Raw genomic sequence first — 57,295 nt, forward strand, 5'->3', positions numbered from 1 at the left:
TCAGCGGGATATCTATGCTTATAGCCATTTTAACTGCTTATATTTTAGCAAAGACCCTGGGAAATAACCACGAAAAAAGAATATTTATTTTTACTCCTCTTCTAATATCCTCTCCTGCAATAGCTATTACCTTACAGGTAGGCAACTTTCACCTAACGGCAATCAGCATTAGTTTACTGGTTTGGGCCTACTTAGAAAAGAATAAAAATGCAATTTCCGGAACCCTACTTTCAATAGTAACACTTTCTAAAATATCACCCGGCATTTTAGGAATTATGCTAGTATTTCAAAAAAAATACAAAGCCATATTAAGTGTCATTATTTCAACAATCATAATCTGCGGGATTACCTACCTCGTATTTGGAGGGAAGATATGGAATGATTTTATTTTCTACCATATACCCCAGGTTCAAACCGGGAGAGCTTTATCCTTTTTAGCAGAATCTGAACAAAATATAGAATTTAATATTGCTCCTTTCGGAATTCCATTCAAACTCAGAGCATTAGGTATTTTAAATATTGGATGGAAAGAGGCCAAGACAGCAAGTAATATATTTTCAATATTTTTATTAATTATAACCATATTAGCAGCTTTTAGGAAAGGAAGTCCTCGTTTCCGTCTTACAATATGGATCTCAATTTTAATGTTTGGCTCCTTGAAAAGTCCTTATGCAGCTGCATTTGTTATGCTTACGGTAAGTTTTTTATTCCTAATTCTCGTTTGTGAACTAAAATCAGTGAAATCAATTGTATTATACATAATTGCTTTTATACTCTTTTCTTTTCATTTTCCAATCTCCAATCCCAAAATTGCTATTGGTGTTTCTCTGATTAGAGTATCAATGTTATACATATTTTTATTATGGATAATATTCAGAAAAGAGAAACCATCAGGGCGTGGATTTTCTCAGGGCGTGGGTTAATCCACGCTCTGAGGAAATCCAACACCCGGTTTGGGGAACATGCCCGGTTTTAGTGTAATTTCAAAGAAGTATTTTTAGCAATTCCTGAAAAATCTTTATCATTCGTTAAAAGAAGAACATCATTTTCTATAGCTATAGCTGCAATTAAACAATCTATTGTTTTTCTTACTGTAATTCCTGCCTTTCTACAACTTCTATAGATCTCTGATGCGTGGAGAAAGGTTTGTTTTTCTTTGATAGGTAGATAAGGTAACTCTAATATAATAGATTTCGTCCGTAGATATTCTTTATCCTTACCTATCCCCTGTAACACCTCGGTTATGATAATACCGGTTGTACAAATCTCCTGATTATCATTTAATAACTTTTCTAATTTTTTTACACCGACATTGGATTTATTGTTCAAAAAATCAACCCAAACGCTTGTATCAATCAGTATCATAACCTATATTCTCGATTCTCTTCAAGATCTCCTTCCCAACCAATTCCCTGTAAGCTTAAAATTTTATCTGAAAGTTTTTTTTGGGAAGACTTATTGCTTATTACGGGAAAAATAATAATTTCTGCTTCTTCAAAGTCAAAATCCAAAGGTAGCTCAATAGTTATTTTATTGTTAATTATCTTTACATTTTCGCGAATGGCCAGTGTATTCATATTACAAATTCCTTTTCCTCAAGAATAACCAGAGAAAGTAAAAAGTCAATACTTTTCCAACACCACACCACAGCACATCTTCCCCTTCTCTGTGACGTGGTTCGACAGGCTCACCAACCGGACGCTGAGAAGGGGTGCCCGTTAGGGCACCGATGAGATTAATCAGATCTATTTCACATTTTTAGTCTGAATCAATCCAATTTTCTATTTTAATATTCTGTATTCTCTGAAAATGTTTTACATTTCTTGTGATAAGAACCATATCATTGGCGACAGCAGTAGCACCAATTAATAAATCAAAGTCACTTATCATCTTTCCCTCTTTCCCTCTTTTTTAAGTCTGGCTTTTTCTTTGGCAAAAATATCCAGGCAAGTTGTCAAAGGTATAATAGTAAATTTCTTAGAAAAGTTAATCAAGGAAGAGCGATTTTTCTCTTTTTTATTTTCAGCACTGTTTTCTATACCATATTTTAATTCTGCTATTGTGATTTCTGATACAAAACAACTTTCTATGCCAATTTTTCTAACCTTTTCAATGAGATTGAATTCTCCTTTTAAAAAATGAATACAGATATTTGTATCTAATAAATACTTATTCAAAATTCAATCTCCCTTTCGGTTTGCACCCTGGCTGAATAAATTCTTTCGATAAGTTCTTCTGAAGATTCTTCTTCATCCCAACTACCAAAGACTTCTTCAAGTTCAGAATCCCCACTCGCTTCATTTTCCTGCTGTAAAATGGAATCGGAAATCCGACTTATGATTTCAACTTTTTGCCTGATTTCATAGGTATCGATAATCCGTAATAGATTTTCTACTACATCATCAAAAGTGGGCTTCCCGATGATTCCTGCAGATTCAATAATTTCATTTGCCATTCTCCCCTCCTTTAGCATTATCTTCCGAGCTTACTAAACGGATGTTTTTACTGCAAGTCTTTTTAAAAATTCGTATTCCAAACCAAACCGATTGCTGAGCGAAGGTGTAAACCTGAGCCGAAGCACCGGTTTGGGGTTCAGCAGCCGGTTCCGATACTCAGGCAGCGTCCCGGTGGTGGGTTTGTTGGTTTTGTATGTAGGATTCGATTCGCTTTATATTCTTCCATTCAACACAATCGACAGAAAAACCTTCCTGCCAGTATATCAATTTCATTTTATAGGACACATAACCCTTGATACGCATCACCACATAGGAAATGCTTAATTTCGGGGGAATGGACATCAGGATATGAACATGATCCCTATAACCGTTAAGAATACGAATGCTGCTTCCGATTTCCTGCGCTTTAGAACAGGCTAATTCTCTAATTTTCTCAATATCCTCATCTTTCAGACAGGCCACCCGGTTCTTCGTGGAAAAAACAATATGATAATGTAAATTATACCTTGTTTGGTTGGCTCTCATACACCTATTTTATTTATGGCATATTTTTGTATAGCATTATTTCATCATAACGTGTTTCATCGTGCCGTGGGTGTGCTCTGTTTATCCTTCCCGGTATATCTTTCTGTGAATGGAATCCAGATTGTTTTTAAAGTCTTTGTCCAGGATTAGAGGAATCAGTTCGAAAACTTCTCGGTAGACTCCTCTACCTTTCCCGGATAGAAGTCTTAACAGCTTATTTTTGGATATATAGGCAGTTTTAAAGAAGAGATGATCTACAAAACGAGGAGAGGATTTTCTCTGGTACAAAAAAGAATTTAGATGAAACATTTTCAAAACTTCTAAATAATCATCTACTAAATTATTAGATTCAAAGATAAGACATCTTTCCGCTTCCTTTTCATAGAATTTTAAAATCTTGCTTAATGGTTCTATGCTATAAGAAACTTCATATTTATAAATTGCAGACTGCATTAAGCGTAGACGATGGAATCTACGTTTGTCGGCTTCGGAGAAATGCCCTTTTGTAAGATAGTCTTTGCGTATGGCTTTATCAAGAGAGGTTTTTGAGATTGAGCGTATATTAGATGAATAATAACTTAGTTCATCGGATAACACATAAGAAGGTGCTTTTATAAACTCATCTAATGTGCAATCCTGTATAGATGATAAGCTAAGGATTATATACCCTGAAAGTCTCTGTGCTTTCATCCTCGATTGAATAACCTTTTAATAATAGTTAAGATTGAGCTTGACTCCTGCTTTTCTGTAAAGCTATCAAACTTTTTAGTTACCTTCCTGAAACCCTCACTGGCTCTTTGAATCTCTTCGGCTTTGATTGAATCATTAACTCTCCAGGCTTCACCGAGACTAACACCGGAATAAACTTCCACATGAACTTTGTCGTATTCTACCTTATCAGGATCAATAGTTTTCTTTTTAATTGAGCCGGTCATTTTTCTATCTTCTTGAGAAAACTCTTTCCGAGCATTTATAAACTCGGAATATTCCCTGTAAGTATCATCATTCTTGAACAATTCCATAAGCTCACAATATTATCTTACTTAAAACCTGTCAAGCTTTTTGCAACCAACACCTTTCCCAAACCGGGTGTGGGGAACACAGCGTACATAGTACCCACCCTGCCAGTATACCGATTTCATTTTATAGGATACATAACCCTTGATACGCATCACCACATAGGAAATGCTTAATTTCGGAGGGATGGACATCAGGATATGAACATGATCCAATACCGTTAAGAATACGAATGCTGCTTCCGATTTCCTGCGCTTTAGAACAGGCTAATTCTCTAATTTTATCAATATCCTCTTCTTTCAGACAGGCCACCCGGTTCTTTGTGGAAAAAACAATATGATAATGTAAATTATACCTTGTTTGATTGGCTCTCATACACCTATTTTATTTATGGCATATTTTTGTATAGCATCATTTCAGGGCGTGGATTCCCAGGGCGTGGGTTAATCCACGCCCTGAGGAAATCCAACGCCCGGTTTGGACTACTGGGGCACGGCAAACACCAGACGAAACCCGAGACTGCCGAACGAGTCAAGTCCCTGGTCCCTGACTCGGAAAGAGACGCGAGTAAGGAGTGGATGATCGTACCACGAGCCGCCGCGATAGACTTTATAGTCACTTTTATCGCCATTAAAAGGATTTTCCAATGGACTTTTTTTGTAATATTCGGAATCATACCAGTCCTCGCACCATTCCCAGACATTTCCGAGCATATCATAAAGTCCGAACTCATTGGGAAGTTTTTCTCCCACCGGATGCGTCTTACTATCGGAGTTTTCATCGTACCAGGCATAATTTTTTAACTCCGAAGCCTCGTTTCCAAAATAATATTTCGTTTCGCTCCCGGCTCTCGCAGCGTATTCCCATTCGGCTTCTGTTGGCAAACGATATTTCATCCGAAGAAGGCGACCCTCTTGCAGGCGACCCTCTTGCAGGCGACCCTCCGGAGGGTCGCCTTCGGGGGTTTCCATCTCATTCAAACGTTTAATAAATTCCTGTACATCATTCCATGAAACCCTTTCCACCGGACAATTCAAATCATCTTTGAAAGAGCTCGGATTCTCCTCTATGATTTTTAGCCAATCACGCTGTGTCAGCGGATACTTACTCATATAAAATCCTGTGGTAAGTCTGACCTTATGTGCCGGTTTTTCCCTGTCGAAAGCTTCTTCATCTCCGGGGCTTTGTCCCATCATGAACTCCCCTGCGGGGATGTAGATAAATTCGGTGCCGATGGAGTTTTGGTTCACCGGCATACCGGAAGGAGAATGTAGCTCGATGGTTTCGGTTTTAAACGGTTCCTCATTGGAGATAAGTATATTCTCCCTTAACCACTGAGTTTTCTCCTGAATTTCCTGAGCAATAGCTTTTTTGTAATCAGGAAAAACATATTCTTCTTCTGAGTTTGTGCGAAGAATAATGTCATATCCCAGTTTATAAAATCGGGTATCAAGCGTTATGGATTTTATATCAACATAGTGTATTGTATGTACAGTTTCTTTCTCATCAACAAATCGGTGAGCGATAAAAGCTCTCTCTGTAAGGTTTATCCAGTCTTTCTTTCTCGAAGAAAACTTCTGCGGTAAAGTAAAGGAAGGCTTGTCTTTCAAAATAAATTCTGGATTTTTCGTTTGAACGACTCGCCTCCATTTTTCTCTTTTATAATTTAGTAAAATATCAACATAGGCGATTTGCTCTTCTTTTGCAACTTGAGTATTTTTTGCATTCGTATAGGCTTTCTTATAGTCCTGAGTTTTTTGATAATCCTGTAAAAACACCTGCAAGAATCCAAGTTTATCTTCTTCTTTTGTCTCATTCCCCCGGATACCTATCGTATGTTCCACCCGCCACATTGTGTCAATGGCCTGGGACTGGGAATCCGGATAGAGAAACATGGCAAGTTGGGTCTCGCAAGCTTTGAGCGGAAAAAGCTCGGACATATCGAGCATAGTGGGAGTGAAGTGTTTTTCTGTTTCATCCAAAAACTGCGGAGGATTATCGCCCAAAAAAACCACAAGCTTCGGCTTTTCGGTTTGAATGTGGTGTTGGATTTCTGAGTATTTTGACATGAATGGAGTCCCTTCTGAAGGGACTCGTATATTAACAGAAGCATACATGCTACCCACTTCTACTTTTACATACTCTAATTTTTTTATACTCAATAAAACATTTTCTGAGTATTTCTTTTTTGATTCTGCATCTGTGAAGATAATAAATACTGAAACAGGAGTGATTTCGTTTTCTTCTTCGGGGGAGGTGTTTATCCTTAAGTTCTCAATCACCGAGGTGGGAAGAGCAATCTCTTTCAGGTCAAACTTTGTAGGTGAATCCGAAATCACTGCATATCTTGTTTCCGGTTTGTCACCATAAATATCATCCTGATAGGCTTTTGTGAGATTACGTATATTTTCCAGATGCGGATAACGCTGAATCAAAGAATCGAGTAAAAAACCGATTCTCAGTATCTCACTCTTATCTTTTTTTTCCAAAGCATCCACAAAAGCTTTGTTCACAAGTATAGAAGACTCTACTTTGTTTAGCTCCGCCATCGCCGTCCAGAGATGGCTATCTTTTAAGTCTTTCTCGATTTCAGAGGGATTTTTCCTCTCGGCATACTGCAATAAAAAGGCAGCGATTCGTTTAATCCGTTTTTCCCCGAATTCCGGTTTCTTTCGCAGGTCTTCTAAAAGGAGGCTTCTGATTTCCTTATCCATTTCATAGGTTTTAGGGCCGATAGAGGAACAAAAGGGAGAGTGCAGCAAATCGGCTACCGCCATCCTCGAAAAAGGGATGAAGTTCCCATATTCATCCTGAGAAAAGTTTTGCCAGATTAAATATAATAACTCGGAAGTAAAAAGAACCGGAAAAGCAGCATGACAGGCAAAGATAAAGTGGCTTTCACCATACAATTCTTCATAGCTTCGTTTGAACCTCTCGACCCTTTTTTCTGCGAGCTTCATCCTTGCTTACGTCCCCTATTCTTCTTCAGAAATTGAATCGCTTTTTTGAACTCGGCATCCGAAAATTCATACATAGGAATTAGTTTTTCAATCTCTTCCGCCGTCGTATTTTTCCAGCGTTTTCTTTCTACCGGGTTCATCCAGAGAACCTGTCCAGATACTTTCTTTAGAGCATCAAGAAAATCTTCGGTTTTAGCAAGCCTTCTTTTATTCAGAGAATGCCCGGAACCTCCCGCATCACTGAAAATCAGAGCTGTCTGCATTTTTTCTAAATCGTAAATACTCACTTCTCTTGTCTCGGCTCGATTATAAAAAACATACTCATCCGGTACATTAGAATAATAATATACACTGAGTTGATACTGGGTTTTTTGAATACTGTTTATCAGGTGTTCATAAAAAGCCTCGAAGACTTCCATAGAACCCGCATGGTCTACAAACAGGTGAATCTTTGAATCGCTTTCCCATTCTTTCTGGTAGATAAACTCATCTAAAAAAGCTTTTTTTGTAAGACTTGCTACAGTTGCCGAAATATCGATCAGGTCTGTATTTATAGTTTCTTTATACTGTTGTATAAGACGAAGGTTATGCTGAATTTGTCTCTCTGTTACCGGCAAAAAACTTTTCGAAAAATCAAAATGATATGCAAAATCAGTTTTCTTAGCTCCTTTCTCCAGACCCGAAGAAGCCCCCTTTCTCTTATCGATTCCGAGATACAGCTTCTCTTCGGGTTTCGCTTCCTCCTTTTTTAGAATTTCCTGCTCTTCTTCTAAAGCATTATCTACCTGACTCTCCAAAGCTGCTGATGATTGGGTTTTTGTTTTTTCAGAGACTACTTCCTTTTCCGAAAAAGGCTCTTCTTCCCCTGCCTCCTGAAGGCTTAAAAGTTCTTCTTCCAGACCTTTATGAAACAGGTCTTCAAATTGAAAGCTATCCATACCGGGTTTCAACCAGATAGCCTTACACAAAGACAACAGGGCTTCCCTATCTTTAAGACCGAAGCCCCGGTTGAGAGCTTTTATGAGAAGAGTATAATCCTCTATACTCAAAAGCCCGTTCGAAAGCTCTTCTCGAATCCTAATAAAACAGGAATACAGAGGCAAGAATACCTCCGCTTGTTTCTTACTTATTTTTTGAACCTGTCTATCCATGACGTATCTTTCAATAGCACCTGGTAAAAAGGAGGAAGTCCCTCTTCCAGTTTGAGTTTATCCAGTTCTTTGACAAGCTCAGTTTCGGGACCTGTAAGTTTATTAGACTTTTGTTTATTATGGTAATGCTGAATTACTTCAAACCAGTCTATTAATTCACTCGTAGAAACTTTTTTATCCGAAACTCTATCTGTAGTTTCTAATTTCTTTCGCACCCGAAGAAAGGCATCTACGGTATCCGAAACGAGGGTACTATCTGCATTTTCAAAACGACTATGCACGATTTTTCTTAGCTCTTTTTTTCCGGGAAACGCAATCTCATAGAAAATGCAGCGGCGTAAAAAAGCGGCCGGTAATTCTTTTTCATTATTACTCGTTATTAAAACAATCGGTTTTAAATCCCTGGTTTCTACCGTTCTTAAGTTCGATTCAAGGCTTAATTCTTCATACTCAAAGGACATTTGCTCCAGCTCGTATAAGAGATCATTGGGAAAATCAAGACTCGCCTTGTCAATCTCATCGATTAAAACAACCGGGGGCATTTCTTTTGCATCCTTAGCGTCTTTGCATATTCGTATGGCCTTACCCAGGGGACCATCCTGAATGTATTCTTTCAGAATATTCTCATCCGAGTAATCTTTCAGTCTGTCTGCATGAGAGTCCTGGAAATGCTTGAGAGCTTTAAAAACATAGAGTCCATCTTTGGCCTTACTCGTAGATTTCACATTCCAACGAAAATATTTATTAGACATATCTTCTTTGTGAAGTTCATAGGCAACGGATTCGGCAAGCCTCGTTTTACCACAACCCGGCTCTCCCATAATCAGAAGCGGTCTTTCGAGAACAATCGAAAGATTCACCGCTTCTACAAGTTTGCTTTCAGGAAGATAAGCAAAGACATCTTTCCCATCCACCTTTTTATTCTCGTTCCTTAAACTTTCCCCGGTATAAACTATCTCACTTTTCCGAGACATGAACTCCCCCTGATATCTAAATCTAAATAGTATAAAAATGATTCTATGAAATTATAATAGGAATCTGTATCCAAATCGTTATCTTGAATAAAATCTTTGCAGGCTTCATCGTCTTCTTCTTTTAACCAGGTATCCATTAAAGAAAAAGAGTCATGAGACTTTCCTTCTCGAAAGAACGCTTCTTTCAACTCATCTAAATATTTTTCTACCCATTTGTAAAAATCTTTTACAACATGAGCTTCTTTTAAGTTAAACTGTGCGTCTTCTTTAATTTCTAAAGTTTTACAAAGTTTATCCAAGTTTTCTTTCTTATCTGAATACTTTCCCGGATGTAAAAAGAAAACATACAGAGAGAATTTTGGCTTCAATTCATCTATTTTCTCTTTTAGTTCATGAAAAAAATGAGAAAGCTTCTCCAGCTCGGTTCCGGCTGTATTATCAAAGTTAGCCATAAGTTTTTCAGGGTCTTCAATTAGAATAACCTGATTTTTCTTTTTTAGTTTATTTACTATTTCTAATATACTCTCTTTTTTATCAATACTTGCATCAATTTTTAAAGACCTTCCTATAGATTCAATCAGTTTCTCGGCATTCTTGCAGGAAGGACTTCCTATTATTAACTTTTCCGATACTACAGATTTCGGAATCTCATCGATAAGCACCCTCGCAAGAAGCATCACATCCTTATATTGACTTCCGGAACAAAAAAGAAGATGTACATTTCCTCCTAAATACTTACTCCCTTTAAAGGTTCGCAGGTGTCCTCTAAAATCTATTCTGCTAATGTACTTTTGTATTTTATCATAAAAGCTTTCTTCTGATTGACTATCATATAAGGAGAAAGAAGGACAGGTTCCTATTTGCGTAGGTTTTTGTTTACCTTTTTCTAACATTTTTCCGGTAATATTTGCCAGTAAAGTTTCTATAGCTAAATTATCTTCTTCAAGATAATCTAAAAAATATTTCGTATAATTCGAATAATTAGGAAAAATATCTGCATCTGCTTCCCTTCCATCTAAACAGGCGTAAGAAAATATTGTATTTGTTTTTTCAAATTGAGTCTGCATAACCTGAGGATCCATATAAACCTTTTTCACTTCAGTTCCGAAAACAAACTCCGTTCTACAGCAATCTAGTATAAAAACTTTTTTAATTTTTGGATGATCAATCAAAGACCCTTTATTGAAAATTTGGTTTTTAAAATCAAAGCAATTCGCTTCAAAAAGAAGACCATAATCAGCCATAGTTTCTAATTTTCCCTTGAAGTAAGGAATTAGAAGTAAATTGCTATCATGTGTAAATCCATGTCCTGTAAAATAGAAAAGTACAATTTCTGTGGTATTAGATTTAATTTCTCCTAAAAATTCAGATGAATAGGAAACCATATCTGAACTGAAAGGATTCAAAGATTTTTCCTTTTGCTTGGGATATACCGAAAAACCTATGTCTTCCAGGGCTTCCCGAACAGCCTCCACATCATTGGCACATTTGGGCAGGTCATGAATTCCCTCAGGATACTCGGAAACTCCAAAAACCAGGGCCAGCTTTCTCTTTGAATCGCTCAATTTTTCCTCGAAACTCTCAGGCTGTATTCTCTCAGAATATTTATTTTCTTGTCAAATACATTGTAATTTTTTATTTTTACTCTGAGGAAATCAAAATGCCAACAGAAGAAAGAACTTTCACCTGTCCAATTTACAAAGATAAAACCTTTACAGCCCCGGTAACCTACAATGAAGGCCTTACCGGGAAAGGACTCGGAGACTCGCTAAAAAAGCTCTTCGGAAAAGGAGAAGCTGCACAAACACCCCAAAAAATTTATCCCATAGTAGACTGCCCGCACTGCGGCGGACAACATGAATACGAGCTGAGTGTATGAGCGAACCTACTGAACCCAAAAAAGAGCCGGAACGCTTAAACCTCCAAAACAAAACATACTGGATAAATACTTATCAGAAAACCTTACTGGATGCAAATCACGAGAATATAAACCAATCCGCTGAGAAATTAGAAAAGTTGATACTCTGGCTCTGGGGGATCTACTCTCCCATTGTAGGTATCGGAACAGGATTTATTCAGTACTACATCAGTCTTCCTTTTGATTTACCGAGCTATGTTATCCTTTTTAGCCCTATCATATTACTCATCTTTGCATACTATTATACAACAAAAGCACAATCCGGTGAATCTATTGAAACAGATATAGATAGCTTAAGAAAAATGAGAGAACACTATTTTTCTTCCTCCAGACAAAAAAACAGAGATATAAAAATAACAAGAATTTTTGTAGGCCTTTCCTGTTTTCTAATCCCTGTTGCTCTCCTATATGCCGCAAGACAAATACATAAGCCCAAACCCGAATACCGCTTTGAAAGCCTTGCAAAAAAAATAGATAAAACCAAAACAAGAGTCAGTATCAATGGGGTATTCCCCAAAGAAACAAAAGTAGTTTTCTACTTTGACCTGGATCCAGAAAAAAGAGAAGAAACAGTCTCCTTTAAAACCCTAACAACCGGAAGCATACAGACCTTCATCGATCTAAACTTCGAAGGCAAAACCCTAAAAGTTAGAGCTGAGTGGGAAGAAACAAAAGATAAATCTAAAGCTATAAGTCAAATTATACAAGTGGATTAAACCCTTCCCCAAACCGGTGCTTCGGCTTCGCTTTAGCAACCGGTTTTGGTATTCGGTTTAGAAACACAGCCATCTATCTCAGCTCCCCTTCTCGCTTGACTTCTTCCATAGCTTCTTTGAGTAATAACGAAAAGTCTAATGTAAGCTCAAAGAGCAAGTCATGGCGGAAAGGTTTAGAAAAAGCTAAGGTTTGATAAGCTGCTTTTCCTTTCTCGAAGAGATAATACTTCTTTCGGTGAGGACAGACTACAAGACCAATTTCGGTGCCAGCCCGCATCCAGTCTTCTTTCATCTTCTCCAAATCCTGCTTCAAGCTATTTTTATGAGAAACTACTTCAATGCAGAGTGTGGGAGCACCCAGTCTATATTTTTCATCAAGGACCTGCTTACTGAATTTTTCATACAGGATAAAGGATACATCCGGTAAACGATACATCTTTTTTCCTTCCACTTCCAAATCGTGATTGGTAGAGGAATCAAAAACCCTTCCCATTTTCATCTTTCGATTCCAGATCACCAGTGTTGCACCGATTAAAACAGTAAAAGCTCCGATTAATCCTAATGTTCCCATATTGATGATGAGTAAGTCCTCTTCTCCTTCTAATCTCAGGCCGGCATTTAAGTCGCCCAGTTCAAATAGTTCTTCTTCCTGCATATTAAAAGGCAGGTGTAGCTTAAAAAAATCCTGCTCCCAAAAGGAAAGACCTCCTTCCCGAATACGCAAAAGGGAACTTTCATAGCTTAAATCCAAACCCGGATTCAGAGCACTCATCTTCTCGACAAGACTTGGGTTTAAGGAGACGCTATCCGGAAATTTTATCTCAATACTTTGCATGGTTTTATCCAAGACTAAACAAGCCTTTAGCTTTTGTCAAGCGGATATACATTGCCCCTCAGGGTGCGGAAACCTTTCCCAAACCAAACCAAACCGCTTGCTAAAGCGAAGGTGTAAACCTGAGCCGAAGCACCGGTTTGGGGAGAACAAGAACTCAATTAGAACTAATATACACTACTTTTTCATAAACGATTTTATAAAGAGGCCCATAGAGAGGATCTTAAGCGGCCTTTAAGGGCCTGTACCCCGCTTATGATGCCGTTTAAAATCTCGCTACTAAAGCTCCTTATGAAAAACAAGTGTAAAGTTAGTGTAAATATTCGAAATAAAATTCACTTGCCTTTTTCCAACACAAAAGCTATATCAGGTAAATGAGCGATTTATTCCAGCCGGTGACAATAGAAGACCTTTTGGGTGTTAATCTGTATTGTAAGATAGGATTCATTTTTAAGTTATTACATGAAAATAAATTTGACTTATAACTATATGTTTTTATAGCTAATCTTCTATTAAGGAAGGATATCATGAAAAAACGCATCTACCTCACCTATACCAAAACAAACAGAGTAACAGGTGAAATCTATAGTGGAAGAGCCAGCGGAACAGATGATCCAAAAAAGATTTTGACAAAAAGGGACAGTTCACATCATATAAATAAAGATTCATACGGTAAAGCAATATTGGATGAAGTATCCACCAATAAATATGCCATTCGTGGAAGAGAGCAAATGCTAATAGATTCTTTTGGAGGGGCACAGTCAGAAGGTGGAACCTCTGGAAACAAAATAAATAGTATTTCTTACAGAAATAAAAAAAGGGAAAAATACATGAAAGCGGCTATGAAATTTTTTGGTGTTTTATCCATAATATCTGCTTTAAGTCTGTTTATCTGGTATATTATATGAAGAAAAGAATCATTTTGAAACCGGGTTCTATTTTAGAAATTCCTTTAGATAAAAATCTCTTCTCCTATTGCAGGGTATTGGAGAATAACACTTTTGTTTTTTATGATCTCAAGCTTACAAAACCAATGGAAGATATGGAAAAAATTTGTTCCTCTTCTATATTATTTATCACCCTGGTTTACATGGATTCTGTTAAAGAAAGATGGAAGAAAGTTGGTTTTCTTTCTCTGAAAAATTTCCCACAGGAAATTCCACCCATGTTTGTCCAAAACCCATTAAACCTTTCTAAATTCAAAATCCATTATCCTGATGGTACAATAAAAGAAGCTACTAAAGAAGAAGTAATCGGTCTGGAAAGATTTGCTGCCTGGGAAGCGTATGCTATTGAAGAACGTCTCTCCGATCACTATGCCGGACGAAAGAATCAATACGTGGAAGAAATGCGTAACCCCGACCTCTATATGAAAGATGTTAAGACTCACCCGGAAAGAGTAAAGAAACTGGTAGAAGGACTTTAATCTTTTAAAAAGGAAATAAACGAAGCTGAGAAAGTGAATCTCACCTACATTTTTATTCTTGCAAGTCCCAAAATTCACTTGCCTTTTTCCAACACAAAATCTATATTAGGAAAATGAGCGATTTATTCCAGCCGGTTACAATGGAAGATCTTTTGGGTGTTAATCTGTATCGTAAGATAGGCAAACAGATTCTTTTCTTCGACGAAGAATCCGGACAATACGTGATTACAGACATCAGCAAAGATAAAAAATTCACTGCCGATGATTATGCAAAACTTCCTGAAAGAGCACCCTATCAACTCATCGAAGGAAAACTTGTTTTTGAAGTTTCACATACATGCCAGCATCAAGGGATTCTGGGTGATGTTCTTTTATTGATATATAGGTATGTAAGAGAAAATAAACCCTCGGAAACTGTATTAACTTATATTGATGTTCATTTTGACAAAGAAAATGTCTATCAGCCGGATGTAATCTACATTTCCGATAAGCGCTCATCCATTATTAAAGAATACATCTTTGGTGCTCCCGATTTCACCTTAGAAGTATTATCCAAATCCACAGAAAAAATAGACCGAAACGAAAAGATGAGAAACTACGGTAAATTTGGTGTAGATGAATACTGGATAGTAAACCCGAATAAAGAAAACATTGAAGTCTACCACAACCAACTTGGAGTTATGATTCACATACAAACCGCAGAAAAAGGTAAGTCGATTACATCTAAAGCTATAGAGGGTTTCACACTAAACGTGGGAGATGTTTTTCAATAAGAGTCTGTCTGAAAATGAAGCTATAGACCCTTGCAGCTTGTTTTTCTTTAATAAATAAGTCTATTTTAAGACAGGCTGTAAGAAAAAAGAAGTGAGTCCTGTCCGGAGGAGATATAAAGAAAAGCTGGAAAACGAGAAAACAATTTTCACCTTTTTTAAAAAATCTCGAATTATCATTTGCTTTTTTCCTATATAATTCAAATTGTTTGCTATGCCACCAAAGATTAGTATTATTATTCCTACTTTGAATGAAGAAGAGTTTTTACCCGTCCTTCTGGAATCCATCAAAAAACAAACTTTTACTGACTACGAAATCATTGTAGCAGATGCAGGTTCTAAAGATAAAACGGCTGAAGTTGCAGAAAAGTTCGGAGCGAAGGTTGTTCCGGGTGGAATGCCCGGACCGGGTCGTAACCGGGGAGCTGAAGCTGCCAGAGGAGAGTTCCTTTTCTTTTTTGATGCAGATGTAAGTCTTCCGGAAGATTTCTTAGAAAGTGCCCTGAACGAAATGGAAGAAAGGTTTTTAGACCTCGCAACCTGTGAGTTTAAACCCCAGTCCGATTTGCAGCTCGATAAGCTCATGTTTAAACTGGCAAACCTTACCGTTAAACTTAACCAGAGCATCAATCCCAGAGCCGCCGGTTTTTGCATTTTTATTACCCGCAGGCTTTTTAACCGCGTAGGAGGCTTTGATGAAGATGTAAAAATAGCGGAAGACCATGATCTGGTAGATAGAGCCTCCAAATTCCGCCCTTTGCGCTTTTTAAATAGTACGGCTTTATCTGTGAGTATTCGCAGACTCGTTAAAGAAGGTCGCTTCTCCTTGATTGAAAAATACTTCCATGTAGAGCTTCACCTTCTTACAAAAGGCAGCATTAAAGATGATATAATCGAATATGAATTTGGAACCTTCAGCGAAGAAGATAAGAAAAAGAACAAAAAGATTCTGGATGAAATAGAAAGCCGGGTTATTCAACTGGAACAACAATATAATACATTTACCAAAAATGCCAGTGAATTAAACGATAAATTCTTAGAAAATCAGGAGAAATGGAAAGGGAATCTCCAGAACCTGAGAGAATCTTTTAAAACTCTTCTTTTAGGTCGAAAAGAAAAGGCTTGAAAATAAAAAGTATGCGAACCTCCGATGGGTTCGCCTGCGATTCAAAAAACTCCGGACTTTTTTGAAGAGATATAAAAATTTTTATAAATTCCCACTGGACTTTTCCTGCCTTTAAATCTCTTATAGGAAAAGCCAGTATGGACAAAACCAAAAACAAACACCAAATTGGTATTAATAAAATTCTATTCAACATGCGAAATCAAAGCCTGTATTACAGGTACCAATAAAAACTGATAATTTAGTTAGGAGCACTATTAGATGAGTAAAAAATGGGTTTATTTATTTGATGAACTCTCGGAAGCCGAACAGCTGATGGGTGGAAATTGGGATAAAGTAAGAGGTCTTTTAGGCGGTAAAGGAGCCAACCTCGGAGACATGACTCGGAATGGAGTTCCGGTTCCTCCCGGCTTCACAGTAACTACAGAAGCCTGTAATGCCTATTTAGCTGCTGATGCCCACTTTACTGATGGCATGTGGGAGCAGCAATTAGAAGCCATGAAGGCTCTTGAAGGGAAAACCGGAAAGAAATTTGGTGACCCTTCCAACCCACTTCTTGTTTCCTGTCGTTCCGGTGCAAAGTTTTCTATGCCGGGTATGATGGACACTGTTTTAGATATTGGTTTAAATGATGAGACTGTTGTAGGAATGGTAAAACTCTCCGGCAACGAGTCTTTTGCCTATGACTCTTACCGTCGTCTGATTCAAATGTTTGGAACCGTTGTAATGGGTATCGCAGATGAGGCTTTTGAAGAAGTTCTCGAAGAAACTCGTAAATCTGCCGGTGTAGCTTCCGATTCCGATCTGGATGCAAAAGCCCTGAAAAAACTTGTAGATAAGTTTAAAGTTGTGTTCAAACATAAAGCCTGGAGAGATTTTCCACAGGATCCAATCGAGCAGATTCGTCTGGCTACAGAAGCCGTCTTCAAAAGCTGGAATGGAAAAAGGGCTTTCGATTATAGAAATGCAGAAAAAATCCCTCATGACCTCGGAACAGCAGTTAACATCGTTGCCATGGTTTTCGGTAATATGGGAAATACCTCTGCCACCGGTGTGGTGACAACCAGAAACGTTTCCACCGGAGAAAGAGAGCTGGAAGGAGATTGGCTGATTAATGCTCAGGGAGAAGATGTGGTAGCCGGTATTCGGGCAACCAAAGCGATTGCTCTTATGAAAAAAGAGCTACCGGAATCCTATAGCGAATTAATCACCATCTGCAAAAACCTCGAAAAGCAGTATAAAAACGTTCAGGATATCGAATTTACTATCGAGAAAGGGAAACTCTGGATTCTCCAGACCCGTGACGCGAAAAGAACGGCTCAGGCCGCTGTTCGTATTGCTGTAGAAATGGCTGAAGAATGGATCATTACCAAAGAACAGGCTCTTTTACGGGTTACTCCGGAACAAATTGACTTCTTCTTGCACCCTCAGTTTAAAGCTGAAGAAAAGAAAAAGATGATCAATTCCGGTGCACTTTTAGCTAAAGGACTGAACGTATCTCCCGGTGCAGCTGTAGGTCAGATAGCTTTTGATGCCGACCTCGCTGTAAAATGGGCAGAAGAAGGTAAAAAAGTGATTATGGTTCGTCCGGAAACCAAGCCGGATGATGTACACGGTATGCTCGCTGCCAAAGGTATTCTTACCAGTCGGGGAGGACGTACAAGTCACGCAGCTCTTGTAGCCAGACAATTCGGAAAACCCGCTATTGTGGGTGTTGTGGAAATGGAAATTGATCTTATCCACAGAAAGATGAAAGTGGGAAGTGTTGAACTCCATGAGGGAGAAGTGATTTCTATCGATGGAAATACCGGTGAGGTTTTCAGCGGAGAAATTACTACTGTAATTCCCGACATTAAAGATCCGCACCTGATTAAACTTCTGAACTGGGCCGATGAAGCCAGAAAACTTCAAGTATGGACAAACGCTGACTATCCGAATGACGCCCAGAGAGCCAGAGACAATGGAGCTGAAGGAATCGGTCTTTGCCGTACAGAACACATGTTCTTTGAAATACAGAGATTACCTCTGGTTCAAAAAATGATTCTTGCAGAAGAAGACGCCGTACGCCAGGAAGCCCTCGATGCCCTTCTTCCCTACCAGAGAGAAGACTTTGCAGGTCTTTTCCGTGTGATGAACGGTCTTCCGGTAGTGATTCGTTTAATTGACCCACCTCTACACGAGTTCTTACCTACTATTTCTGATTTACTTTTAGAACTTTCCGATCTGAAGATACGTCTTCTAAAAAGTGCCGGAAACTTAAAAGAAGTAGATACGATTTTAAAAGCTATCAGTGAGAAAAAAGCCCTTCTGGAAAGAGTGGAGTCTATGCACGAACAGAACCCGATGCTCGGTCTGCGTGGTGTTCGTCTCGGAATCCATTTAAGTGCTCTTACTCGTATGCAGGTTCGTGCCATTATCGAAGCCGCCTGCCAGGTGACAAAAGAGGGAATACATGTTTATCCTAAAATTATGATTCCTCTTACCAGCCATGTGAACGAGTTAAAAGTTCAGCAGAAAGCCCTCGAAGACGAAGCAAAAGCTGTAATGGAAGAGAGAGGAATGAATATCCACTATAAGTTTGGAACTATGGTAGAAATTCCGAGAGCGGCTCTTACAGCAGACGAACTGGCTGAATATGCTGAGTTCTTCTCTTTCGGAACAAACGACCTGACCCAAACTACTTACGGAATTTCTCGTGATGACGCAGAGAAAGGTTTCTTAATCGAGTATCTCGAAAGAGGAATCCTGAAAGAAAATCCTTTTGCTACCATTGACCAGAATGGTGTGGGGAAAATCATGAAATTAGGTGTAGAAGCCGGTCGTGCAAAAAGACCTGATATTGAAATCGGAATCTGCGGTGAGCACGGTGGAGACCCGGCCTCGGTTCATTTCTGTCATAAGATAGGACTGAATTATGTGAGCTGTTCTCCTTTCCGGGTACCTATAGCAAGAATCGCTGCTGCCCAGGTTGCCCTGATTGAAAAAGGTATTCAGCCCAAGTAAGGGGGAGGCATGGCAAAAAATTATTGCGTTATAGACGGAAACGAAGCCGTTGCAAAAGTCGCCTATAAACTAAATGAAGTCATAGCCATCTACCCGATTACTCCCTCATCACCGATGGGGGAGTTTTCTGATGCCTGGGCTTCCGAAGGTAAACCCAATCTCTGGGGAACAATTCCTTCTGTGGTGGAAATGCAAAGTGAGGGAGGGGCTGCCGGTGCTTTACACGGTTCTCTTCAAACCGGAGCACTAACAACTACCTTTACCGCTTCCCAGGGGCTTCTTTTGATGATTCCGAATATGTATAAGATTGCCGGAGAGTTAACTTCTGCGGTGATTCACGTTGCGGCTCGTTCTTTAGCCGCCCAGGGACTTTCTATTTTCGGAGATCACAGCGATGTGATGGCAACCCGTGCTACCGGCTTTGCTATGCTCGCTTCTGAATCAGTGCAAATGTCACACGACATGGCTCTCATTGCCCATGCAGCCAGTCTCGAAACCAGACTTCCCTTCTTACATTTTTTTGATGGATTTCGGACTTCCCATGAAGTAAGTAAAATAGAACTTCTGGAAGATGAAGTTTTACGGGCCATGATCAACGAAGATTTCGTAATAGCCCACCGGAAACGTGGTCTAAATCCGGAAGCTCCGGTTCTTAGAGGAACTGCTCAAAACCCGGATGTATATTTTCAGGCAAGGGAAACGGTAAATCCATTCTACGAAGCCTGTCCGGCTGTAGTACAGAAAGCTATGGATAGGTTTGCTGAGCTGACCGGAAGAAGTTACAAACTTTTTGAATATCATGGCGCCAAAGATGCAGATAAAGTAATCGTTCTTATGGGTTCCGGTGCGGAAGCTGTTCATGAGACGGTAGACTACCTTCTGGCAAAAGGCGAGAAAGTAGGAGTTTTGAAAGTCAGACTCTACAGACCTTTTGACAATGCAGCTCTTCTTTCCGCTTTTCCTGTAACAACAAAGAAAATAGCAGTCCTGGATAGAACCAAAGAACCGGGTGGGCCGGGAGAACCTCTGTACCTCGATGTAATTAATGCGTTCTACGAAGGTATAGGAGCCGGAAAAGTAAAAAGCTTTCCGAAAGTTGTTGGAGGAAGATACGGTCTTTCCTCTAAAGAATTTACACCGGCTATGGTAAAAGCTATTTATGACAACCTTGCTTCCGAAAACCCCAAACATCATTTTACCGTAGGAATCAAGGATGATGTAAGTAATACCAGTCTCGACTATGATCCCTCCTTTTCCATCGAAGGGCAGGGCGTGGCCAGATGCAAGTTTTACGGACTCGGTGCGGATGGAACCGTTGGAGCCAATAAAAACTCCATCAAGATTATCGGAGAAAATACAGAGAACTATGCCCAGGGCTATTTCGTGTATGACTCGAAAAAATCCGGTTCTATGACCATATCTCACCTGCGTTTCGGCAAGAATCCGATTCGTTCCACTTACCTGATTACTGAGCCAAATTTTGTTGCCTGTCATCAGAGTATTTTCCTGGAAAGAATGGATATGCTCGAAGGAATCGTAGAAGGTGGAACCTTTCTTTTAAATACAACCTACAACAAAGATGAAATCTGGAAAACTCTGCCGGGCAAAGTTCAGGAAGATATTATTCAGAAAAAACTTAATTTCTACGTAATCGATGCCTATAAAGTTGCCAAAGAAGCCGGGATGAGAAACCAGATAAACACGGTAATGCAGACCTGCTTTTTCTCGATTTCCGGAATCCTTCCCAGTGAAGAAGCCATTGATGAAATTAAAAAGTCCATCGAAAAAAGTTATGGGAAAAAAGGAACGGAGATTGTCAAGAAAAATCTGGAAGCGGTCGATAGCTCTCTTTCTCACCTCGAAAAAGTAGACTATCCTTCCTCCGTTTCGAATAAGGTAGAAGCCCTTGTAATCAATCTTCCCGATAAAGCTCCTGCTTTTGTAAAAGGTGTTCTGGGAACAATCATGTCCGGGAAAGGAGATGATTTACCTGTAAGTGCTATGCCGATAGATGGAACTTATCCAACAGGAACAACGCAGTGGGAAAAACGTAAGATTGCTCAAGAAGTTCCCGTCTGGGATGATAAGGTCTGTATCCAGTGCGGTAAGTGTGCGTTTGTTTGTCCTCACGGTGTGATACGGATGAATGTGTATGATCCCTCCCATCTCAAAACAGCACCTACTACTTTTGTATCTACGGATTCGAGAGTACCGGAATTTAAGGAATTAGATTATAAGTTCACACTACAAATTTCCGCTGATGATTGCACCGGCTGTGGTATCTGTGTGGATATCTGTCCGGCAAAGAACAAATCAGAAGTGCGCTTAAAAGCCATTAACATGACTCCTGTAGCCGAGCTTCCTGAGGGTCAAACAGAGAACTGGGAATTCTTCAGGACTATTCCTCCGGTAGATAGAAAACTTATCAAGATTAATTCGATTCGCCAGGAACAATTACAGGAACCTCTGTTTGAGTTTTCAGGTGCTTGTTCGGGTTGTGGAGAAACTCCTTATATTAAATTAGCTACACAGCTATTTGGTGACCGAATGGTGATTGCCAATGCAACCGGTTGTTCATCCATTTACGGAGGAAACCTTCCTACAACTCCTTACACGGTAAATAAAGATGGTAAAGGGCCTGCCTGGTCAAACTCCCTTTTTGAAGATAACGCTGAATTTGGTTTTGGTTTCAGAGTCTCTCTCGACAAACAAAAAGAAGCAGCGGAAGAACTGGTCAAAGAACTTCGTGAACATATCGGAGAAAAGTTGGCTGACTCTCTCGTGAATGCCTCTCAAAAAGAAGAAGCCGATATTCACGAACAAAGAGAACGTGTGGAAGAACTACGTAAAGTTCTACAAAGTCTCAGTTCTAAGAAAGAAATTGCAGGCAGGGTAAAAACCTTACAGGGACTTGCAGACAAGCTTATCCGCAAGAGTGTCTGGATCTTTGGTGGAGACGGTTGGGGTTATGACATCGGATACGGTGGTCTGGATCACGTTCTTGCCAGCGGTAAAAATGTGAATGTACTCCTTTTGGATACAGAAGTGTATTCGAACACGGGAGGCCAGATGTCCAAAGCTACTCCGAGAGCGGCTGTAGCCAAGTTTGCCTCCGGAGGGAAACCGGCTCCTAAAAAAGACCTCGGTCATATAGCTATGAGTTACGGAAATATCTATGTAGCCAGTGTGGCCATGGGAGCAAGAGACGAACATACCCTGAAAGCCTTCTTAGAAGCAGAAGCATACGACGGACCTTCTCTGATTATAGCCTACAGCCATTGCATTGCGCACGGTATCAATATGGCGCAGGGAATGAAACATCAGAAAATGGCAGTAGATACAGGTCAGTGGATCCTGTACCGATATAACCCGGAAAAACACGCAAGTGGTGAAAACCCCTTAAGTCTGGATTCGAAGCATCCGAGTGTTCCTGTCTGGAAATATTTGGAAATGGAAAACCGTTTCAAAATGTTGACAAAGAGTAAGCCCGATGTGGCGAAAAACCTCTTTAAGCAGGCTCAGGATGATGTGGATACCAGGTTCAAGTTTTATGAATTCTTAGCAGGAAAAGGAAAGGAGGAATAAGAGATGATAGATCTTTCTACTAATTATCTTGGTTTCAAACTGAGGACTCCCCTTGTTGCCTCTGCATCTCCTCTTTCTTATGAGATAGATGATATTAAGAAAATGGAAGATGCAGGACTTTCTGCTGTTGTATTGTATTCTCTCTTCGAGGAGCAACTAAATCAGGAAAGTCATGAATTGCATCATCACCTGACTCATGGAACGGAAAGTTATGCAGAAGCTTTAACTTATTTTCCGGAACCGGAAGATTTCGAAGTAGGCCCGGAAGCTTATCTCGAACACATTCGCCGTGCTAAAGAAGCAGTGAAGATTCCGATTATTGCAAGTCTGAACGGAAATACACCGGGAGGCTGGACAGGTTTTGCGAAACTGATCCAGGAAGCCGGTGCAGACGCGATTGAGTTAAATCTTTATGACGTTCCGACGGACATGAATATGAGCGGTCGCGAAATTGAAGAGGATTACGCAGAAACTCTCTGGGGAGTGAAAAAAGCGGTAGATATACCCGTCGCTTTAAAGCTCAGTCCCTATTTCAGTAACCTCTCCAACTGTGCAAAGCGCTTTGATGATATGGGAGCTGATGCTCTTGTGTTGTTTAACCGCTTTTATCAGCCGGATATAGATTTGGAACACCTGGAAATAAAACCCCACATTCTTCTTTCTACACCCCATGCATTAAGATTACCTCTTCGCTGGATAGCTCTCCTTTACGGCAACATAAAGTGCAATCTGGCCGGAACCAGTGGAATTCATAAATCTGCTGATGTAATCAAGTTGATGATGGCAGGTGCGGATGTAGCTATGCTTTGTTCTGTTTTGATTCGGGATGGAATAGAACAAGCCAAAGTAATAGAAGAAGGCATCCTTCACTGGATGGAAGAACATGAATATGAGTCGATCAAACAGATGCAGGGAAGTATGAGTCAGATGAAGTACCATACTCCTTACGAATTTGAAAGAGCTCAGTATATGAAAGCATTACACAGCGTGCATTTGCATCATTAAGATTAAAGCGAGGCCAAATCGGTCTCGCTTTTTTGATAATTTATGAAACCGGATTTTTCAGATATACAGTTATATAAAAAATCTCCTGATGATTTCAAAAAGAAATACCCTGAAAAGTATTTACAAATTGAAAAGTTTTTAAGTAAGAAAGAAAATGTAATGGAGTTTCTTGTCTATGAATCGAGGCAAAAAAGACAACAATTTGAACTTCTAAAAGAGTTTGAAGAAGTTTCAAAGAACGACCCCTATAATAAATCCGCTTATTTAACCATAAAAATGAGTCTGGTTCTGGGGTTCTGGAGGTATTTACCGGTAATTTTATTTAGCATTCTATCAATATTTTTTTATATAGATCATTTTTATTTAGGAAAAGCGAATATTCTAAAAAAGCTCCTGAGTTCTTCCGCTGCAAATATGCAGGAGAATATTGGTATTTCCTTTATTCCTGAAAAATACTACCCTTTCTTTTTAAATCTAATCTTTTTTACTTTCTTTATTCTCCTGTTTTTACGCTTTCGAATTCTTTTATTAATTTCCATTTTCAGTCTTGCCGGGATTTTTTTAGCAGCCTACTGGGATATGCAGTCTAAAACTTTTTTCCCGGAGGCTTTATCCTTTGCTTATGTTGCACTTCTGGTTTTAACATTTTTTATCGGAAAACGGTAGAAAATACTTGCCACAAAAGGAAAGTACATCTGAAATTATGCATAAGGAGTGCTAGTTTGAAAAATAGAGTTTTTAGAAAGATAATTATTATGCTAAGCCTTTTTGGCTTTATTAGTTTAAGTACAGCAAACTGCTTCGGTAAGTTTGCTCTGGTTAGAAAGGTATACGAAATCCATGACAATATAAAATTAGGTGGTAGTAAGAAAATAGATAGGGTGATTCAATCTTTACCCTTCTATCTCTTTGGAATTGCTGGATTTGTGTATGGAATTTCCGGTCTTGTTGATTTTATTGTCTTCAACTTAATCGAATTTTGGACAGATAGTAATCCACTCGGTCTAAATGAATACGATGAAAACGGACGATATGCTAAAACATTCGAGCAAAACGGTGAGAAGTTTCAATTTGTATATTCAAACTACGGCCAAAGGTTAGATTTAACTTTTGTAAAATCAGGAAATTCGGAAACATTAGTTTTCTTCAAAAATCAAACAGATAAAATATTTAAAGAAGTGAATGGGGAACTCCAAGAAGTGAATACGGAATCCCATGAACTCGGAGATAAGACCCTTATCCAGATGGTGGTAGGTGGAAAACTGAAATCAGAAAAACTCGTTGAAACCAACAGTCTAAATGATCTAAAAACAACCTATTCCGGATATTCCCTATAAACAAAATTTGAAAGTGGAGCTATTTCGCTTCACTTTCGAAGCCAAATAACTCTTCAGGTCTCAGTTCATCATGAATATACATATCGGCAGTAATAGCGGTTGTGGAGTGGCCTAACCAATTCGCTATAGCTTTTAGTGATTTCCCTTCTTTCAACCACTTTGTTGCAAAGAAATGTCGAAAGTCATGAGGAGTAACTTCTTTCCCTAAAAGTTTTTTGGAAAGGTTCCGCAAACGATATAACACATTTTTCCTGTATCGTTCCACATACAATTCTTTTCTTTTTGAGTAGGAAAGTCCCTCTTCTACTGGCATAAAGCCTTCATCCTGAAAAACATAAGTTCTTCCTTGAAATGTATCAATAGCAGCTTCATAAAGATTCTTTGGAATATAGTTTCTTCTTTCTTTTTTACCCTTCCCGGTAAAATCGATTCGAACAAACTTTTCTTCCACCTGGCAGCGTTTTATTTCTAACAATATCAGTTCATGTATCCTCATTCCCGTTGAAGCTAAAAAACGGATAATCAGTTTTAATTTATCATCTGCTTTTATTTCTTTGAAACGACCGGTGCTCGCAGGTTTACACCTGAAATCTTCATATACTCCTCCCTCTAAAAGCTGCTCGATTTCTTCTTCGGAGATAAGATCCTTTTCATAAATTTTACTATCTCTCCTACCGGTTTTCACTTCCTTAAACACCTGTTCAAGTGCTGCCTTAAATTCGAAATAATGAGGATTTCCTAAAAAAGTTTTTTCTATGGATTTTTTAATTGCATTCTTATATACATGGACGGTAGAAATGGAAAACCATTCTTGAAGGTCTCCAAAAAAACGGAAAAGGTTCGGAACCGAGAGTTCGAGTCGATAATCTTCAAGGTATTTATTAAATTGTCGTATACAGGAATCATAGGTGTTTTCCTCGATCATCTGTAAGGACTTCTGTATTTGGGTTTTATTCAGTTCTCTTGACAATTCTTCCTCATAAGCCGGAAATATTTTTTTACACCCAGGAGAACGCTTACTCGCTTACTTCTGAAAAAAATGAGGGCTTATTATTTCTAATCCTTATTTTTCATGGAGAGTTAACAAACAAGAAAAATAGTAAAAAAGCCTGAAAAAGCTTGCCTTTCAGGCTCTATACGTAAAAAAAGAATTAATAGAAACAAACGAAACTACGGAGTTTTCTGAACTAAGGAAAAGAGAAAAATAAAGTCAAAATGCAATTTGAAAAAATTGATAAAGGTGAAACTTGCGTGTTAATTCTGCACGAGAATATTGAATTTTATGGCGGCCTCAACCTGAAAAAAGCCCTGGATGAAATTCTCAAAGAGAAATATAAGCATATCATTATTGAAATGGAAAAAGTAATTAAGATTGATTCTTTCGGTCTGGGTATGCTTCTAACAGAATATCATACATTGAAAAAAGAAGGAGCCAAATTAAGTTTTGTAAAAGTAAATGAAAAAGTTGAAGTTCTTCTAAAAAAACTGTTAAGAATTGATGTATCAAATTTCTTTCCGAGCATTGAAGAGGCACTTCAAAGAACATCCTAAATAACAAAAAGAATATGGCAGAATATTATGTCAGTAGAAATAGCTATTATAAATAAAAATGCAGTGACGCTGGTTTCTAACAGCAAAACAATTATAAATCGTCAATTATCAGAAATTGACCCTGTAGGAATTATGGTATATGGGAATCCTTATTTGATGGGAATTCACTGGGAATCTCTGATATACATGTATAAAGATAGTCTTAAAGATGAATTTTTCCCGAAGGTGGAAGACTACGCCAATCATTTCATCGAGTTTTTACAGGAAAACGTACACCTGTTTTCTGAAGATTCACAGGATGCCTACTTTTATGAGAAATATTCAAAATTTATAATTAACTTAAAAGCTAAGGCCCAGGGGAAAGTAGAAGTCCTCCAGAAACTCATTGAATACACATATGAAAAACTAAAGAAGAAAGATAAAATTAACCTTTTCGATGTGTATAAAAGAGAGGAAGAAGGAGAAAGCAAATATGTTCAGATGTTGAATGATGCAATTGAGCATGTGTTTACGGAATACGATCTCGGACAGTATTTTAAAGGAATGCTATTTAACATTGGAAGGTATATTTATTCCAGAGGTTCATCAGATAATAAATCTTCCGGAATTATTATAGCCGGTTTTGGCCACAGCGACCTGCACCCTACGATTGTTGCCTATGAAGTAGATAGTGTAATTGATAATATGCTAATTTATCGAAATACGATATCCCGTTCCTGTGATGCCTTTCATGATGGAAACATTTACCAGTTTAAACTAAATAATATCCTGGAATTATCCCAGGAAATTGATATGACATTTCGGATTTATATTCGAAATTACATAGAACGATTGATGACAGCTTATACAGATCATATTGTTAATACGGTAGAATCTCTTGAAGAATACGATAAAGTAAATTTACGAAATACAAAGAATAATATATTAGAAAACTTTTACAATGATTTTGATTCTTTTATAACTGAAAACTATATGAGTAAAATGATCTCTTCTATCAACATGATGTCGAAGGATGAAATGATTGAGGTTGGCCGTTCCATGATAAACCTGATAGATTTTAAAGCCAGAAACTCTCTCGATAGTACCATTCTTACCCGACATTTTGTTTCGGTAAAAATTTCCCGCCTGAGCGGTTATGTTTTAAATAAGGAGTAAAATATGGCAAGACAGGGTGAACCTTTTATGAATGCAGAAAGAAGAGCTTTTTTTAAAAAAGCAGCTTTCAGTATGTTTGGAAACATTCCTTTTGAATTCGAGGATATTGAATCAGAGGCAGATAAAGCAATCCGGGTAGCCAAAGAACAGGCCACCCTGAATTTTAAAAGCTCTCAAAAGAAAGCCATAGCCATGCAACCCAAGGAAGAAACAATAAAGCAAAGAACTTCCTAAAACAAGATGTGGAAAGTTACTCTACTTTCCACTTTTTCAAGATATTTTTTATTGTACCTTCTTCTATGGTTTCCAAAATATACCGGTTAACGGTTCTGATTAAAGGATTTTTAGGATTGGTACAAAAACCATAGTGTTCCCTTTCTTCAAAAACTTCAATCGCTCGAAATCCCTTCTCTTCATTTTTCGACAAATAATATTTAATGATAGGATAATCCGAAATAACTGCATCAACCTCGGTTTCCTTTAAAAGTTTCACTCCATCCTTTAGAGTTTTTACTTCTGTTAAAATAGCCCCGTATCTTTTAGCAAATTCAGCACCTGTCGTACTTTTTATAGCAGCGACTTTCCTTCCCTTCAAGGAAGAAGGAGAATCAATTAAAGCATGTTTTAACTCAAATAAGGTAAAGCTTGATGCAATTCCGGCTGTTAAAGAAGAGGCAGTCAGTAAGGCAACAATCATCCATATACCGGTAACTACTCTTCCGGTTTTAGTCTTGGGAGTAATATCTCCATAACCTACCGTAGTAAAAGTAACAATAGCAAACCACATACAGCTTCCAACGCCGGTAAGATAACTTTCAGAAACTGACTGGTTATGGTGCCTTTCAGCTAACCAGACGAAATTCCCAACAATAAACAAAACAAGCAGTAAAGAAGCAATTCCGTAAAAGAAAGTCTCCTGAAAAAAAGGCTTTATAAAATCCCAAACGGAAGCACTACTCTCCCGTGTCAGAATTCCCTTACCACTGATGTAATAAGGCTGGGTGAAAGCCAGGACTTCCGATCTATCTGCGGTAATACTTATGGAGCCAACTCCCACATCAACTTTATTTTCTTTGACAGCTGCAAGTAGTTCTCCTACTGAATCAAATACTGTGACTTTGTATTGAAGATTAGCCTTTGAAGCTACATTTTTCCAGATATCAAAACTTATACCGCTAACTTCATTCTTATCCATAATTCGAAAAGGTTCAGAACCACTTATTCCAACTTTTATTTCCTCGGCGTATAAGGAAGTGGTCAAAAATGATAAAAGAATCAAAAAGATCGCTTGAAAGAGTTTCGTTTTCATAACCTCATAGATCCTATGTAGCATTATCCTTGCAAGAAAAAATGTAAATATCTCTGAATAAAACTTTAAAAATAGTTTTTCATTTAAAGTAACAATCTTATAGTAGCCCGTATGAACTTATTTTTTACAGATAATCCTATTTCTCCTACAGCCTTTTATACCGGCTTTGTCTGGTATGAAAATGGATTTTCACACCCTGTTCTCAAAACCTTTGAAGGTGAATTTTTATATAAATTGATCTCTCCATTCGATAAAGCGGCTGCCCTGTTATCCGACGGAATGTCTGTAGAAAGCTATCTCATCAGCCGCCACTGTGCTTTAGATTCCCTGCTTGAAAAATATATTTCAGAGGGTTTTACTCAAATAATAGAAGTAGCTGCCGGACTTTCACCGAGACCTTTTATAATGGCAAACCGGCATTCCGGAGTCGAATTCATTGAAACAGATCTCCCCACAATGAGTGCCAAAAAAAGCCTGATCTTCCATAAAGCCAGATTGTCACTACCCAATCATAAATTTTATAGAGTAGATATAACAAATTCACAGGGAAAAGATAGTCTGAGTGAACTTATAGAGCAGCTTGATAAAAATAAGAAAACCCTTTTAATCACCGAAGGACTCCTGCACTACTTAAATCATGAAATTCTAATAAATGTTTTTGAAAATATTTATAAGTTTTTAAATCACTTTTCAGAAGGAGTTTATCTGAGTGATTACTTTTTTTCACCGGAATCGGAAAAAGATAGGACCTTTTTGAATATTTTTCAATTTTGTCTTGAAGCTTTTGTACAAGGAAAAGTTTATTTTCACTACCCTTCTTCATCCGGCTTAGAAAGAGATTTAAAATTTAGTGGGTTTTCTGAGTTCAGGATGTTCAGTCCCCTTGAAATGCCGGTTTGCAAGCAGTTAAACCTGAGAAAAGGCTTTGCAGCTATCGCGGAGGCCAAAACAAAGAGATTACAGGAATAAATTAGAATTTTTATCAAAAAAATATTGACATATCCTGAAAATAAATTATTAACTGGAAGTATCTATGAATACGACCAGGAAATATGAAGTAGTCAGTTTTTATTTCGGCGAGAAAAATAGCGAATTTGCCGACACTTCCGGTCATTCACCGGATATCAGTGTAATTAATTTCACTGACTATACAATTCCTGATTCTAAAGTTCGGAGAAAAGAAAAGAAGCTACTCGATTTTATCAATGAGGAAACAGCCGTTGGTATCCAGAAGCTAACCCAGTTTTTGGATTCTCATAAGATAATCGCCGGTCTACTCATTTTAACTTTTCTGGGTATTTTTTCACTTATTTTATTTAAAACCATAATCCCATCCGAGACCAGTCTCTTTTCTCAAAAAAAGCAGACTCATGAGCTGAATTCAAATTCTTTACAGATCACCAATGCCATTCCTTCCTTTCTTTTAGAAGCTCCCGATCTCTCTTCGAGAGAAATCGTAAGCATTCCTCCCTTTCATACTATGGAATTAATTGATACAAAAAAAGCTTATATTGTAGAAATTGATGAGGTAAGAAACTGGCACCTTGTTTCCTGGCAGGGCTATATAGGTTGGCTCCCTCCTCCAGAAATCCTACTCAAATAAGATTTACCTGAATATATTAAATTCTGCCTTTCAAATTTTCTTGACGTATTCTTCTGAGTTTGAATATTACTTATAAAAATGAAAACTTTGTTTTCTTTGCTTTTCTTAAGCTTTTATCTAATATTCTTATCTCCTTCGCTCTTTAGTGAGACTTTGCAAATACAGAATGGAATTCTTTCCCTCGATACCTGGGAACCATCAATACAAACAAGCATTACCCTGAATAAAAATTGGGAATTTTACTGGGGACAATTTATACCTCCGACTTTTGTACCTCCGGAAACTATTATCCTGAAGGAGATTCGGACCTGGAGTTCAATAGACAAAAGCAGAGAGATAGAAAAATTTGGTTTTGCATCCTATCGTTTAACACTCCTCATACCTGAAAGATTATATAATACCCCATTATCTCTAATTGTCCCGGCTATCCAAACTTCGTATCGATTATATATTAATTCTAAGCTAATAACTGAAGTTGGAAAAGTGGGAAGTCTTCCCCGTGATAGTATTCCGCACACCCTTCCCCGGATAATAGACTTTAGTCCTTCTGAAAGAAAAATTGAAATACTACTTCATGTATCGAACTTTCATTATAGGGAAGGTGGTATCATTTCCCCGATAATTCTTGCAAAATCAGATGAAGCCCATCTGCATCATATAAAAAAAATCTCTCTTGATATATTTTTATTCGGAAGTTTATTTATAATGGGTTTATACCACTCTATATTATTCTTTATCCGTAGAAAGGAAACTTTCCCTCTTTATTTTGCTTTATTTTCAATGATAGTAGGATTTCGTCTTTTATTTAATGGAGAACAATTTATACAAATTCTAATTCCATCTCTTTCATGGAACATTATTCAAAAGATCAGCTACTTGAGTTTCTACCTATCACTTCTAATTTTTATTCATTATCTACAGGGCTTATTTAGAATAGAATTTTTACTATTACAAATATTTAGAAGACTACTCTATAGTATTGGATATATAATTGTATTCATTACCCTGTTTACTTCTGTAAGTTTTTTTAGTGAATTATTAGTATTTATGCATATTTATACAATTATTATCATTCTCTATACTTATTACCTCATGATTATAGCTTTAAAGAAAAAAGAAAAAGGTATCCGAACTTTTTTCCTGTATTCATTACTTTTCAGCTTAAGCATTATTAACGATATTTTAAATAGCCACGGTATTCTCCAAACAGGCACTTATGCCAATTACGGACTTATTGCATTTATCTACAGCCAGACGTATTTTTTATCTTTCAGGCTTTCTATGGCTTTTAATGCAAGTGAGAACTCAAGCTTGGACTTTCAAAACTTAAGTCAGGCATATAGCAAGTTTATTCCGGAACGAATTTTTGCTTTTTTCCCAAAAAATAAGATCTCAAGTTTACAACTTGGCGAAAAAGCTGAAAAAGAAATGAACATCTTAATAGTAGATATTCGTTCCTTTAAAAAATTATCAAAGACAATGTCTATTGAAGAAAATTTTAAATTTATAAACTCCTACCTCGGTAGAATAAGTCCTTACATCTATAATTATAATGGTTTTGTCGATACATTTATCGGAGATGATTTGATTGCCTTCTTTTCTTCGGCAGAAAACGCTCTTTTGGCTGCTATTGATATACAAACAGAAATCAGAATCTATAACCATTATCGAATGAAAAGTGGATATGAGCCGATTCAAGTAGGTATTGGAATACATTATGGTTCGTTTATGCTCGGTTTACTCGGATATGAAAAGCGTATTGAAGGAACACTTATTAGTGAAGCTTTAAATTTTACTATTGAATTACAAACCCTGGCAAAGCTGTATAATTCCCATACCTTGATAAGCCAAACAGCTTTTTCTCAGATACCAAATCATAACCTTTATAAACACAGGCTTGTAGATCGATTGGTTCAGGAAGGAAAAGAAGCTATATTAGTTTACGAAATATATAACGGCATATCTCCTTATTTAATCGAGTTAAAGGAAGCGGGAAAAGAATACTTTAATAAGGGTATTGAAGCTTATTTTAAAAAAGACTATAAAATTGCTATACAGGAATTCATGAAAGCTTTCCAAATCTCTCCCGGTTGCGATTTAACAAAAGTATATCTGAAAAAATGCCAGGAGAAACTTGGGATTAAAAATTGGTCGGAAATATAGGATTTAAGACTTGTATTTCTTTATATTTTTTTCAAGAAATTCATCAGGAAGTTCAAAAGCTTTCAGCACCCTTTTAACGAATTCTTCTTCATTCCCTGTATAATCTCCATCGCAGAATACGGCTTCAATTAACCATTCCATCGTAACTTTCTTCTTATCATCATCTTCTTTTAAAAGGTTAACTGCATTTTCAAAGTTAAAGAATATTACCGAATTGGGTTCAAGACTAAAATCTTCCAATTGCTTTCTGAATTCTTCTTTTTCAATATCTGAGAAATTGCTGTCCGCATTATAAACTTCATGAACCAGCTTTAAGAGAGCCCTTTTTTCATCTTCTTTCCAAAAACGAACAGAGGCCCTATCAAAAAATGCTTTGAATTTACTGAAAAGTTTCATAAAGCAAAGTTTTAAAATAAAGCTTATTTAGGAAAGTAGAATTTTACCTGCTTGAACTATTGCTGGAAGAATTTCTATAACAATTCAGGCGGCAAGATTGGGAATAATCCTCACAAATAACCCAGCCTAAGAGAGCCCTGCTCTGATTCAGCTCAGGATCAATAATGAAACTCGAAGCACAGACCAGGTAGCGAAAACCACAACGATCCAGGCATTCTCCTGTATAATTAGGGATCGTGCAAGAAACCAATAGAATGAGAAACAAGAGATAGTAAACAAGGAGTTTCATGAATATAAGCATACAGCATAAATCAAAAAAAGAAATTAAAAAAATCTTTTAAAAAAATAAAAAATTAGCACTCTCAAGCTTAAAGTGCTTGACAGGAAAAATCACTTCATTTATATTGTATTTAAAATTAGCACTCTCTGAATATGAGTGCCAAAATAATACTCTAAGGAGAATTTTAGATGGCTATTAAACCACTTGGTGACAGAGTTCTGATTGAACCAAAAACTGAGTCCGCAGAAAAGATTGGAAGCCTTTACGTTCCTGATACAGCAAAAGAAAAACCTCAGGAAGGAAAGGTAGTTGAGGTTGGTTCCGGAAGATACGAAGACGGAAAACTTGTCCCTCTCGAAGTAAAAGTTGGGGATTCTGTTCTTTATGGAAAATACTCCGGCACCGAAATCAAACAGGGTGGAAAAGAGTATTTAATCGTAAGAGAAAGCGACATTTTAGCTATAGTAAAATAAGAAAAGGAGAATACATATATGCCTAAAAGTATAGAATACAACGAAGACGCAAGAAGAAAGCTCCTTGCCGGTGTAAACAAACTGGCGAATGCAGTAAAAGTTACACTCGGTCCTAAGGGAAGAAACGTAGTAATTGATAAAAAATTTGGTGCTCCGACTATTACCAAAGACGGTGTTACTGTTGCAAAAGAAATCGAATTAGAAGATGCTCTGGAAAATATGGGAGCACAAATGGTAAAAGAAGTATCTACCAAAACCAATGATACAGCCGGTGATGGTACTACAACTGCTACTATTTTAGCTCAGTCTATCATTAATGAAGGCCTTAAAAACGTAACTTCCGGTGCAAATCCTATGGAATTAAAGCACGGGATTGATAAAGCTGTTGAAAAAGCGGTTGAGTTTATTAAAAACCAGGCAGTGAAAATTGATAGCAAGAAAGATATAGCTAACGTAGCTACTATTTCTGCTAACAATGACCCGGAAATCGGAAACCTGATTGCTGATGCAATGGACAAAGTAGGTAAAGACGGAGTTATCACTGTTGAAGAAGCTAAATCGATCGAAACTACACTGGATGTAGTAGAAGGTATGCAATTTGACAGAGGTTATGTTTCTCCTTATATGGCAACTGACCCAGAAAGCATGATTGCCACTATAAATGATCCCTTTATCCTGATCCACGACAAGAAAATTTCTTCTATGAAAGACCTTCTTCCGGTTCTGGAAAAAGTGGCTCAAAGTGGTAAACCTCTTCTTATTATTGCTGAAGAAATTGAAGGTGAAGCTCTTGCAACTATCGTTGTAAACACTCTTCGTAAAACCATCAGCTGTGTGGCTGTTAAGGCTCCGGGCTTTGGTGACAGAAGAAAAGCTATGCTCGAAGACATCGCCGTTCTTACAGGTGGCCAGGTGATCTCCGAAGACCTCGGTCTTAAATTAGAAAATACTACTGTTGCAGCTTTAGGTCGTGCTAATAAAGTAGTTGTAGACAAAGAAAATACAACTATTATCGAAGGCAAAGGCAAAGATGCTGACATCAAAGCAAGAATTGCTCAAATTAAAAAGCAGATCGAAGAAACTACTTCTGACTACGATAGAGAAAAATTACAGGAAAGGTTAGCTAAGTTAGCTGGTGGTGTGGCTGTAATTAACGTAGGTGCTGCAACTGAAGTAGAAATGAAAGAGAAAAAAGCTCGTGTAGAAGATGCTCTTTCTGCAACTCGTTCAGCTGTAGAAGAAGGTATCGTTGCCGGTGGGGGCTTAACCCTTTTAAGAGCTCAAAAAGCTGTTGAAGGTCTGAAACTTGTTGGCGATGAAGAAACCGGAGCCAGAATCATTCTGAAAGCTTTAGAATCTCCTATCAGACACATTACTAACAACGCAGGACTTGAAGGTTCTGTAGTAGTAGAAGAAGCTAAGAAAAGAAGTGGAAACGAAGGTTTTAACGCTCTGACTATGGTTTGGGAAGACCTCATCAAAGCCGGTGTGGTTGACCCTGCTAAAGTTGTAAGAAGTGCTCTTCAAAACGCTGCTTCTATTGGTTCTATGATTTTAACTACCGAAGTAACTATCACCGACATGCCGGAAAAAGAAGGCGCCGGTGCAGGTGCTGCTGCCGGAATGGGTGGCATGGGCGGAATGGGAGGCATGGGTGGAATGATGTAATCTTTCTGATTACAAATTCTTCTCATCTACCAGGGGCTTGTCTAAAAAGTTTAGACAGGCCCTTTTTTTATTCCAAACTTTCGTTGAATTCCCTCAGTGCATAAGCATAAAAAAGAAATTGCCTTATTTCCGCATTAGAAGGATTTTTATAATACAGAGTGAGCACACTATTTCTATCCATAATAACTTCTCCCTCAGCTAATAAAGTATGAGACAGGGGTACTAACTTTTTGAAAAGCAAGGGTCTTTGAATGAGAGCAGGAAGTTTAAGTCTGACAGAAATCTTGGTGCCCTTTCCGCAATTGCTCGGACAGGAATTAATATAGCCTCCAAAGCTACTAAACTCGAATAGTTCCGGATGATTTAATGCAGAGGTATTTATTTCCCAATTCTGGAGATCCTTTTCTGAACCTATCATTGTACTGAGGCGCACATGATCCTCATCCAGATAATACAGAGAATACTCCTCAGGCAAACTTTGAGTAATTTTTTTTTCTTTTAGAAAGGAGATAATTCTCAACTTAGAAACAGAGCGGTGAATTGGATAAGGGAAATTAGAAATATTTCTCGCTATCCTGAGACGGATAGAGATTCCCTTTTGCCTTAGTTCAGAAATAACAGCAAATAGGCCCTTTTTTTCAGCGTTTTCGTAAAAAGGTAGTAATTCTTCCTTCTCGGCCCCTCCTACTTGAAACGGAAAGAAATAGAGCTTTTCATAAAACTTTTGAATAATGTCTTCAAAGGATTCCAGACAGTATTTGCAACCCAATTTTCCATACCGAGAAAACTTTTTTCGAGAAAGTCCGCAGAACGGACATTTTGGCTTAAGACTCGATAGGAAATAGTTTTCCATTGATGATTTTATTGCGACGACCGGCCATGCCGGCAACCTCCATATCGTGGGTAACAATCACCATGGAAAAAGAAAACTCTTTTTGTAAGGACAAAATCAGGTTCATCAGATTCTTTGAGGTCTCTTTATCAAGATTCCCGGTAGGTTCGTCGGCCAAAACCAACTGCTTACGCCCCACCAGAGCTCGGGCAACGCCTACTCTCGCACTTTCTCCTCCCGATAATTGGGAAGGAAAGCTTTCCATCCTATCTCCCAGACCTACTCTTCCCAGCATCTCTGCTGCTTCCTGTTTCGCTTTTGACCTTGAAACCTTGTTTATCAGCAGAGGAATCATAACATTTTCGAGAGCCGTAAAATCGGGTAAAAGAAGATGCCTCTGGAAAATAAATGCAATCTTTTCAGCTCGAAACTTCTCTTTTTGCTTTTCAGAGAGCCTGGAAAGGTCCTCCGAGCAAACTTCAACCTTTCCCTCATCATAACTATCCATTGCTCCGAGAATATTTAAAAGGGTAGATTTACCAACACCGGAGGCTCCCTCCACAGATACTATCTCGGATTCTCCCACCTGCATGTTCAAATCGGATAAAATCTGTATCCCCTTCTCCTGAGTATAATAGGATTTATGTAAATTTTGTATATTAACGATACTCATATATAAATCTGTTGTCAGGATTCTAAGAGATGATAGATTGTCAAAAAAACATTTCCCCGGAAGAAAAAAATATATGTCAGAACGGAACTTCTATTTTATAAACCTATACTCTCATGATATTGACCTCAAAGCATACGTTCTACTCTGTATTCTGGTTAATAAAACTACTTCAACAGTAGATAGCTATGATGCTGCTGTTGCCATGAGTCCAGAACACATGGAGGCTCCGGAATATGCCACCTATAAGGATATCCTGAACCGAATCCAGAAGCAAAAGTTCGAAGGGGAAATTTCCCGAAGTGCAACTTCTATGCTCATTGATTCCTTACGTGAATCTTTCTCTTCAGATAATTACATGATAGAATTAATGCATTACCTCGAACATGAAGAACACGAGAGACTCAAGGAGCTTTTCAAACAAAATATTATTAGAGCTACCGGAAGCCATGCACATCCTACTATCAAGACCCATGTTCACCTTGTTTCGAAAGAGGATACGGAAATTAGTACAGAAAATGTTCGCATCGGAGAAGAAAATAAAGCAAAAAAGGAAACAGCCAAACCTGCGAAAGAAAATACTGAGATTTTAGAAGAAGGCCCGATTCCTATCGAAGCTATGGTTGGAAAGTTTCGTTTTATTCTTTCACCTGTCACCGGAAAACGAATTGATGAATTGAAACTGAAAGACAGGTTAATGGTTCGAATCTCTAAAGACGACGAGGTTTCCGAAAGAATCATTAAACTTCTTCTTTTAAGGGATGAAGACACGGGGGACATTAAAGAAATTCCGGGTTCAATTGTCCGTATCGAAAAGGGAGAAGTCCACGAATTTACAGTTAAAATAACCGAAGACATTTATGCTACGTTTACGGAAGAGGAACCAACTGTAAAAGTTAAAATGGCAGGACAGGAAACCCTCGCAAGTATTATCAAGGACGATGATAAACAGGAAACAGAAAGATTGCAGGCCTATGAAGGAGATTCTAAAAATTTAATGGTCTATGCAATTATTGGAATCATCATTGTTCTTTTATGGATAGTCGTATCCTTTTTTGTGCTATAAAAAAATCATGAATCAAAAACCAAAATTACTATTCCTAAGCCTCATCATTCCTTTTTTTTTAGTGTTATATGGAATGCAAAACCTGTTTCTCTCCCTCGGATTCTGCGTTGAGGAAAATATCATCGGGATTGAAGAGGGCCTTCTAAATGGAGAACAGGCCAAAAAAATTCAGCGTTGTGACCGCTTTAATATCAAATCCGGTTTAATTCCCAGAATTTTTTTCCTTTCCAATTTATATGAAAAATTAAATTCTCCGGATATCCCAACTGATGGAAAATTGAGTAATACCCTCGACCGGATGAGTCGGGTACTTCTGGCTCTGAAAATTTATTCATTTACCAATGCCTTTTTAGTTCTCATTGCTCTATCTTCCATTGCTGCCATTCTCCATTCCGCCTGGTTTGCCGTTTTTTTAGGAAATAGTGTACATTTAATTTCCATTCCTTTAAGCCTGAAAAACCTTGGAACCTCTCTTCTGGTGATGCGTTTTGGAAGCAAGACCATTGGTATGGGTTTGTTTTTTATCAACTTTCTGTTTTTAGGGCTGGCTATTTTTTCTATTTTTTATCTGACGAAAAAGCTGAAAAACCGGGAGTCAAAGTATCTAAAACTCTATAATTCATCCAATTCAGAAGATGAAACCAGCAATGTTCAGCTCCCCGGGCGCTCGGTGGCTTTTTTCAGTGTCATTTCCTCCGGAATCCGGATGATGTTCCACTTTATTATTATCATCCTGGTGGGCTTCCTACTCGGAAATCTGGTTTATATCCCTCTTTTCACCCTGCAAAAACTTTATTCGGTTCAATTTGGGTTTTCTCTGGCTCTTTTGGTTATCTTCCTTTCTCTTTTTTATATCCGAAATTACTATAAAATCGGAAAAGAAAATGAAGCCTCTTTTTTTAGTAATCTTCTTGTCAGTTTTTCCTTTCTACAGTACAGACTGGTTCGGAATAGCCTGCTAATAGCCATGAGTACAATTGTAGTGATTCTCTTTATACTCTTTTTACTTTCGATTCTCTTTTTTAATACCTATCTACTTCAGAATTTTAAATTTATCGAGCAGAGTATTAATTTGTAATCATGGAAGAGAAAAAGGAAGAGATACTTGTTCTCCCGGAAGAAGAAGGTGCCTTTCGAAAAGCTCTTGATTTCCTTTATGAAAAGGCTGTTGAAGGCGCCGGAGGTCTGGATGGAGCTGATACTTTAGCCAAACAATATCTGGCAAAAGAAGGAAGTCTTGAAGATCAGGTAGATAGCCTTATTCTCTGGCAATCCATGAAATCCGGTGGTATTGGTTTTTTAACCGGAATGGGTGGAATAGCCAGCCTGCCACTTGCCATTCCCTCCAGTCTTCTTTCCACCCTTTTCATCCAGATGCAAATGGTTGCGGCTATTGCAATTATGGGAGGAGAGGATCCCTCTAAAAACAGGGTAAAAAGCTTTGTGTTTCTCTGCCTCTTAGGAAATTCAGCCAAAGATTTAGTTAGAGAATTGGGAATTAATGTAAGTAAGAAATTGGCGACAGAAGGAATTAAGCGTGTTTCCTCCTCTTTTATCCAGGCTATCAATCAGAAAGTTGGATTCCGACTTCTGACAAAGTTCGGAGAAAAAGGGCTGATTAATCTTTCCCGCTTAATTCCTATTGCCGGCGGACTGGTAGCAGGCGGCATCGATGGTTTTTCCACAAAAGGCGTGGGAGAAGTTGCTAAACGAGTTTTCATTTTAAAAAATCTGGAGGAAGAGAACCCGGAGGAACTTCCAATACCCATTGTTCCAGAAAAGCCTTGACGATTTATTTTTTCTCTTGAGGCTTGAGAATTATGGCTATCTGGATTGCGGGCACAGGAACGGACGTAGGAAAAACAATTTTTAGTACCCTCGTCATGATTAAATACGCCAGAGAATATTCCCTTTTTTATTGGAAGCCGGTGCAGGCCGGTGAAGAAGAAAAGGATCTGGAAACCATTCGAAACCTATCTTCTCTTCCCGACTTATATTTTATCAAAGAACTGTATACTTTGCAAAAACCTGCCTCACCTCACCTTTCCGCAGAATTAGAAGGAAAATTTATTTCTAAAGAAACCATTCTTTCCGCCTGCGAGATTCATAAAAAATCCAATGTCCTGGTAGAAATGGCAGGTGGTCTGATGGTTCCCCTGAACCGCTCCTGCTTGTTTTTAGATATTATAGAAGAAATAAAAGAACCCCTGATTCTACTTGCAGATCCTGGACTGGGAACGATTAACCATAGCCTTTTATCTATCGAAACCTTGCGAAAGAGAAATATTCCCGTAATTGGATTTTTCTTTTCCGGAAAATATTCCCCTCTCATGGAAGATAATGCAGAAGTAATCGAAACCTTTTCTTCGGTTCCCTTCTTAGGTTCTGCCTGCCTGCCGGAAGATTTCTCTCCGCAAAGTCTCTACACTTTTGCGGAAAATGAGTTCGATAAAGATAAAAAACTTATAGAAGTTCTAAAAAACTATCTATCGAATGGGCAAGGTTTTTCTCAGTAATTCTCCTATCGTCGAATCCTGAACGAGATACTTCTTCTTCAAATAGGAAATCGCATTATTTACAAAAGCGGGCACATGCATGTCCGCCTCTATTAGAAGTATTTTTAGTTCCGTTAGATCGTCGATAGTTGCCATAGCCAAACGCCTCTGATTTTGATACAGCTCTGCCTCTTCCTCTGATAGCATCATACATCCAACTCCTTGTAGTTGCGGGCAACTTCTAAACCTCTTTTTTCATCTATCCAGAAGGTTAGGACGAATGAAATGAAGAAAAATAAAGCCACGACCAGAAAAGAATTTCGTAAATCAATAATTGTTTGCAAATAAGCCACAATAAAGAGGCCGAAGGCTACAGCTAACTTTCCAGAGAGTCCCCAGAGTCCAAAAAACTCTCCGGACTTAGATTCGGGAGAAAGAAGCCCTACAATAGCCCGACTGGCAGACTGGGTAGCACCGAGTCCCATACCGGAAAGTGCTGTTAGACTCACAAAAACCCATTGTACGTCCACCTTTAGTCCCATAGAATGAAGTAAATTCGTCAGAGCCTGAATCCAATAGATGCAGAGTAGACCCAAAATCCAGAGGATAAGGGTAAGGTTAAAGGTTCGCTTGGCTCCCAACTTATCCTGCAAAATGCCGAAGAGAAAAGCACCTAAAGCTGCTGTTACCTGGATAAGGATAAACATAACCTGCTTATGGAATTCCCCTATTTTTATTTCCTGGGAACCATAGATGAAAGCAAAGCTTATGACAACCCCCAGTGCTGCCATTGCAAAGAAAAGAGAAATAAGATATATCATCATATCCCGAAAATCCTTAATCGAATAAAGGGTATCTCGAATACGATGAAAACCGGCTCGAATGAAAGAAATATTTGCATCCGGTTTTACGGCTACCGGGTGCTCTTTCAGGAGTAGAAAGGTCGGAATACCCGAAAGCATGAAAAAAAATGCAGTTAAAGGTCCGACGAGACGAAGATTCTGATAGTTCTCCGGTTTAATTTCTCCGCTAAATTTCATTACGAAAAGAAGACTTAAAATTCCACCGAAATAACCAATTCCCCAGGCGTAGCCCGAAATTTTTCCTAATTCTTCTTTGGGGCCGAGAGAAGGTAAAAAGGAGGAAGCAAAGTTTTCGCTGGAAGCAAACATAAAGTTAGAAACAATAATCAATACGAAAGGTAACCAGATTTCTCCGGGCTTCTCGGCCAACCAGAGTAAGGAGGTAGAAATCACGCAGAAGATATAACTTAGAAATAAAAAAAGCTTCTTCTTGGCAGAAAAATCAGTAATGGCACCAAAAACCGGACCAGTAAGCATTACGAGTACATAGGAAATTGCCAGGGCAACTGCCCAGAGAAAATTTCCATAACTATGGGGGTTTTTGGGGTCATCCCCGGAAGGAACAATAATTTCACTAAAAATGATACAGTAACTAACACTGATAATAACGGTTGTATAGGATGAGTTCGCAAAGTCAAACATACACCAGCCAAAAATTTCCCTGAGAGGAGCTCTTTTTTTTTCCATCAAATTCGGTCTCTTTATAATAAATGTCTTTTTCTCTATCCATCCTGTGCTAAGATTGGAGAAGGAAAAGATCCATAATATCTTATTAATACAGTATAGAATGTAAATTAGTTTTTCTATTGAATGGAGAAATCAGTGAAAGAAGAAACCGAAATCGATCTTTTAGAACTTTACTCCTTTATGAGGGTTCGCAATGTCTGCGTTTGCAAAGCGGTTAGTGAAAAAGATATTATTGCTGCTGTAGAAAGTGGTGTAAAAGATTTACGGGAGCTTTCTTTTCGCACCGGTGCCGCAACAGCCTGCGGCTCCTGCTCCTCTTCCATTCGAGCAATAATAAACCGAGAACTAACAAAAAAGAATGAAGCCTGAGTTAATGATTAATATGGCGATGAGCCTCGATGGAAAAGTAGCTCGACCGGATGGAAAATGGTATGGGCTCTCGTCAAAAGAAGACAGAATTCAAATGGATATATACCGTTCAGAAGTTGAGGTACTGATTCTCGGAAAAAATTCTATACAAAATGATGATCCCAATGTTCATATTCGTTATCTAAAAAATTGCAAAAGCCCGAGACCGGTTCTTCTGATTCGAAAAGGAATTCTCTCTAAGGAAAAAAAGATTTTTCAATTTGCAGAAGAAAAACCTCTTATTTTTTGTCTTTCGGGCAATGAAAAGGAACTAAAAGAAGAACTATCCTCCCTTGCAGACATTATTTGTATAAAGGGAAATGAACTCTCCCCCACTAAAGTTATAGAAGCTCTCAGTAAGCTCGGCTATAAAAAGATTTTATTAGAGGGAGGACCCAAATTAAATTATGCTTTTTTCAAAGAAAATCTGGTTACTCAGATAAATATCACCCTTATTCCTTATCTAATCGGCCAAAACTCCCTTCCTTCTATTGTAGATGGAAATATGGCCTTCCTCGACTTCGACAAAAATAGCTGGACTTTAAAAACTGTTCGCCACGTTGGTGATGAAATCTTTCTAAGTTATAGAAAAAAATGAGAATTAATAATATATGAAACAGGCAAAATTTTCTTTCCGAAAAAGAATCGAGAGTTTTAAATATGCATTCAATGGACTAAAGATTTTATTGAAAGAAGAACACAATTCCAGAATTCATTTATTTGCTGCTACACTTGCAGTCTTCGCCGGGTTTATCTTCAAAATTTCTACAATGGAATGGATAGCGATAGTTTTTGCCATTGGTTTTGTTTTTGTTCTGGAAATTATTAATTCTGCTATTGAAAATGTGGCAGACTTCATATCACCGGAAAAACATGATACCATAAAAAAAATAAAAGACCTCGCGGCTGCTGCTGTTTTATGTGCTGCCATTTCAGCCCTGATAATTGGTTTTCTTGTTTTTATTCCCAAATCACTCACCATGTTTCGAGCCATTTAGTAATCGAAATAAATGCCTGCAAAAAAAAGTTTATCAGAAAAAATAAGTGATACTTTTAGTAACATAATGATGTACGGGATTCTTTCTATCCCGGTAAGTTTTGTTATCTATATAACGATTTGTGCAATTCTCTATATCTCCCAATATATGCTTGTGATTGCAGTGCTTACTTCTATAGCCTACATATTCGTAAAAGAAAAATCAATACCTAAATATATTAGCTGTGTTATCAGTACCTGTGTAACGATTGCCATGCCTATAGCCGGAATTGCTTTTGCCATGATAGAAGATGATTATTTGGATATAGACAGAATCGGTGAAAATAGTTTTCTGTTAAAAAACTTTCTGGATCTACTACCGGTAACGTATGTACTTTATCTTTGCATAATCTTCGGACTTTTACTCGGAATCTCTACCTTCTGGACAGATTACCTGGAAGATAAGGTTTTTGCCGTAATCGAATTTCTAAAAGAAAACCATATTTTTAGAAAGTTCCAGTAGGGGACTGTAGATTTTGATGAAGGGAAATACCGATAAAAGACCCGTCGTATAAAAAACGAACCTTAACAAGAAATTCACATTTTCTTCCTTTCGTCCCAGAGGCTTTACCAATCATCCCTAATTTATTGAATACTAATTTAAGATATGCTAAGCTAAAATCATCAACAGGGAAGTTTAGAACCTGTAGAAAAATTTAAAAAATTTAAATCGGAGAAAAGAAAATGAAAACTCTCAAATTGAAACTTCTAAGCCTTCTTGCTTTTGGATTATTTTTTGCAGGTTCACTCTCTGCCGGAACCATTTATGTCTTCGTACATGGAAAATCATCTGTCACAGTGCCGGCTGCTACGCAACCGAATACTGGTTAGATAAATTAGGTGGTAGTGCTGCGAGCAAAGGTTACAAAATTTCCGGAGTTACCGCTCTTGCTGCTGCTTCCGGTGGTTCAGAACTCGCCAGTGCTTTAAACGGTGCAACATTTGGCTATGCCGGTAATGCAATGGATAAAGCTTTGATTGTAAATACAGCTCGTTCTTCCTTTGACCATAATGATACTGCCGGTGTAACTGTTTCTCATGTTCCGGGTTATAAAGGAATGGCCGGTGCTTCCGCTATCCTTCCGGGAGAAGACGACTATGCAGTAGCTTACCACTCTTCATGTGGATACAATACTGCCGGTGGTTTAAGTGTCTGTCAGAGTTCTCTGACTCAATATGAGGGTGTATGGCCTTTTGGTTCAAACAAAACCTACAAGCAATTTACCGGACATACAAGAGCTCCTTCTGTGGGTTCTGCCGGTCTTTATGAAAACCACAGCGAACTCACCAACGATGGTTGGAGATAAGAAAAGAGATAGATAATAGGACAAAACAAAATAGAAAGAAAAGGTGGAGTGAAAGCTTCACCTTTTCTATGTACAGGCCGGCAATATAAAGATTTTTTTAAACACATTAGGAAAATACAATATACTTGAGAGATAAATTATTTCCTCCATTTAAAAAAAAGCTTTTCTTATTTCCTCCCTTACGTTATTAACAGAGTAAACGGGAGAAACATGTATTTATGTCCATAAAAGAAAAGCTGGAAAAATTTTTATACGGAAAAGTTTTCGAACGCTTTATCCTTTTTTTAGTTACACTATCAGTTTCGATTCTCTTTATTGAAAAGGCTTTTGAGCTTGAGGTTTCGACGATTCTCATTTTCGAAAAACTGGATATTCTTATTTTAACTATTTTCAGTATCGAGTTTTTCTTCAAATTATATATAAATCGCTCTCAATATTTCTGGGAGGACTATGGTTGGATAGACCTTCTCAGTATTCTACCCATTTTAGCCCCCGCTATAAAAGCCCTCAGAGGAATTAAACTCCTCAGGGGAATTCGTGTGCTACGAGCAATTCGACTCTTAAAAATGCTCCGTTTACTTCGCTTTTTAAAACTGAGTAAATCTACTGATTCGGTATTAAAGCAGAAGGTTTTTGTGCCCATTTCAACTTCTGCTATGATTATTGTACTTACCATCGGATTTGTTCTTACTAATTGGATTGAAGACGAATATAAAGAGAGAGATAATAAGGTATTTAAGGAAATATTTATACACCTCGAAACCTCTCCTTCTGCCGAGATTATGAAACAGTATCCGGAAGTTCTTTTTATCCGGAAGAATGGAAAACTCATAGAATCCCGTTTTCCGGAAATAGAATTAGATAAGAAATATCTAATGGAACAAATCAGAGAACTTACAGCCGGAGAGTTGGGTTTAAAATCGGGAACCGATATTGAAATCACATTTTCCTGTAATGCAACCTATAGAGCTGTAAAAAAAGTAGAACTCTTTGTTATGCTTATTTCTATCCTGGTGATAGTGGTACTAATCCTTGTGATGAATACAATTATTTCTAATATCATTTTAGATCCTTTGAATGAACTCTCCAGAACTATGGATACAATTGTAAAGAAAGTGGAGGTTCCGAACACAAAAGAAACACGAGTAGAAATTTCCTATAACGAAAGAATAGAGTCCTTTAGTGACGATGAAATTGGTGTGCTGTCAAATAAATATAATGTACTGCTCGAAACCCTGAAACAAAAAGAAGTCCAATCTAAGACGGTTTTTCGAAATATGGTCTATATGATTATGAAACTATTTGGTGAATTTCATAATATAACTAAAGGCCATCAAATGAGAACAGCGGTACTTGCCAGTGCACTTGGTTATAAAATGGGGCTTTCGGAGATGGATAGAGAATCACTATATTACGGAATGCTACTGCATGACTTAGGAAAAATCGGGATAGATAAAAATGTGTTAACCAAACCGGCCATGTTTACACCGGAAGAAAGACAGGAAATGAATCGCCACCCCATGCTCGGTTATGAAATTGCAAAAGACTTTCCCCTGATTAATACAGCAGAGTTAATGGTAATCCGGGATCATCATGAAAAATATGATGGCACAGGTTATCCCCTGGGAGTTAAGGGTAAAGATTTACCTCTTGTTTCAAGAATTAGTGCTGTGGTGGATATTTTTGATGCCCTGGTTTGTCCCAGAGATTATAAAAGAGCCAAGACAATCGATGAAGTTAAAAAAATTATGTCTGAATTATCCGGAACACATCTGGATCCGGAAGTATATGCAGAACTAATAAAAATGGTAGATGCGGGATACTTTATTATTAATATTTCTGAATCGATAGCAGAAGAAGACTGGATACGGGTGGACACAAAAAAGCTGGGTACAGAAGTTCATTTTTTAGCAGGAAAAATTTAAACCTTTATATACCGGGACACAAAATGTACCCGGTCTGGTAAAAAATCGATTCCTACTAAAGATTACAATTCTGGTTGATTTTATTGTGAATACAATCCATATCTTCATTGCAATCTTTAAGAGCTCCATCAATTTCTTTTTTCGCACATTCTGCGTTTCCATATTGTTTAATATACTCAGACAGAGCCTTCTCTTTAAAAGCAGGATCTGCTTTTTTTTCTTCAACAGCGGGCTTGGATTCTGTTGTAGATTTGGTTTCAGGGGCCGGTTCATTATTTTCTTTTTTGCAGTTCATGGCAAATAGGGCCAAAAACATTACACAAATAAAAAGTCTCATCTTCATGTGGTTTTCCTACATTATCAAAATTTGAAATAGTGAAATTTTACTTGCAACAAACTTCACTCTGAATGCAAAGTAAGAATATCAGCAGTTAAGTCAAATATTTTTTGCAATATACATTCCTGATTGTCAGCTCAGTCCTCATTTTTATAGGAAATGATAGCTCATTCGGGAGGAAGAAAAAATCCTTTCTTTTGTCTGGATTTCGCTTGTTTTTTAGGATAGTTTGAAAAATAAGAACTATATGCCAGAAAGAGATAATGAAGAAATTCCAGAAATGCTGGAAAACTTAAAAAATGCAGATAAAATCCAGAGAAAGTTTCTTGAAGAAAGAAAGGTCTTTCTCTGGGGTCCGGTTATGGACGAATCTGCTAAAGAAATCGTAAATAAGTTAATGTACCTCGAAATGATGGATCCGGGAAAAAAGATCACCTTTTATATCAATAGCCCCGGAGGTTCCGTTACGGCCGGAATGGCTATTTATGACACCATGAAAATGATAAGCTCCCCGGTTGCAACGGTTTGTATGGGACTTGCTGCTTCTATGGGTTCACTTCTACTTTGTGCGGGAGAAAAGGGAGAACGTTATATCTGGCCGAGTGGCAGGGTAATGATTCACCAGCCGAGCATAGGCGGTCAAATTGTAGCACCGGCAACCGATATCAAGATTCATGCAGATGAAATCAAAAAAACTAAGGCTATGTTGAATGAAATCCTGGCTGAAGCCTGTAACCAACCTCTCGAAAGAATAGAAAAGGACACGGATAGAGACCATTACATGAGTGCTAACGAATCTATCGAATACGGAATTGTAGATAAACTAGCCAGTTCCATTCACGTTTCCTGATGGCCGAGAAGCATTCTGCGAGGAATGCTTTTGATGCATTCCTCGAAATTTCAGATATAAACGATGATGACGAATTGATAGAAGTGCTTTTGGAATACCTGGAGCATCTATATCTCGATGAAACAGAGGAAGAACCGGAAGAAATCCTTCTGGAAGATTTAACCCATTTTGAGGTAGATGACTTTATAAATTTCTATTTAATAGATAATTATACCAATCATGTCTTTATGAGAAAAAAATACCTCTCTTTTTTTAAGAGATTTTTAGGTTTTGCCAGTAAAAAAGGCCTGATGGAAAAAGATGAAATCAATCTATGGAAAGAAGTTCTTTCATAAGGAATTTTAAGCCCCGAAAGTTCTTAAAAGGGAAACATATACAGACCATCTTTAATGTGGTTTTTCCTCCGGAAAATCCCTTAACCAGTCAGTATTACTCAGAAGACATAATTCTTTATACCTCTGATAAGTCCGGAGACTCTCTCTGGCTGGAGCATAATCCCCCACTTGACAGTTATAGGAAGAATTCCCCCCCCTTTAATGGTTATTATATGATTTTAATCCATGGTATGGAGGGAAACTCGGATAGTCATTATATCGTGACTTTAGCTTCCTCGGCTCTCAAACGCGGTTATGGAGTAATCCGGGTGAATCTCAGGGGCTGCGGAAAAGGAGAAGGCTTTTCCGGCCTGATTTATAACGCGGGAAAGTCAGAGGATATTGAAGAAGTCGAAAATTTTGTGTATAAAAGTCTTTCCAAAAAGATAATTCTCTGCGGTTTCTCTCTTTCAGCCAATATGGTTTTAAAGTATCTGGGAGAAAAAAATCGACCGAGAATTAAATACTTCTCAGCAGTTTCCCCTCCCCTTGACCTGAAAAGTTGCTGTGAGCATATCGATTCTCCGAGGGGAAAATTTTACAGGGACAGGTTTTTACGTTCTTTTAAAGAAAAAATCAAAAAAGGTAGAGTGCATTCCAATCCCAATACCCTGAAACATGTTTTTGAAACGAAAACAATGTTCGATTTTGATGATATTTTTTCCGCTCCCCTCGCCGGATACAGGGGAGCCTTAGAATACTACCGGGTTTGTTCGAGTAAAAATTATATCTATACCATCAAGCAAAAAGGAATTATTATCCATGCAGATGATGATCCTCTCATTCCCAAAGATGAATTCCTGCGACTGAATTGGGAAAAAGTTCCCAATGTTACGCGTATTCTAACTCATGGTGGAGGTCACGTCGGCTTTATGACAGATAAAACAGAAGATATCCCGGATGGAAGGTGGTTAAACTACACCCTTATAGAATATTTTCAAAAATTACTGACTTAAGTTGAAGAAAAAACTTGCATTTTTTATAGATAAGAGAACGATAGCAATAATCTATGCGAAGCCAAAAGATTTGGAAACTACTTATTTTTATTCCTCTACTATTCAGTATGGGTTGTTTTGCGTCCGGCATAAGTCAGAAGGAAGAAACCCTTATATTTCTGGGAAGCTTTTTCATGGCGATAACCGGTGTAGGTGCACCCTATGTCTATTTTCCTGCTATTAAAAGTCGTAGAAGAGTAAAAGAAAGAAGCCGCTGGTTAATCTGGGAATCTATAGCCAAAGCACTCGGCCTTGGTTATCACATGCCTTCAAATGAACCCTGGACACCCACTATCTATGGCACCTTCAGAGAACACTCCGTATCCATTCAACCCCTCATTCAAAGAGTTGGCAATTCTGAGTATGGCGAGGAATTCGTTCAAATCAAAATTCCGGTTTCCAATCCCAGGAGATACCATTTCCTTCTCAGGGATGAGAATATGAAGGAAAGTGTAGAGAGTTTCTTCTTAAATCGTATATATGGTATATGTAAAGATGAGAAACTGGAAAAGCGTTTTGTGATAAAGGGAAGCTCAGAGGTATTTTGCGCAGGTCTTTTAAATACGAAGGAAATCCAGGAGTCTTTGCACAGATTGAAAGATGTATCCATTGAAATATACGGTCAAAACCTCTGCTTACAGGTAAAAGGCGGTCATGCGGATAGTCGCTACTTCCTATTCCTTCTTGAATTGACAGCCAAATTCGCTGACTTTTTCGAATCTTCTCAAGCTAAAAAAAACCGCGAAGCTGCTTAAAATTTAAAGCTAATAATTTTTCTTTTCCTTTCAGAATTACCAGGAACTGTATTTCTATTATTTCGGAGTTCCTATGAAAGTAACTTTATTTCGTATCCTGATAATTATTACCCTGCCCGCTCTTTATTTTTCAATCCTTCACTTATTATTCCTGCTTAAACTGCGGATAACTGAACAGCAGTTTTCAATCTCTATCTATGCTACCTCTCTAATTACCGCTTTCGTAGCTTATTTCCTGGCACCTCATATAGTAAAAAAATTGGAAGAAAGAAAAGCCAAAGCCGCTGAAACGAAAGCTGCAAAAAAAGCCGAGGAGGAAGCGAAGAAAGAAGAACAGAAAAAAGAGGCGGAAGAAAAGAAAGAAGCAGAAGAAAAAAAGGAAGAGGAAAAAAAGAAAGAAGAACAGAAAGAAAAAGAGGCCTTTGCTGATAAGTACATTCGTGGCAAGAAAAAATGATAAGTCTGTGTTTTCAGAAGACCGAAATTAGTACATAGAAAAATATGAATGAGTGGGGAACCATGAAACAAGTAAAATGGATCGTACTGTGCCTTTTTGTTGCAAGCTATAATGTTTTTGCAGTCAGCCCTGATGCCGATAACCTGAAGAATCTAATCGCTGAAAACCGGAAATACATGGAGTTGATAAACGTGGTAGTAAGTAATCTTGCTCCACCTGCCGGAGCGAAAACTGAAACAAAATCAGATGCTGCTACAGATGCTTCTGCCGACCAACCAAAAACACAGGGTAAAAACAATTACTATTACTATGAGATGATAAAGGCGAATCGTCTGGATTTCCAGGGGAATACATTTTATCTTAAAGGGGACTATAAAGCTGCTTTTCCTCCCTTACGTTCCTCTCAGGGGACACTGGTGGCTTTATTCAAATCATCCCTTGAAAAGCATATAAAAGACTCCAATAGCCTTTTAGAATATGCTCAGGTGAAAATAGTCCGCACCGAAGATAGAATGGCAAAACACCTTCTGAAACTGGCCAGCAGAGACCTGAGAATTGCTGAAGACACAATTTTAAGAGCCAATAACAATTCACCTTATCAGTATAGAAATAAATTAAACCTGTATTCGAGGTCTTTAAACTCTTCCCGTCTTGCCAGAAAGTTTGTGCTCGCTTCTTTAATAGAATACAAGACACCGGATAGGGATAAAAAAGCCTATAAGAAAGTTTATTTTGATGATTTGAAAAAACAGATCGAAGAAAACACTCCGGATGCCTACGATAAAATGAAGCATAAACTTACTGTCTATGTTGAGAATGGGCTTTTAGATAAGGTAGTGGCTTCTCCAATCAGCAAAGATGCTTCCAAGGTAGACCTTTTAGAAGTAAACGATGATAATTTTGGAATCCTTACCTATAACAGGGAATCTATTCTGGAACAAACTGATTCTGAGCTAAGACAGGAAAAATATATTTCAAATGCAAAACCTGACTCTCAAAGTTCCGATACCCCTGCTGCTACTAATCCGACTTCCGGTGATGCTACAACCGATACTCCTGCTACAAACGGGGATAAGAAATAAAATATGCAAAGAGTATTTATATTCAGCGCATTTTTATGCCTTGTTATGAGCCTGTCTGCTGACAGGCTTTCTGATTCCAAAAAAATTCTGGATAGCCACTACAAAAATCTGAATTCAGTACAGCAGCTATTTACAGATTCGGAAGTATCCCAGAAGTATAAAAGCTTTGAAGATGCCTATAAGTCAGCAGATTCGGCTTTTAGAGGGACCAACCGGGATAAGACTTTAAAAGCGGTGAATGCTGCCAGGATAGAGCTAAAAGAGACAGAAAAAGCCTATACAGCCTATCTTTCTAAACTCTCAAGCCAGATTATCGACCATTTTAGCTCTGCATATGTATCCGATCTGCATTCTGATACAGCTAAGGAGGGAGATAAAAAAGATAAGCTTCAGAAGACATATAAAGCTAACCGTTATCTGAACCTGGCCCGTTCCCGCCATGTAAACGCAGAAAAATTTGAAAGAGAAAGGAATTATTACTATAGTCTGCATCTTTTTCAGGGAGCTATTCGATATACAGTATTAGCCTGTAAAACTATGGAAGTAGAAGTTCCCCAGGAGTTTAAAACTGCAGAAAGCAAATGGTTCGGAGAAGAAGAAAACACTGCGAAAACGGAAAATAAATTAGAAACCGATACCAAACCCGAAGAAAAAAAGCCCTGAACAACAGGAAATACAGGTTGGGTGAATTTCACCTGACCTTTAAACCCTCCGTGTCAACAATTCTTAACTCCTATAACTTCGAATTCCGAGTCGTTCGATATCTTTAAAAAATGTCTCAGGCTCTACAAATTGTGCCTGAAAGTGCAAGCCCTCTTTCCGATTTCCGGAAAAATATTGTAGAAGGCAGGCGACAACCGGAACAGCGGTTAATACATAAGCCTCCTCATGTTCTAAAACCATCTTCATTTCTTTTGCCTGCCCTTCCCTTCTCCCTCTGGCCAGCAGTTGCAGGGTGGCAGCAAAGGGAGGTTTTGTAAAAGTCTTTAGGCTCCAGAAGAAAAATCGGGAAATAAAAGGAATACTTGCTTCACCCAATACTTTTAACAAAAGAAGAGTCAGGGGCAGAACAAAATAGTCCGTGAACGGGTTAAAGCCTGCGATATAAAAACCGGTTTCCTTTAGGGAGGGAATTTCTGAGGGAAGTGAGTCCAACTCCTTCATATACATAGGAGTTGCATATTGCTCCCTGAAGTTTTTTCCGAAGTCATATTTGGGAACTTTGCTATAACTCATTTGCTTCCATTCCTTATCTATAAAAGCTTTAGGGTCAAAATATTTTAGTTCATCCACGAATTCTAATATAGTGGACTCGGAAAATTTTAACTCTTTCCAGTTGATTCGAAAAGCCCCGTAAACATTGGCAGAAGATAAGTTCTCAAACTGTGTGGCAGCATAACGCACCATGGCAGCCGGAACTCCCGGATGAAAACCTCCATCGGTGATAAAGCATCTCTTATCAGAATTAATTCGGCCTTTGAAAGCTTCCAGAATTTTATGTTTGGAAGGAGATGAAAGTTGTAGGTCGAGATAATCACAATTCGAATCCAAACAGGCTTCAACTACATTTTTAGTAAATTCAATAGTGCTGGAAGCCACTACAACAATATCAGAAGACCGAAAAGCTTCTTTCAAGCTTTCCCTACTTCCAGCATCCAACTCTTTAAAACTAACTCTGTTTGTATTAAATTCCTGATTTAAAGAGAGAGCAGCTTCTTCCACCTTTACCTTATTTCTCGCTCCTATAACAATTTCTGTATTCGAATGCTGTAGTAAAAGTCGGCTTATAAGATAGCCGGTATTACCATAGCCCCCCAGAATAAATGTTTTCATAGTTAAGATCTCCTTTTATTATTACCGGACCGCCCGTATAAGACTATTTTTCCACTTTTTCCCAGTCATAAGCTGTAATATTTCTATCGGTCTTGCTAAACTCTATACCCATGAGGTAGATATTCTGAACGTTGCCGGAGTGGAGATGTGTACTTTCATAGCCTACATATTTCTCGTGGTATCTTCTTTCTTTTAGCTGCACAAGGGCTTTGTCTTCCGGTGTCATTTCATTTACCTTAAACTCCATCACATAGCAATTGCCATTGAGTATGGCTACCATATCGATTCGGTAAATATGATCTACTTTGAGTCATGGAAAAATCTTCTGCTCTTTGTGTTCGACCCGGAACAATTTAAAATGGTGCCGAGGTAGCATCACCGAGAATTGCTGGGGTTTAAGAGACTTTATAGTAAACTTCTTATACTTTGCGTTTCTACCATTTTTATCCGTAGTAATGAGATGTCGATCATCGATTGAGACCCGAACATCATCTATAACCCTGCCATTTTTCAGAAAAATAGTGTCTGAAAATAAATTATAGGTTGCGAATATAACAAACAGGAATAATTTCCTCATCTTATAAATGAATCTCTCTTTAATCCCTACCATAGAGAAAGGCAGGGTTTTTTGTTTGCTTAGGAATACTCTAATTATCTCCTTTTTTGGGAAAACAAATAAAATAGAAAATATTTGCAGTAAGATATTATTTTCTTTGAGAAGTGCGGTTTTTAAAAGAATTATTTTTACAGTCAGAATAAACTACTTGAAAAAAACGAAAAAGAAAAAAGCATGGAAAGATACGGGATGTAGCGCAGCGGTAGCGCACTTCGTTCGGGACGAAGGGGTCGCTGGTTCAAATCCAGTCATCCCGATACCACATTGCTTCCATCCCACAGAGGAAGCCAAAAGAATCTATTTATCAGATTTTCCTTTTGGCAACTTTCTACGCTTTTCTAAATACTCAACCAATGCTGTCCTGCAAACATCGGTGATATTGCTATCATACTCATTAACATAGTCTTCAAACTCTTCTCTCAAAGCTTCATTAACTACAAAAGAAATATTTGGTCTTACTTTTTTGCGTTCTCTTAATTCAGTTGCCATCTGTATACCTCCTTTTAGGATAATTTATAAATTAACAGAGCGAGTTTTTTTGTCAAACGTAAATTTCATAAATTTCATAAAATTACTATGCTAAATATATACTAAGCTTTTTCTTTCCATCGGGTGGAAAAGTGTTTCCGTACAATGGAAAACACTTTCCGCTTTACGGAAAAAGTTTTCTATTTCATGGAAATGGCTTTCCAGAATGCGGAAAACAATATAGAGATCATTAGAGAAAATATAAAGATTTTATAGATTTAACGAAGGCTCCTCGTGTTTTCTGGAGTTCTTCTTGATTTTTAAGGCTTTAAATTTGCTCAGAATTAAAATTTTCTATAGAGATAAGGTAAGACTGCGGGGTAGGTCTTCTGTGTCTCTACGTTGAGTATATGCAGTTTTTTGAGACATAAAATTTTTCTAAAAAATTCTTAAAAAAAATTGGAAAATTCCTGTTTTTTTATACTTTTTTTAGAGGACACGAAAAAATACAAATTTATTTACAGTTTTTATTTCACCAGGTAGTTTTTAACTGATCTAATTTCTCAAGGTTATTCAAGACATTTGAGCATTGCTCCCAAAATTCTCCCTGAACAAATGCTGAGGTATTGTATTTAATATCAAAAGGATGCTTTTCTGGAACTGAGTCTAATATAAGTTTAGCTTCTTCAATTTTTCCCATCGCTGATTGAATCCATACGTCCTCTAAGGTATCAGGAAGTTGTCCAAATAAGGTATGAATACTCTCTAAGCGAGAGGATAAAGCTTTATGCACATCATCTTCAACAGAATCTTTATACCTCATATTGTATATGTAGACTTTAGAGTATTTTTGTCCAATTCTTTGAATTCTTCCTTTTCTTTGCTCTAAGCGTGTAGGATTCCAGGGCAAATCTAAATTGATAAGTGTTCCGAGAGTTTGTAAATTTAAACCTTCGCTTGCTGCATCAGTACCGATGATTAATTTAAGTTCATAGTTTTTTACGCGGGTCTTGATTTCTTCTCTATCGATACGATAGCCTTTCTCATTTTCTATTAGCATGGATTTATTGGATCCTGCATACAAACCAATCTTTATCTCAGGAATTCTTTTCGATAACTCCATGGCAAGCCAATAAGCACTTGCATAATAACTGGAAAAAATAATACAACCTCTATTTAGCCAGGGTTCCGTACCATTTACACCATTTACTAGTATATCATAAACTAACTGAACTTTTGGATCAACTGTATTATTGGCTTTTAATGTTTTTAAGAGTTTAACTAGAATTTCTTTGCTGGATAACTCTTCACTCTCCCTTTCATCATCACCTTCATCTTCTTCTTCCCAAAATTCTTCCATTTCCTGTTCTTTAGGATTTAAAAGTTTCTCTATTGTTTGTCTACCTGCTTCTATAGAACTTCCAATTCTCCGAAGTAACAAAGTTTTAAAGAAGCCGGTTGCTGTTTTATTTTCAGATAAGGATTCGCAGTATTCTCTGGCTAGTTGATAAGCATCTTCCAGGTAAGATGTTAATTCTACAGCTTCGGAATCGTTCTCACCAAACAGAATAACTTCAACTTTAGGCAAAAATGGTTTTTGCGTTTCTGGATCTATTGTTTCTTCTAAATAACTTCTGGTTCTTCTTACTATATAGCGAATAAAAGGGTTGTGATCCTGAAAAAAATATTCTTTAATTCCTTCGATTCGTCTTTTATCCGGAGGACGTAATTCAGAAAAACTATCAATATTAGCAATGAATTCATCCTTTTTAAGATTTAAGGAATCTCTTAGTATACTAAAATCTGCTTTTCCTTTTCTTGTTTTTTCTTCCGCTGGAGGAAAAGGATTATATAACCATTGCCAGAATTCTGATATTTCCATTTTAGTAACATTTCCCATCACTGCATCCAGAGCAAGTCCTGGCTCACTCCATTTACTGTAAATGTTTCCAATTATACGTTCCTTGCCTACTGCCAATAATGAGAGCAAATCCCAAGCTTCAACTGGATGAATTTGCACTGGTGTTGCTGTCGCCAATAATAAGCTTTTTGTTTTTTTTGTAATTTTAGTCATATAGCTCATTAAGTTATTTAGCTTAGGATTTCTTTCTTCTTCTATTTTTGCATTAAGGTTTGTTCTTCTGGCTCTGTGTGCTTCATCTAAAATAATACACTCATATTGTTGTTGCAAAAGATATTCGACTGCTTTACTTTTACTAGAAAATAATCCCTGTGAAACTATACCAATCTTTCTGGGACAATTTTTGATTCCGGCATGGCCTTTTTTTTCATACTCTATTCCCATTTCATCTACCCAGTTTTTTCCCGTCCAAATGGCAGAAGGAGCATCTAATAAAGATCTAAATTCTTCCTGCCATTGCTTTAATAGAGTTTTGGGGGCAATTACAAGGACAGGAAAATCTCCATAGAGAGCCATTAATAATGCTGACATAGCAAGTTGCAGAGTTTTTCCCAAACCTACCTGGTCGGCAAGAATATATCTTGCACCATTGTATTGAATATGATCATGAAAAGCTTTGGAGACAAAATATTTTTGGTGGTTCCATAAGCCATTATGCTTACGATAGACAGGAGACTCTACAATTGGTGCTGCTACTTCCGGTTGCTCCTGCCAGTCTTTTACAGTTTGTATTGTTCTATTAGCATTTCTTTTAATATCATTTATGACTTCTTTTGTTAATGGGAATGCAGAATGATGTCCCCAGAGTGCAGAAAATTCATTTTCTACCCATTTTACGGAATCTTGTGAGTCATCTTCCCAGACCAATTCATAATTTAATTTCCAACCATTTAGTGATTCATTTGCACTACCCATAAAACTG

Annotated in this window: 63 protein-coding genes, 1 tRNA gene and 2 pseudogenes (2 of these 66 running past the window's edge); 39 read left to right on the forward strand and 27 right to left on the reverse strand. The window is 37.8% G+C overall.

The genetic code is table 11. The features are described from left to right. Positions 1–923 carry the 3' portion of a DUF2029 domain-containing protein gene (locus H7A25_18065; protein MCP5501814.1) on the forward strand. Its footprint begins 613 nt before the window's first position, so 923 of the gene's 1,536 nt are visible here — the last part of the coding sequence; the start codon falls outside the window, past its left edge; it ends in the stop codon at positions 921–923. 49 nt (positions 924–972) lie between these two features. Here the strand turns inward: H7A25_18065 and H7A25_18070 are convergent, their stop codons facing one another. From H7A25_18070 to H7A25_18130, 13 genes and pseudogenes are all read right to left on the reverse strand, one after another. Continuing rightward, complete coding sequence (locus H7A25_18070) at positions 973–1,365, reverse strand: PIN domain nuclease (protein ID MCP5501815.1); 393 nt, start codon at positions 1,363–1,365, stop codon at positions 973–975. After that, positions 1,362–1,577 carry a hypothetical protein gene (locus tag H7A25_18075; protein ID MCP5501816.1) on the reverse strand — a complete coding sequence of 72 codons (216 nt, stop codon included), beginning with the start codon at positions 1,575–1,577 and terminating at the stop codon, positions 1,362–1,364. The genes H7A25_18070 and H7A25_18075 overlap by 4 nt, the downstream gene beginning before the upstream one ends. Before the next feature lie 181 nt (positions 1,578–1,758). Then, positions 1,759–2,177: pseudogene (locus H7A25_18080) on the reverse strand (type II toxin-antitoxin system VapC family toxin). Further along, positions 2,174–2,455, reverse strand: a complete 282-nt coding sequence (locus tag H7A25_18085) for a hypothetical protein (GenBank protein ID MCP5501817.1) — start codon at positions 2,453–2,455, stop codon at positions 2,174–2,176. Before H7A25_18085 ends, H7A25_18080 begins: the two are co-directional and overlap by 4 nt. 157 nt (positions 2,456–2,612) lie before the next feature. After that, complete coding sequence (gene tnpA, locus H7A25_18090) at positions 2,613–2,981, reverse strand: IS200/IS605 family transposase (GenBank protein ID MCP5501818.1); 369 nt, start codon at positions 2,979–2,981, stop codon at positions 2,613–2,615. A gap of 81 nt (positions 2,982–3,062) precedes the next feature. After that, a complete protein-coding gene (locus H7A25_18095; GenBank protein ID MCP5501819.1) occupies positions 3,063–3,671 on the reverse strand; it encodes a hypothetical protein in 609 nt (202 codons plus the stop codon). Further along, positions 3,668–4,003 carry a hypothetical protein gene (locus H7A25_18100; protein MCP5501820.1) on the reverse strand — a complete coding sequence of 112 codons (336 nt, stop codon included), beginning with the start codon at positions 4,001–4,003 and terminating at the stop codon, positions 3,668–3,670. Before H7A25_18100 ends, H7A25_18095 begins: the two co-directional genes overlap by 4 nt. 21 nt (positions 4,004–4,024) lie before the next feature. Continuing rightward, entirely contained in the window at positions 4,025–4,192 is a 168-nt protein-coding gene (locus H7A25_18105) for a hypothetical protein (GenBank protein ID MCP5501821.1), read from the reverse strand. After that, positions 4,125–4,373, reverse strand: a complete 249-nt coding sequence (locus H7A25_18110; protein MCP5501822.1) for a transposase — start codon at positions 4,371–4,373, stop codon at positions 4,125–4,127. Before H7A25_18110 ends, H7A25_18105 begins: the two co-directional genes overlap by 68 nt. Positions 4,374–4,480: 107 nt before the next feature. Beyond that, entirely contained in the window at positions 4,481–6,958 is a 2,478-nt protein-coding gene (locus H7A25_18115) for a formylglycine-generating enzyme family protein (GenBank protein ID MCP5501823.1), read from the reverse strand. Next, positions 6,955–8,109 (reverse strand): hypothetical protein, encoded by a 1,155-nt coding sequence (locus H7A25_18120; protein MCP5501824.1) that lies wholly within the window; start codon positions 8,107–8,109, stop codon positions 6,955–6,957. Before H7A25_18120 ends, H7A25_18115 begins: the two co-directional genes overlap by 4 nt. Further along, positions 8,085–9,083 (reverse strand): MoxR family ATPase, encoded by a 999-nt coding sequence (locus H7A25_18125; GenBank protein ID MCP5501825.1) that lies wholly within the window; start codon positions 9,081–9,083, stop codon positions 8,085–8,087. The genes H7A25_18120 and H7A25_18125 overlap by 25 nt, the downstream gene beginning before the upstream one ends. After that, positions 9,062–10,648 (reverse strand): caspase family protein, encoded by a 1,587-nt coding sequence (locus H7A25_18130; GenBank protein ID MCP5501826.1) that lies wholly within the window; start codon positions 10,646–10,648, stop codon positions 9,062–9,064. Before H7A25_18130 ends, H7A25_18125 begins: the two co-directional genes overlap by 22 nt. Positions 10,649–10,743: 95 nt before the next feature. On the opposite strand from H7A25_18130, the gene H7A25_18135 reads away from it, so the two are divergent. Next, on the forward strand, positions 10,744–10,962 hold the full coding sequence (locus H7A25_18135; GenBank protein MCP5501827.1) for a hypothetical protein: 219 nt from the start codon (positions 10,744–10,746) through the stop codon (positions 10,960–10,962). Continuing rightward, positions 10,959–11,717 carry a hypothetical protein gene (locus H7A25_18140; GenBank protein ID MCP5501828.1) on the forward strand — a complete coding sequence of 253 codons (759 nt, stop codon included), beginning with the start codon at positions 10,959–10,961 and terminating at the stop codon, positions 11,715–11,717. Before H7A25_18135 ends, H7A25_18140 begins: the two co-directional genes overlap by 4 nt. Before the next feature lie 73 nt (positions 11,718–11,790). Here H7A25_18140 and H7A25_18145 read toward each other — a convergent pair whose 3' ends face one another. Next, positions 11,791–12,552, reverse strand: a complete 762-nt coding sequence (locus tag H7A25_18145; protein MCP5501829.1) for a Uma2 family endonuclease — start codon at positions 12,550–12,552, stop codon at positions 11,791–11,793. 524 nt (positions 12,553–13,076) lie between these two features. Here H7A25_18145 and H7A25_18150 point away from each other — a divergent pair. From H7A25_18150 to H7A25_18190, 9 genes are all read left to right on the forward strand, one after another. After that, complete coding sequence (locus tag H7A25_18150; protein MCP5501830.1) at positions 13,077–13,457, forward strand: hypothetical protein; 381 nt, start codon at positions 13,077–13,079, stop codon at positions 13,455–13,457. After that, complete coding sequence (locus H7A25_18155; protein MCP5501831.1) at positions 13,454–13,975, forward strand: hypothetical protein; 522 nt, start codon at positions 13,454–13,456, stop codon at positions 13,973–13,975. Before H7A25_18150 ends, H7A25_18155 begins: the two co-directional genes overlap by 4 nt. A gap of 113 nt (positions 13,976–14,088) precedes the next feature. Next, positions 14,089–14,748, forward strand: coding sequence for a Uma2 family endonuclease (locus H7A25_18160; protein MCP5501832.1), 660 nt, complete (start codon positions 14,089–14,091; stop codon positions 14,746–14,748). A gap of 211 nt (positions 14,749–14,959) precedes the next feature. After that, positions 14,960–15,871 (forward strand): glycosyltransferase, encoded by a 912-nt coding sequence (locus tag H7A25_18165; GenBank protein ID MCP5501833.1) that lies wholly within the window; start codon positions 14,960–14,962, stop codon positions 15,869–15,871. 258 nt (positions 15,872–16,129) lie between these two features. Next, positions 16,130–18,871, forward strand: coding sequence for a pyruvate, phosphate dikinase (locus tag H7A25_18170; protein ID MCP5501834.1), 2,742 nt, complete (start codon positions 16,130–16,132; stop codon positions 18,869–18,871). 9 nt (positions 18,872–18,880) lie between these two features. Beyond that, positions 18,881–22,456: a pyruvate:ferredoxin (flavodoxin) oxidoreductase gene (gene nifJ, locus H7A25_18175; GenBank protein MCP5501835.1), complete on the forward strand. Its 3,576-nt coding sequence runs from the start codon at positions 18,881–18,883 to the stop codon at positions 22,454–22,456. 6 nt (positions 22,457–22,462) lie between these two features. Beyond that, positions 22,463–23,461 carry a dihydroorotate dehydrogenase-like protein gene (locus tag H7A25_18180; GenBank protein ID MCP5501836.1) on the forward strand — a complete coding sequence of 333 codons (999 nt, stop codon included), beginning with the start codon at positions 22,463–22,465 and terminating at the stop codon, positions 23,459–23,461. 42 nt (positions 23,462–23,503) lie between these two features. Then, positions 23,504–24,127, forward strand: coding sequence for a hypothetical protein (locus tag H7A25_18185; GenBank protein ID MCP5501837.1), 624 nt, complete (start codon positions 23,504–23,506; stop codon positions 24,125–24,127). A 56-nt stretch (positions 24,128–24,183) separates the two neighbouring features. Beyond that, complete coding sequence (locus H7A25_18190; GenBank protein ID MCP5501838.1) at positions 24,184–24,798, forward strand: DUF3332 family protein; 615 nt, start codon at positions 24,184–24,186, stop codon at positions 24,796–24,798. 19 nt (positions 24,799–24,817) lie between these two features. On the opposite strand, the gene H7A25_18195 is transcribed toward H7A25_18190, so the two are convergent. Further along, the gene (locus H7A25_18195) at positions 24,818–25,768 is read right to left on the reverse strand and encodes a site-specific integrase (GenBank protein MCP5501839.1); all 951 of its coding nucleotides are present in this window, start codon (positions 25,766–25,768) and stop codon (positions 24,818–24,820) included. A gap of 245 nt (positions 25,769–26,013) precedes the next feature. Between H7A25_18195 and H7A25_18200 the strand changes: the two genes are divergently transcribed. Genes H7A25_18200 through H7A25_18210 form a run of 3 tightly spaced genes read left to right on the forward strand, consistent with a single transcriptional unit; the run spans position 26,014 to position 27,738 of the window. Next, the gene (locus tag H7A25_18200; protein MCP5501840.1) at positions 26,014–26,349 is read left to right on the forward strand and encodes an STAS domain-containing protein; all 336 of its coding nucleotides are present in this window, start codon (positions 26,014–26,016) and stop codon (positions 26,347–26,349) included. Between the two features lie 27 nt (positions 26,350–26,376). Beyond that, entirely contained in the window at positions 26,377–27,504 is a 1,128-nt protein-coding gene (locus H7A25_18205; GenBank protein MCP5501841.1) for a hypothetical protein, read from the forward strand. A gap of 3 nt (positions 27,505–27,507) precedes the next feature. Then, complete coding sequence (locus H7A25_18210) at positions 27,508–27,738, forward strand: hypothetical protein (protein MCP5501842.1); 231 nt, start codon at positions 27,508–27,510, stop codon at positions 27,736–27,738. Positions 27,739–27,754: 16 nt separating this feature from the next. Here the strand turns inward: H7A25_18210 and H7A25_18215 are convergent, their stop codons facing one another. Then, the gene (locus H7A25_18215) at positions 27,755–28,813 is read right to left on the reverse strand and encodes a transporter substrate-binding domain-containing protein (GenBank protein ID MCP5501843.1); all 1,059 of its coding nucleotides are present in this window, start codon (positions 28,811–28,813) and stop codon (positions 27,755–27,757) included. A 111-nt stretch (positions 28,814–28,924) separates the two neighbouring features. Between H7A25_18215 and H7A25_18220 the strand changes: the two genes are divergently transcribed. The 3 genes from H7A25_18220 (at position 28,925) to H7A25_18230 (ending at position 32,579) form a co-directional block, all read left to right on the forward strand. Continuing rightward, a complete protein-coding gene (locus tag H7A25_18220; protein ID MCP5501844.1) occupies positions 28,925–29,782 on the forward strand; it encodes a class I SAM-dependent methyltransferase in 858 nt (285 codons plus the stop codon). 64 nt (positions 29,783–29,846) lie between these two features. After that, a complete protein-coding gene (locus tag H7A25_18225) occupies positions 29,847–30,416 on the forward strand; it encodes a hypothetical protein (protein MCP5501845.1) in 570 nt (189 codons plus the stop codon). 78 nt (positions 30,417–30,494) lie between these two features. Next, positions 30,495–32,579 carry an adenylate/guanylate cyclase domain-containing protein gene (locus tag H7A25_18230; protein ID MCP5501846.1) on the forward strand — a complete coding sequence of 695 codons (2,085 nt, stop codon included), beginning with the start codon at positions 30,495–30,497 and terminating at the stop codon, positions 32,577–32,579. A 3-nt stretch (positions 32,580–32,582) separates the two neighbouring features. On the opposite strand, the gene H7A25_18235 is transcribed toward H7A25_18230, so the two are convergent. Beyond that, a complete protein-coding gene (locus tag H7A25_18235) occupies positions 32,583–32,975 on the reverse strand; it encodes a TerB family tellurite resistance protein (GenBank protein MCP5501847.1) in 393 nt (130 codons plus the stop codon). Positions 32,976–33,018: 43 nt separating this feature from the next. Beyond that, positions 33,019–33,264: a hypothetical protein gene (locus H7A25_18240; protein MCP5501848.1), complete on the reverse strand. Its 246-nt coding sequence runs from the start codon at positions 33,262–33,264 to the stop codon at positions 33,019–33,021. Between the two features lie 179 nt (positions 33,265–33,443). Between H7A25_18240 and H7A25_18245 the strand changes: the two genes are divergently transcribed. Both H7A25_18245 and groL read left to right on the forward strand, forming a co-directional pair. After that, entirely contained in the window at positions 33,444–33,728 is a 285-nt protein-coding gene (locus H7A25_18245; GenBank protein ID MCP5501849.1) for a co-chaperone GroES, read from the forward strand. 18 nt (positions 33,729–33,746) lie between these two features. Further along, positions 33,747–35,396 (forward strand): chaperonin GroEL, encoded by a 1,650-nt coding sequence (gene groL / locus H7A25_18250; protein ID MCP5501850.1) that lies wholly within the window; start codon positions 33,747–33,749, stop codon positions 35,394–35,396. A 67-nt stretch (positions 35,397–35,463) separates the two neighbouring features. Here the strand turns inward: groL and H7A25_18255 are convergent, their stop codons facing one another. Together H7A25_18255 and H7A25_18260 are read right to left on the reverse strand one after the other, a co-directional pair. After that, positions 35,464–36,249, reverse strand: a complete 786-nt coding sequence (locus tag H7A25_18255; protein ID MCP5501851.1) for a hypothetical protein — start codon at positions 36,247–36,249, stop codon at positions 35,464–35,466. Further along, positions 36,221–36,901, reverse strand: a complete 681-nt coding sequence (locus tag H7A25_18260; protein MCP5501852.1) for an ABC transporter ATP-binding protein — start codon at positions 36,899–36,901, stop codon at positions 36,221–36,223. Before H7A25_18260 ends, H7A25_18255 begins: the two co-directional genes overlap by 29 nt. A gap of 73 nt (positions 36,902–36,974) precedes the next feature. Between H7A25_18260 and H7A25_18265 the strand changes: the two genes are divergently transcribed. From H7A25_18265 to bioD, 4 genes are read left to right on the forward strand one after another with little or no spacing between them, the layout of a single operon-like run. After that, complete coding sequence (locus H7A25_18265) at positions 36,975–37,964, forward strand: hypothetical protein (GenBank protein MCP5501853.1); 990 nt, start codon at positions 36,975–36,977, stop codon at positions 37,962–37,964. Between the two features lie 7 nt (positions 37,965–37,971). Beyond that, positions 37,972–39,042 carry a hypothetical protein gene (locus H7A25_18270; GenBank protein MCP5501854.1) on the forward strand — a complete coding sequence of 357 codons (1,071 nt, stop codon included), beginning with the start codon at positions 37,972–37,974 and terminating at the stop codon, positions 39,040–39,042. A gap of 2 nt (positions 39,043–39,044) precedes the next feature. Beyond that, positions 39,045–39,752, forward strand: coding sequence for an EcsC family protein (locus H7A25_18275; protein MCP5501855.1), 708 nt, complete (start codon positions 39,045–39,047; stop codon positions 39,750–39,752). 32 nt (positions 39,753–39,784) lie between these two features. Beyond that, positions 39,785–40,480, forward strand: a complete 696-nt coding sequence (bioD, locus tag H7A25_18280; GenBank protein MCP5501856.1) for a dethiobiotin synthase — start codon at positions 39,785–39,787, stop codon at positions 40,478–40,480. Here bioD and H7A25_18285 read toward each other — a convergent pair. After that, entirely contained in the window at positions 40,451–40,669 is a 219-nt protein-coding gene (locus tag H7A25_18285) for a hypothetical protein (protein ID MCP5501857.1), read from the reverse strand. The genes bioD and H7A25_18285 overlap by 30 nt on opposite strands. Continuing rightward, on the reverse strand, positions 40,666–42,012 hold the full coding sequence (locus tag H7A25_18290) for an MFS transporter (GenBank protein MCP5501858.1): 1,347 nt from the start codon (positions 42,010–42,012) through the stop codon (positions 40,666–40,668). Before H7A25_18290 ends, H7A25_18285 begins: the two co-directional genes overlap by 4 nt. A gap of 177 nt (positions 42,013–42,189) precedes the next feature. Between H7A25_18290 and H7A25_18295 the strand changes: the two genes are divergently transcribed. The 7 genes and pseudogenes from H7A25_18295 to H7A25_18325 all read left to right on the forward strand — a co-directional run bounded on the left by H7A25_18295 (position 42,190) and on the right by H7A25_18325 (position 46,685). Next, on the forward strand, positions 42,190–42,378 hold the full coding sequence (locus H7A25_18295) for a (2Fe-2S)-binding protein (GenBank protein ID MCP5501859.1): 189 nt from the start codon (positions 42,190–42,192) through the stop codon (positions 42,376–42,378). Beyond that, positions 42,368–43,015, forward strand: coding sequence for a RibD family protein (locus tag H7A25_18300; GenBank protein ID MCP5501860.1), 648 nt, complete (start codon positions 42,368–42,370; stop codon positions 43,013–43,015). The genes H7A25_18295 and H7A25_18300 overlap by 11 nt, the downstream gene beginning before the upstream one ends. A gap of 13 nt (positions 43,016–43,028) precedes the next feature. Beyond that, positions 43,029–43,415: a diacylglycerol kinase family protein gene (locus H7A25_18305; protein ID MCP5501861.1), complete on the forward strand. Its 387-nt coding sequence runs from the start codon at positions 43,029–43,031 to the stop codon at positions 43,413–43,415. Between the two features lie 12 nt (positions 43,416–43,427). Then, positions 43,428–43,916 (forward strand): hypothetical protein, encoded by a 489-nt coding sequence (locus H7A25_18310; GenBank protein ID MCP5501862.1) that lies wholly within the window; start codon positions 43,428–43,430, stop codon positions 43,914–43,916. Between the two features lie 221 nt (positions 43,917–44,137). Next, the gene (locus H7A25_18315; protein MCP5501863.1) at positions 44,138–44,284 is read left to right on the forward strand and encodes a hypothetical protein; all 147 of its coding nucleotides are present in this window, start codon (positions 44,138–44,140) and stop codon (positions 44,282–44,284) included. Then, positions 44,230–44,760, forward strand: a pseudogene (locus tag H7A25_18320) (hypothetical protein). Before H7A25_18315 ends, H7A25_18320 begins: the two are co-directional and overlap by 55 nt. A 218-nt stretch (positions 44,761–44,978) precedes the next feature. Next, positions 44,979–46,685 carry an HD domain-containing protein gene (locus H7A25_18325; GenBank protein MCP5501864.1) on the forward strand — a complete coding sequence of 569 codons (1,707 nt, stop codon included), beginning with the start codon at positions 44,979–44,981 and terminating at the stop codon, positions 46,683–46,685. Between the two features lie 55 nt (positions 46,686–46,740). Here H7A25_18325 and H7A25_18330 read toward each other — a convergent pair whose 3' ends face one another. Further along, positions 46,741–47,028: a hypothetical protein gene (locus H7A25_18330; GenBank protein MCP5501865.1), complete on the reverse strand. Its 288-nt coding sequence runs from the start codon at positions 47,026–47,028 to the stop codon at positions 46,741–46,743. Between the two features lie 241 nt (positions 47,029–47,269). On the opposite strand from H7A25_18330, the gene H7A25_18335 reads away from it, so the two are divergent. From H7A25_18335 to H7A25_18365, 7 genes are all read left to right on the forward strand, one after another. Beyond that, positions 47,270–47,872, forward strand: coding sequence for an ATP-dependent Clp protease proteolytic subunit (locus H7A25_18335; protein MCP5501866.1), 603 nt, complete (start codon positions 47,270–47,272; stop codon positions 47,870–47,872). After that, complete coding sequence (locus H7A25_18340) at positions 47,872–48,207, forward strand: hypothetical protein (GenBank protein ID MCP5501867.1); 336 nt, start codon at positions 47,872–47,874, stop codon at positions 48,205–48,207. Before H7A25_18335 ends, H7A25_18340 begins: the two co-directional genes overlap by 1 nt. Beyond that, positions 48,186–49,202, forward strand: coding sequence for an alpha/beta fold hydrolase (locus H7A25_18345; GenBank protein ID MCP5501868.1), 1,017 nt, complete (start codon positions 48,186–48,188; stop codon positions 49,200–49,202). Before H7A25_18340 ends, H7A25_18345 begins: the two co-directional genes overlap by 22 nt. A gap of 53 nt (positions 49,203–49,255) precedes the next feature. Then, positions 49,256–49,996, forward strand: coding sequence for a hypothetical protein (locus H7A25_18350; GenBank protein MCP5501869.1), 741 nt, complete (start codon positions 49,256–49,258; stop codon positions 49,994–49,996). Positions 49,997–50,069: 73 nt separating this feature from the next. Then, entirely contained in the window at positions 50,070–50,453 is a 384-nt protein-coding gene (locus tag H7A25_18355) for a hypothetical protein (GenBank protein MCP5501870.1), read from the forward strand. Between the two features lie 62 nt (positions 50,454–50,515). Continuing rightward, on the forward strand, positions 50,516–51,535 hold the full coding sequence (locus tag H7A25_18360; protein MCP5501871.1) for a hypothetical protein: 1,020 nt from the start codon (positions 50,516–50,518) through the stop codon (positions 51,533–51,535). A gap of 3 nt (positions 51,536–51,538) precedes the next feature. Next, positions 51,539–52,198 (forward strand): hypothetical protein, encoded by a 660-nt coding sequence (locus H7A25_18365; protein ID MCP5501872.1) that lies wholly within the window; start codon positions 51,539–51,541, stop codon positions 52,196–52,198. Positions 52,199–52,261: 63 nt separating this feature from the next. On the opposite strand, the gene H7A25_18370 is transcribed toward H7A25_18365, so the two are convergent. Both H7A25_18370 and H7A25_18375 read right to left on the reverse strand, forming a co-directional pair. Next, positions 52,262–53,368: a saccharopine dehydrogenase NADP-binding domain-containing protein gene (locus H7A25_18370; GenBank protein ID MCP5501873.1), complete on the reverse strand. Its 1,107-nt coding sequence runs from the start codon at positions 53,366–53,368 to the stop codon at positions 52,262–52,264. A 43-nt stretch (positions 53,369–53,411) separates the two neighbouring features. Continuing rightward, positions 53,412–53,648, reverse strand: a complete 237-nt coding sequence (locus H7A25_18375) for a PD-(D/E)XK nuclease domain-containing protein (protein ID MCP5501874.1) — start codon at positions 53,646–53,648, stop codon at positions 53,412–53,414. Positions 53,649–54,169: 521 nt separating this feature from the next. Between H7A25_18375 and H7A25_18380 the strand changes: the two genes are divergently transcribed. Further along, positions 54,170–54,241 (forward strand) — tRNA-Pro (locus H7A25_18380). 40 nt (positions 54,242–54,281) lie between these two features. Here the strand turns inward: H7A25_18380 and H7A25_18385 are convergent. Together H7A25_18385 and H7A25_18390 are read right to left on the reverse strand one after the other, a co-directional pair. Further along, positions 54,282–54,473 (reverse strand): hypothetical protein, encoded by a 192-nt coding sequence (locus tag H7A25_18385; GenBank protein MCP5501875.1) that lies wholly within the window; start codon positions 54,471–54,473, stop codon positions 54,282–54,284. Between the two features lie 511 nt (positions 54,474–54,984). Continuing rightward, on the reverse strand, positions 54,985–57,295 hold the 3' portion of the coding sequence (locus H7A25_18390; GenBank protein ID MCP5501876.1) for a DEAD/DEAH box helicase family protein. The gene runs 452 nt beyond the window's last position; only the last 2,311 of its 2,763 coding nucleotides appear in the window; its start codon lies beyond the right edge, outside the window; it ends in the stop codon at positions 54,985–54,987.

The sequence above is a fragment of the Leptospiraceae bacterium genome (assembly GCA_024233835.1).
Classification (GTDB): Bacteria; Spirochaetota; Leptospiria; order Leptospirales; family Leptospiraceae; genus JACKPC01.

Coding starts and splice junctions, on each gene's coding strand:
- H7A25_18070 (MCP5501815.1), bottom strand. CDS start 1,365: ATGATACTGATTGATACAAGCGTTTGGGTTGATTTTTTGAACAATAAA.
- H7A25_18075 (MCP5501816.1), bottom strand. CDS start 1,577: ATGAATACACTGGCCATTCGCGAAAATGTAAAGATAATTAACAATAAA.
- H7A25_18085 (MCP5501817.1), bottom strand. CDS start 2,455: ATGGCAAATGAAATTATTGAATCTGCAGGAATCATCGGGAAGCCCACT.
- tnpA (MCP5501818.1), bottom strand. CDS start 2,981: ATGAGAGCCAACCAAACAAGGTATAATTTACATTATCATATTGTTTTT.
- H7A25_18095 (MCP5501819.1), bottom strand. CDS start 3,671: ATGAAAGCACAGAGACTTTCAGGGTATATAATCCTTAGCTTATCATCT.
- H7A25_18100 (MCP5501820.1), bottom strand. CDS start 4,003: ATGGAATTGTTCAAGAATGATGATACTTACAGGGAATATTCCGAGTTT.
- H7A25_18105 (MCP5501821.1), bottom strand. CDS start 4,192: ATGTCCATCCCTCCGAAATTAAGCATTTCCTATGTGGTGATGCGTATC.
- H7A25_18110 (MCP5501822.1), bottom strand. CDS start 4,373: ATGAGAGCCAATCAAACAAGGTATAATTTACATTATCATATTGTTTTT.
- H7A25_18115 (MCP5501823.1), bottom strand. CDS start 6,958: ATGAAGCTCGCAGAAAAAAGGGTCGAGAGGTTCAAACGAAGCTATGAA.
- H7A25_18120 (MCP5501824.1), bottom strand. CDS start 8,109: ATGGATAGACAGGTTCAAAAAATAAGTAAGAAACAAGCGGAGGTATTC.
- H7A25_18125 (MCP5501825.1), bottom strand. CDS start 9,083: ATGTCTCGGAAAAGTGAGATAGTTTATACCGGGGAAAGTTTAAGGAAC.
- H7A25_18135 (MCP5501827.1), top strand. CDS start 10,744: ATGCCAACAGAAGAAAGAACTTTCACCTGTCCAATTTACAAAGATAAA.
- H7A25_18140 (MCP5501828.1), top strand. CDS start 10,959: ATGAGCGAACCTACTGAACCCAAAAAAGAGCCGGAACGCTTAAACCTC.
- H7A25_18145 (MCP5501829.1), bottom strand. CDS start 12,552: ATGCAAAGTATTGAGATAAAATTTCCGGATAGCGTCTCCTTAAACCCA.
- H7A25_18150 (MCP5501830.1), top strand. CDS start 13,077: ATGAAAAAACGCATCTACCTCACCTATACCAAAACAAACAGAGTAACA.
- H7A25_18155 (MCP5501831.1), top strand. CDS start 13,454: ATGAAGAAAAGAATCATTTTGAAACCGGGTTCTATTTTAGAAATTCCT.
- H7A25_18160 (MCP5501832.1), top strand. CDS start 14,089: ATGAGCGATTTATTCCAGCCGGTTACAATGGAAGATCTTTTGGGTGTT.
- H7A25_18165 (MCP5501833.1), top strand. CDS start 14,960: ATGCCACCAAAGATTAGTATTATTATTCCTACTTTGAATGAAGAAGAG.
- H7A25_18170 (MCP5501834.1), top strand. CDS start 16,130: ATGAGTAAAAAATGGGTTTATTTATTTGATGAACTCTCGGAAGCCGAA.
- nifJ (MCP5501835.1), top strand. CDS start 18,881: ATGGCAAAAAATTATTGCGTTATAGACGGAAACGAAGCCGTTGCAAAA.
- H7A25_18185 (MCP5501837.1), top strand. CDS start 23,504: ATGAAACCGGATTTTTCAGATATACAGTTATATAAAAAATCTCCTGAT.
- H7A25_18200 (MCP5501840.1), top strand. CDS start 26,014: ATGCAATTTGAAAAAATTGATAAAGGTGAAACTTGCGTGTTAATTCTG.
- H7A25_18205 (MCP5501841.1), top strand. CDS start 26,377: ATGTCAGTAGAAATAGCTATTATAAATAAAAATGCAGTGACGCTGGTT.
- H7A25_18210 (MCP5501842.1), top strand. CDS start 27,508: ATGGCAAGACAGGGTGAACCTTTTATGAATGCAGAAAGAAGAGCTTTT.
- H7A25_18215 (MCP5501843.1), bottom strand. CDS start 28,813: ATGAAAACGAAACTCTTTCAAGCGATCTTTTTGATTCTTTTATCATTT.
- H7A25_18220 (MCP5501844.1), top strand. CDS start 28,925: ATGAACTTATTTTTTACAGATAATCCTATTTCTCCTACAGCCTTTTAT.
- H7A25_18225 (MCP5501845.1), top strand. CDS start 29,847: ATGAATACGACCAGGAAATATGAAGTAGTCAGTTTTTATTTCGGCGAG.
- H7A25_18230 (MCP5501846.1), top strand. CDS start 30,495: ATGAAAACTTTGTTTTCTTTGCTTTTCTTAAGCTTTTATCTAATATTC.
- H7A25_18235 (MCP5501847.1), bottom strand. CDS start 32,975: ATGAAACTTTTCAGTAAATTCAAAGCATTTTTTGATAGGGCCTCTGTT.
- H7A25_18240 (MCP5501848.1), bottom strand. CDS start 33,264: ATGAAACTCCTTGTTTACTATCTCTTGTTTCTCATTCTATTGGTTTCT.
- H7A25_18245 (MCP5501849.1), top strand. CDS start 33,444: ATGGCTATTAAACCACTTGGTGACAGAGTTCTGATTGAACCAAAAACT.
- groL (MCP5501850.1), top strand. CDS start 33,747: ATGCCTAAAAGTATAGAATACAACGAAGACGCAAGAAGAAAGCTCCTT.
- H7A25_18255 (MCP5501851.1), bottom strand. CDS start 36,249: ATGGAAAACTATTTCCTATCGAGTCTTAAGCCAAAATGTCCGTTCTGC.
- H7A25_18260 (MCP5501852.1), bottom strand. CDS start 36,901: ATGAGTATCGTTAATATACAAAATTTACATAAATCCTATTATACTCAG.
- H7A25_18265 (MCP5501853.1), top strand. CDS start 36,975: ATGTCAGAACGGAACTTCTATTTTATAAACCTATACTCTCATGATATT.
- H7A25_18270 (MCP5501854.1), top strand. CDS start 37,972: ATGAATCAAAAACCAAAATTACTATTCCTAAGCCTCATCATTCCTTTT.
- H7A25_18275 (MCP5501855.1), top strand. CDS start 39,045: ATGGAAGAGAAAAAGGAAGAGATACTTGTTCTCCCGGAAGAAGAAGGT.
- bioD (MCP5501856.1), top strand. CDS start 39,785: ATGGCTATCTGGATTGCGGGCACAGGAACGGACGTAGGAAAAACAATT.
- H7A25_18285 (MCP5501857.1), bottom strand. CDS start 40,669: ATGATGCTATCAGAGGAAGAGGCAGAGCTGTATCAAAATCAGAGGCGT.
- H7A25_18295 (MCP5501859.1), top strand. CDS start 42,190: ATGAGGGTTCGCAATGTCTGCGTTTGCAAAGCGGTTAGTGAAAAAGAT.
- H7A25_18300 (MCP5501860.1), top strand. CDS start 42,368: ATGAAGCCTGAGTTAATGATTAATATGGCGATGAGCCTCGATGGAAAA.
- H7A25_18305 (MCP5501861.1), top strand. CDS start 43,029: ATGAAACAGGCAAAATTTTCTTTCCGAAAAAGAATCGAGAGTTTTAAA.
- H7A25_18310 (MCP5501862.1), top strand. CDS start 43,428: ATGCCTGCAAAAAAAAGTTTATCAGAAAAAATAAGTGATACTTTTAGT.
- H7A25_18315 (MCP5501863.1), top strand. CDS start 44,138: ATGAAAACTCTCAAATTGAAACTTCTAAGCCTTCTTGCTTTTGGATTA.
- H7A25_18325 (MCP5501864.1), top strand. CDS start 44,979: ATGTCCATAAAAGAAAAGCTGGAAAAATTTTTATACGGAAAAGTTTTC.
- H7A25_18330 (MCP5501865.1), bottom strand. CDS start 47,028: ATGAAGATGAGACTTTTTATTTGTGTAATGTTTTTGGCCCTATTTGCC.
- H7A25_18335 (MCP5501866.1), top strand. CDS start 47,270: ATGCCAGAAAGAGATAATGAAGAAATTCCAGAAATGCTGGAAAACTTA.
- H7A25_18340 (MCP5501867.1), top strand. CDS start 47,872: ATGGCCGAGAAGCATTCTGCGAGGAATGCTTTTGATGCATTCCTCGAA.
- H7A25_18345 (MCP5501868.1), top strand. CDS start 48,186: ATGGAAAGAAGTTCTTTCATAAGGAATTTTAAGCCCCGAAAGTTCTTA.
- H7A25_18350 (MCP5501869.1), top strand. CDS start 49,256: ATGCGAAGCCAAAAGATTTGGAAACTACTTATTTTTATTCCTCTACTA.
- H7A25_18355 (MCP5501870.1), top strand. CDS start 50,070: ATGAAAGTAACTTTATTTCGTATCCTGATAATTATTACCCTGCCCGCT.
- H7A25_18360 (MCP5501871.1), top strand. CDS start 50,516: ATGAAACAAGTAAAATGGATCGTACTGTGCCTTTTTGTTGCAAGCTAT.
- H7A25_18365 (MCP5501872.1), top strand. CDS start 51,539: ATGCAAAGAGTATTTATATTCAGCGCATTTTTATGCCTTGTTATGAGC.
- H7A25_18370 (MCP5501873.1), bottom strand. CDS start 53,368: ATGAAAACATTTATTCTGGGGGGCTATGGTAATACCGGCTATCTTATA.
- H7A25_18375 (MCP5501874.1), bottom strand. CDS start 53,648: ATGGTAGCCATACTCAATGGCAATTGCTATGTGATGGAGTTTAAGGTA.
- H7A25_18385 (MCP5501875.1), bottom strand. CDS start 54,473: ATGGCAACTGAATTAAGAGAACGCAAAAAAGTAAGACCAAATATTTCT.